This is a genomic window from Streptomyces sp. NPDC004539, assembly GCF_040610055.1.
In the GTDB taxonomy this organism is placed as follows: Bacteria; Actinomycetota; Actinomycetes; order Streptomycetales; family Streptomycetaceae; genus Streptomyces.
Genome location: NZ_JBEXLS010000018.1, coordinates 170,266 through 225,488, shown reverse-complemented (window position 1 = coordinate 225,488; position 55,223 = coordinate 170,266). Strand labels below are relative to the sequence as shown.

At 72.1% G+C, this 55,223-nt stretch carries 54 protein-coding genes and 1 riboswitch (1 of these 55 running past the window's edge); of the genes, 24 read left to right on the top strand and 30 right to left on the bottom strand.

Annotated features, from left to right (window positions below; genetic code table 11):
• Positions 1–90: 90 nt before the first annotated feature.
• Both ABZX85_RS32465 and ABZX85_RS32460 read right to left on the bottom strand, forming a co-directional pair.
• Positions 91–519, bottom strand: a complete 429-nt coding sequence (locus ABZX85_RS32465) for an NfeD family protein (protein ID WP_355876487.1) — start codon at positions 517–519, stop codon at positions 91–93.
• A gap of 49 nt (positions 520–568) precedes the next feature.
• Positions 569–1,366 carry an ABC transporter ATP-binding protein gene (locus tag ABZX85_RS32460; protein ID WP_355876485.1) on the bottom strand — a complete coding sequence of 266 codons (798 nt, stop codon included), beginning with the start codon at positions 1,364–1,366 and terminating at the stop codon, positions 569–571.
• 155 nt (positions 1,367–1,521) lie between these two features.
• Between ABZX85_RS32460 and ABZX85_RS32455 the strand changes: the two genes are divergently transcribed.
• Positions 1,522–2,310: a hypothetical protein gene (locus tag ABZX85_RS32455; protein ID WP_355876482.1), complete on the top strand. Its 789-nt coding sequence runs from the start codon at positions 1,522–1,524 to the stop codon at positions 2,308–2,310.
• Between the two features lie 138 nt (positions 2,311–2,448).
• Here the strand turns inward: ABZX85_RS32455 and ABZX85_RS32450 are convergent, their stop codons facing one another.
• From ABZX85_RS32450 to ABZX85_RS32435, 4 genes are all read right to left on the bottom strand, one after another.
• Positions 2,449–2,688, bottom strand: coding sequence for a chaplin (locus tag ABZX85_RS32450; protein WP_355876479.1), 240 nt, complete (start codon positions 2,686–2,688; stop codon positions 2,449–2,451).
• Positions 2,689–2,868: 180 nt separating this feature from the next.
• Positions 2,869–3,120, bottom strand: coding sequence for a chaplin (locus tag ABZX85_RS32445; RefSeq protein ID WP_355876476.1), 252 nt, complete (start codon positions 3,118–3,120; stop codon positions 2,869–2,871).
• A gap of 183 nt (positions 3,121–3,303) precedes the next feature.
• Entirely contained in the window at positions 3,304–3,945 is a 642-nt protein-coding gene (locus tag ABZX85_RS32440; protein ID WP_355876473.1) for a response regulator transcription factor, read from the bottom strand.
• On the bottom strand, positions 3,938–5,116 hold the full coding sequence (locus ABZX85_RS32435; protein ID WP_355876470.1) for a GAF domain-containing sensor histidine kinase: 1,179 nt from the start codon (positions 5,114–5,116) through the stop codon (positions 3,938–3,940). Before ABZX85_RS32435 ends, ABZX85_RS32440 begins: the two co-directional genes overlap by 8 nt.
• A 391-nt stretch (positions 5,117–5,507) precedes the next feature.
• Here ABZX85_RS32435 and ABZX85_RS32430 point away from each other — a divergent pair, with 391 nt between their 5' ends.
• Positions 5,508–6,203 carry a transglycosylase SLT domain-containing protein gene (locus tag ABZX85_RS32430; protein ID WP_355876467.1) on the top strand — a complete coding sequence of 232 codons (696 nt, stop codon included), beginning with the start codon at positions 5,508–5,510 and terminating at the stop codon, positions 6,201–6,203.
• A 64-nt stretch (positions 6,204–6,267) separates the two neighbouring features.
• Here the strand turns inward: ABZX85_RS32430 and ABZX85_RS32425 are convergent, their stop codons facing one another.
• Complete coding sequence (locus tag ABZX85_RS32425) at positions 6,268–8,754, bottom strand: FHA domain-containing protein (protein WP_355876464.1); 2,487 nt, start codon at positions 8,752–8,754, stop codon at positions 6,268–6,270.
• A gap of 269 nt (positions 8,755–9,023) precedes the next feature.
• On the opposite strand from ABZX85_RS32425, the gene ABZX85_RS32420 reads away from it, so the two are divergent.
• Both ABZX85_RS32420 and serB read left to right on the top strand, forming a co-directional pair.
• Positions 9,024–10,583, top strand: a complete 1,560-nt coding sequence (locus ABZX85_RS32420; protein WP_355876461.1) for a streptophobe family protein — start codon at positions 9,024–9,026, stop codon at positions 10,581–10,583.
• Positions 10,584–10,746: 163 nt separating this feature from the next.
• Positions 10,747–11,967 carry a phosphoserine phosphatase SerB gene (gene serB, locus ABZX85_RS32415; RefSeq protein ID WP_355876458.1) on the top strand — a complete coding sequence of 407 codons (1,221 nt, stop codon included), beginning with the start codon at positions 10,747–10,749 and terminating at the stop codon, positions 11,965–11,967.
• A gap of 61 nt (positions 11,968–12,028) precedes the next feature.
• On the opposite strand, the gene ABZX85_RS32410 is transcribed toward serB, so the two are convergent.
• The 4 genes from ABZX85_RS32410 to ABZX85_RS32395 form a co-directional block, all read right to left on the bottom strand.
• Positions 12,029–12,547, bottom strand: coding sequence for a histidine phosphatase family protein (locus ABZX85_RS32410; RefSeq protein WP_355876455.1), 519 nt, complete (start codon positions 12,545–12,547; stop codon positions 12,029–12,031).
• A 215-nt stretch (positions 12,548–12,762) separates the two neighbouring features.
• Positions 12,763–12,969 (bottom strand): hypothetical protein, encoded by a 207-nt coding sequence (locus tag ABZX85_RS32405; protein ID WP_355876452.1) that lies wholly within the window; start codon positions 12,967–12,969, stop codon positions 12,763–12,765.
• 176 nt (positions 12,970–13,145) lie between these two features.
• Positions 13,146–13,262: an SGM_5486 family transporter-associated protein gene (locus ABZX85_RS32400; protein WP_109362969.1), complete on the bottom strand. Its 117-nt coding sequence runs from the start codon at positions 13,260–13,262 to the stop codon at positions 13,146–13,148.
• Between the two features lie 300 nt (positions 13,263–13,562).
• Positions 13,563–15,011 (bottom strand): MFS transporter, encoded by a 1,449-nt coding sequence (locus ABZX85_RS32395; protein ID WP_355876449.1) that lies wholly within the window; start codon positions 15,009–15,011, stop codon positions 13,563–13,565.
• Between the two features lie 70 nt (positions 15,012–15,081).
• Here ABZX85_RS32395 and ABZX85_RS32390 point away from each other — a divergent pair, with 70 nt between their 5' ends.
• Positions 15,082–15,762 carry a FadR/GntR family transcriptional regulator gene (locus ABZX85_RS32390; RefSeq protein ID WP_355876446.1) on the top strand — a complete coding sequence of 227 codons (681 nt, stop codon included), beginning with the start codon at positions 15,082–15,084 and terminating at the stop codon, positions 15,760–15,762.
• Here the strand turns inward: ABZX85_RS32390 and ABZX85_RS32385 are convergent.
• From ABZX85_RS32385 to fabG, 3 genes are all read right to left on the bottom strand, one after another.
• Positions 15,743–16,096 (bottom strand): hypothetical protein, encoded by a 354-nt coding sequence (locus ABZX85_RS32385; protein ID WP_355876443.1) that lies wholly within the window; start codon positions 16,094–16,096, stop codon positions 15,743–15,745. The two genes, ABZX85_RS32390 and ABZX85_RS32385, sit on opposite strands and share 20 nt — an antisense overlap.
• A gap of 182 nt (positions 16,097–16,278) precedes the next feature.
• Positions 16,279–17,046 (bottom strand): enoyl-ACP reductase FabI, encoded by a 768-nt coding sequence (fabI, locus tag ABZX85_RS32380; RefSeq protein ID WP_355876440.1) that lies wholly within the window; start codon positions 17,044–17,046, stop codon positions 16,279–16,281.
• Positions 17,047–17,051: 5 nt separating this feature from the next.
• The gene (fabG, locus tag ABZX85_RS32375) at positions 17,052–17,756 is read right to left on the bottom strand and encodes a 3-oxoacyl-[acyl-carrier-protein] reductase (protein ID WP_355876437.1); all 705 of its coding nucleotides are present in this window, start codon (positions 17,754–17,756) and stop codon (positions 17,052–17,054) included.
• Between the two features lie 259 nt (positions 17,757–18,015).
• On the opposite strand from fabG, the gene ABZX85_RS32370 reads away from it, so the two are divergent.
• Genes ABZX85_RS32370 through tyrS form a run of 3 tightly spaced genes read left to right on the top strand, consistent with a single transcriptional unit; the run spans position 18,016 to position 22,240 of the window.
• On the top strand, positions 18,016–19,539 hold the full coding sequence (locus ABZX85_RS32370) for a TldD/PmbA family protein (RefSeq protein ID WP_355876435.1): 1,524 nt from the start codon (positions 18,016–18,018) through the stop codon (positions 19,537–19,539).
• Complete coding sequence (locus tag ABZX85_RS32365; protein WP_355876432.1) at positions 19,536–20,930, top strand: metallopeptidase TldD-related protein; 1,395 nt, start codon at positions 19,536–19,538, stop codon at positions 20,928–20,930. Before ABZX85_RS32370 ends, ABZX85_RS32365 begins: the two co-directional genes overlap by 4 nt.
• 44 nt (positions 20,931–20,974) lie before the next feature.
• Positions 20,975–22,240, top strand: coding sequence for a tyrosine--tRNA ligase (gene tyrS, locus ABZX85_RS32360; protein WP_355876429.1), 1,266 nt, complete (start codon positions 20,975–20,977; stop codon positions 22,238–22,240).
• A gap of 54 nt (positions 22,241–22,294) precedes the next feature.
• Here the strand turns inward: tyrS and ABZX85_RS32355 are convergent, their stop codons facing one another.
• Positions 22,295–22,573 (bottom strand): GlsB/YeaQ/YmgE family stress response membrane protein, encoded by a 279-nt coding sequence (locus ABZX85_RS32355; RefSeq protein ID WP_319734007.1) that lies wholly within the window; start codon positions 22,571–22,573, stop codon positions 22,295–22,297.
• A 222-nt stretch (positions 22,574–22,795) separates the two neighbouring features.
• Here ABZX85_RS32355 and ABZX85_RS32350 point away from each other — a divergent pair, with 222 nt between their 5' ends.
• Both ABZX85_RS32350 and ABZX85_RS32345 read left to right on the top strand, forming a co-directional pair.
• Positions 22,796–23,182 carry a DUF3099 domain-containing protein gene (locus ABZX85_RS32350; RefSeq protein ID WP_355876426.1) on the top strand — a complete coding sequence of 129 codons (387 nt, stop codon included), beginning with the start codon at positions 22,796–22,798 and terminating at the stop codon, positions 23,180–23,182.
• A gap of 206 nt (positions 23,183–23,388) precedes the next feature.
• A complete protein-coding gene (locus tag ABZX85_RS32345) occupies positions 23,389–23,607 on the top strand; it encodes a hypothetical protein (RefSeq protein WP_355876423.1) in 219 nt (72 codons plus the stop codon).
• Positions 23,608–23,649: 42 nt separating this feature from the next.
• Here ABZX85_RS32345 and moaA read toward each other — a convergent pair whose 3' ends face one another.
• From moaA to ABZX85_RS32330, 3 genes are all read right to left on the bottom strand, one after another.
• A complete protein-coding gene (gene moaA / locus ABZX85_RS32340; protein WP_355876420.1) occupies positions 23,650–24,639 on the bottom strand; it encodes a GTP 3',8-cyclase MoaA in 990 nt (329 codons plus the stop codon).
• A gap of 172 nt (positions 24,640–24,811) precedes the next feature.
• On the bottom strand, positions 24,812–26,437 hold the full coding sequence (locus ABZX85_RS32335) for a cation acetate symporter (protein WP_355876417.1): 1,626 nt from the start codon (positions 26,435–26,437) through the stop codon (positions 24,812–24,814).
• Positions 26,434–26,790, bottom strand: a complete 357-nt coding sequence (locus ABZX85_RS32330) for a DUF485 domain-containing protein (RefSeq protein ID WP_355876414.1) — start codon at positions 26,788–26,790, stop codon at positions 26,434–26,436. Before ABZX85_RS32330 ends, ABZX85_RS32335 begins: the two co-directional genes overlap by 4 nt.
• A 334-nt stretch (positions 26,791–27,124) precedes the next feature.
• Between ABZX85_RS32330 and ABZX85_RS32325 the strand changes: the two genes are divergently transcribed.
• Positions 27,125–28,654 carry a S8 family serine peptidase gene (locus ABZX85_RS32325; RefSeq protein ID WP_355876412.1) on the top strand — a complete coding sequence of 510 codons (1,530 nt, stop codon included), beginning with the start codon at positions 27,125–27,127 and terminating at the stop codon, positions 28,652–28,654.
• A 79-nt stretch (positions 28,655–28,733) separates the two neighbouring features.
• Here ABZX85_RS32325 and ABZX85_RS32320 read toward each other — a convergent pair whose 3' ends face one another.
• Positions 28,734–29,780 (bottom strand): zinc-dependent alcohol dehydrogenase family protein, encoded by a 1,047-nt coding sequence (locus tag ABZX85_RS32320; RefSeq protein ID WP_355876409.1) that lies wholly within the window; start codon positions 29,778–29,780, stop codon positions 28,734–28,736.
• 214 nt (positions 29,781–29,994) lie between these two features.
• Here ABZX85_RS32320 and ABZX85_RS32315 point away from each other — a divergent pair, with 214 nt between their 5' ends.
• From ABZX85_RS32315 to ABZX85_RS32300, 4 genes are read left to right on the top strand one after another with little or no spacing between them, the layout of a single operon-like run.
• Positions 29,995–31,014 (top strand): DEDDh family exonuclease, encoded by a 1,020-nt coding sequence (locus tag ABZX85_RS32315; protein ID WP_355876406.1) that lies wholly within the window; start codon positions 29,995–29,997, stop codon positions 31,012–31,014.
• Between the two features lie 56 nt (positions 31,015–31,070).
• Positions 31,071–31,868 (top strand): SURF1 family protein, encoded by a 798-nt coding sequence (locus ABZX85_RS32310; protein ID WP_355876405.1) that lies wholly within the window; start codon positions 31,071–31,073, stop codon positions 31,866–31,868.
• A gap of 55 nt (positions 31,869–31,923) precedes the next feature.
• Entirely contained in the window at positions 31,924–33,720 is a 1,797-nt protein-coding gene (locus ABZX85_RS32305; RefSeq protein WP_355876401.1) for a glycoside hydrolase family 15 protein, read from the top strand.
• Between the two features lie 5 nt (positions 33,721–33,725).
• A complete protein-coding gene (locus tag ABZX85_RS32300; RefSeq protein WP_355876398.1) occupies positions 33,726–34,523 on the top strand; it encodes an SDR family oxidoreductase in 798 nt (265 codons plus the stop codon).
• An 18-nt stretch (positions 34,524–34,541) separates the two neighbouring features.
• Here the strand turns inward: ABZX85_RS32300 and amaP are convergent, their stop codons facing one another.
• Genes amaP through ABZX85_RS32275 form a run of 5 tightly spaced genes read right to left on the bottom strand, consistent with a single transcriptional unit; the run spans position 34,542 to position 36,804 of the window.
• Positions 34,542–35,120 (bottom strand): alkaline shock response membrane anchor protein AmaP, encoded by a 579-nt coding sequence (amaP, locus tag ABZX85_RS32295; RefSeq protein ID WP_355876395.1) that lies wholly within the window; start codon positions 35,118–35,120, stop codon positions 34,542–34,544.
• Between the two features lie 5 nt (positions 35,121–35,125).
• Complete coding sequence (locus tag ABZX85_RS32290) at positions 35,126–35,788, bottom strand: DUF6286 domain-containing protein (RefSeq protein ID WP_355876392.1); 663 nt, start codon at positions 35,786–35,788, stop codon at positions 35,126–35,128.
• A complete protein-coding gene (locus ABZX85_RS32285; protein WP_355876390.1) occupies positions 35,785–36,129 on the bottom strand; it encodes a hypothetical protein in 345 nt (114 codons plus the stop codon). Before ABZX85_RS32285 ends, ABZX85_RS32290 begins: the two co-directional genes overlap by 4 nt.
• A complete protein-coding gene (locus tag ABZX85_RS32280) occupies positions 36,126–36,311 on the bottom strand; it encodes a hypothetical protein (protein WP_355876387.1) in 186 nt (61 codons plus the stop codon). Before ABZX85_RS32280 ends, ABZX85_RS32285 begins: the two co-directional genes overlap by 4 nt.
• A gap of 28 nt (positions 36,312–36,339) precedes the next feature.
• The gene (locus tag ABZX85_RS32275; RefSeq protein ID WP_355876384.1) at positions 36,340–36,804 is read right to left on the bottom strand and encodes an Asp23/Gls24 family envelope stress response protein; all 465 of its coding nucleotides are present in this window, start codon (positions 36,802–36,804) and stop codon (positions 36,340–36,342) included.
• 93 nt (positions 36,805–36,897) lie between these two features.
• Between ABZX85_RS32275 and ABZX85_RS32270 the strand changes: the two genes are divergently transcribed.
• On the top strand, positions 36,898–37,566 hold the full coding sequence (locus ABZX85_RS32270) for a nucleopolyhedrovirus P10 family protein (RefSeq protein WP_355876381.1): 669 nt from the start codon (positions 36,898–36,900) through the stop codon (positions 37,564–37,566).
• Between the two features lie 118 nt (positions 37,567–37,684).
• On the opposite strand, the gene ABZX85_RS32265 is transcribed toward ABZX85_RS32270, so the two are convergent.
• The 3 genes from ABZX85_RS32265 to ABZX85_RS32255 form a co-directional block, all read right to left on the bottom strand.
• Positions 37,685–38,476 (bottom strand): enoyl-CoA hydratase/isomerase family protein, encoded by a 792-nt coding sequence (locus ABZX85_RS32265; RefSeq protein WP_355876378.1) that lies wholly within the window; start codon positions 38,474–38,476, stop codon positions 37,685–37,687.
• Between the two features lie 114 nt (positions 38,477–38,590).
• Positions 38,591–38,812 (bottom strand): helix-turn-helix domain-containing protein, encoded by a 222-nt coding sequence (locus tag ABZX85_RS32260; protein WP_004002281.1) that lies wholly within the window; start codon positions 38,810–38,812, stop codon positions 38,591–38,593.
• A 346-nt stretch (positions 38,813–39,158) separates the two neighbouring features.
• On the bottom strand, positions 39,159–40,757 hold the full coding sequence (locus ABZX85_RS32255; RefSeq protein ID WP_355876374.1) for an ABC-F family ATP-binding cassette domain-containing protein: 1,599 nt from the start codon (positions 40,755–40,757) through the stop codon (positions 39,159–39,161).
• Between the two features lie 187 nt (positions 40,758–40,944).
• Between ABZX85_RS32255 and ABZX85_RS32250 the strand changes: the two genes are divergently transcribed.
• Positions 40,945–41,835 (top strand): neutral zinc metallopeptidase, encoded by an 891-nt coding sequence (locus ABZX85_RS32250; RefSeq protein WP_355876371.1) that lies wholly within the window; start codon positions 40,945–40,947, stop codon positions 41,833–41,835.
• A 71-nt stretch (positions 41,836–41,906) separates the two neighbouring features.
• On the top strand, positions 41,907–42,320 hold the full coding sequence (locus tag ABZX85_RS32245; protein ID WP_355876368.1) for a VOC family protein: 414 nt from the start codon (positions 41,907–41,909) through the stop codon (positions 42,318–42,320).
• A 49-nt stretch (positions 42,321–42,369) separates the two neighbouring features.
• Here the strand turns inward: ABZX85_RS32245 and ABZX85_RS32240 are convergent, their stop codons facing one another.
• The 3 genes from ABZX85_RS32240 to ABZX85_RS32230 all read right to left on the bottom strand — a co-directional run bounded on the left by ABZX85_RS32240 (position 42,370) and on the right by ABZX85_RS32230 (position 45,840).
• On the bottom strand, positions 42,370–43,812 hold the full coding sequence (locus tag ABZX85_RS32240; RefSeq protein ID WP_355876365.1) for a hypothetical protein: 1,443 nt from the start codon (positions 43,810–43,812) through the stop codon (positions 42,370–42,372).
• A 179-nt stretch (positions 43,813–43,991) separates the two neighbouring features.
• Positions 43,992–45,113: an alpha/beta fold hydrolase gene (locus tag ABZX85_RS32235; protein ID WP_355876362.1), complete on the bottom strand. Its 1,122-nt coding sequence runs from the start codon at positions 45,111–45,113 to the stop codon at positions 43,992–43,994.
• 52 nt (positions 45,114–45,165) lie between these two features.
• The gene (locus tag ABZX85_RS32230; protein WP_355876359.1) at positions 45,166–45,840 is read right to left on the bottom strand and encodes a class II aldolase/adducin family protein; all 675 of its coding nucleotides are present in this window, start codon (positions 45,838–45,840) and stop codon (positions 45,166–45,168) included.
• Between the two features lie 139 nt (positions 45,841–45,979).
• On the opposite strand from ABZX85_RS32230, the gene ABZX85_RS32225 reads away from it, so the two are divergent.
• The 6 genes from ABZX85_RS32225 to ABZX85_RS32200 all read left to right on the top strand — a co-directional run.
• Positions 45,980–47,200, top strand: a complete 1,221-nt coding sequence (locus ABZX85_RS32225; protein ID WP_355876357.1) for an inorganic phosphate transporter — start codon at positions 45,980–45,982, stop codon at positions 47,198–47,200.
• Positions 47,201–47,220: 20 nt separating this feature from the next.
• Positions 47,221–47,442 (top strand): hypothetical protein, encoded by a 222-nt coding sequence (locus ABZX85_RS32220; protein WP_059044788.1) that lies wholly within the window; start codon positions 47,221–47,223, stop codon positions 47,440–47,442.
• A gap of 136 nt (positions 47,443–47,578) precedes the next feature.
• A riboswitch (cobalamin riboswitch) is annotated at positions 47,579–47,721 on the top strand.
• 102 nt (positions 47,722–47,823) lie between these two features.
• Positions 47,824–48,873 (top strand): cobalamin biosynthesis protein, encoded by a 1,050-nt coding sequence (locus ABZX85_RS32215; protein WP_355876353.1) that lies wholly within the window; start codon positions 47,824–47,826, stop codon positions 48,871–48,873.
• Positions 48,870–50,378, top strand: a complete 1,509-nt coding sequence (locus tag ABZX85_RS32210; protein ID WP_355876352.1) for a cobyric acid synthase — start codon at positions 48,870–48,872, stop codon at positions 50,376–50,378. Before ABZX85_RS32215 ends, ABZX85_RS32210 begins: the two co-directional genes overlap by 4 nt.
• Positions 50,375–54,025, top strand: a complete 3,651-nt coding sequence (gene cobN / locus ABZX85_RS32205; RefSeq protein ID WP_355876349.1) for a cobaltochelatase subunit CobN — start codon at positions 50,375–50,377, stop codon at positions 54,023–54,025. Before ABZX85_RS32210 ends, cobN begins: the two co-directional genes overlap by 4 nt.
• A protein-coding gene (locus tag ABZX85_RS32200; protein ID WP_355876346.1) for a putative cobaltochelatase crosses the window boundary here: on the top strand, positions 54,022–55,223 show its 5' portion. It continues 787 nt past the right edge of the window; 1,202 of the gene's 1,989 nt are visible here — the first part of the coding sequence; its start codon is at positions 54,022–54,024; its stop codon lies off the right edge, out of view. Before cobN ends, ABZX85_RS32200 begins: the two co-directional genes overlap by 4 nt.

The following is a 55,223-nucleotide window of genomic DNA, read 5'->3' as shown; positions in this document are numbered from 1 at the left end:
ATGGGTGCAGAAGATCTTGCTGGTCGAGTCTGGCAGACCTTCACATAACTCGCAGGTCGTTCAGTTCAGTTGGGGCGGCGGCGGCGAGGTTCACAGGACGATCGCCGTAGCGCCCTCGATGTCCACGACGTCCACCTCCTGGCCGGGTTCGTAGGCGCGGTCGGAGTCCAGGGAGCGCGCGGACCAGATCTCGCCGGCCAGCTTGATCCGGCCGCCGGAGCCGTCGACGCGTTCGAGGACGACGGCCTGCCTGCCCTTGAGCGCGTCGATGCCGGTGGTGAGCCCGGGGCGCTGTCTGCTGTGCCGGTTGGCGATGGGCCGTACGACGGCGACGAGCGCCACCGAGACGACGACGAAGACCAGCACCTGGCTCACGGCCCCGAGGCCGAGGCCGGCCACGACGGCGGCGGCGACCGCGCCGACCGCGAACATGCCGAACTCGGGCATGGCCGTGATCACCAGCGGGATTCCGAGCGCCGCCGCGCCTACGAGCCACCACACCCACGCGTCGATGTCCACAAGGTCAATGGTAGGTCCGTGCGGACGGCGCGGACAGGGTGCGTGGGGGTCAGGAGAGCGGGAGGCCCTGGGCGGTCCAGCGGTCACCGACCTGCTCGACGACGAGGGGGAGGCCGAAGCAGAGGGAGAGGTTGCGGGAGGTGAGTTCGAGCTCGACGGGGCCCGCGGCGAGGACCTTGCCCTGACGGATCATCAGGACGTGAGTGAAGCCGGGGGCGATCTCCTCGACGTGGTGCGTGACCATGATCATCGAGGGGGCGATCGGGTCGCGCGCGAGCCGGCCGAGGCGGCGTACGAGGTCCTCGCGGCCACCGAGGTCGAGGCCGGCGGCGGGTTCGTCGAGGAGGAGGAGTTCGGGGTCGGTCATCAGGGCGCGGGCGATGAGGGTGCGCTTGCGCTCGCCCTCGGAGAGGGTGCCGAAGCGGCGGTCCAGGTAGTCCGTCATGCCGAGGCGGTCGAGGAAGGCGCGGGCGCGGATCTCGTCGATGTCCTCGTACTCCTCCTGCCAGCCGGCGGTCATGCCGTAGGCGGCGGTGAGGACGGTCTGGAGGACGGTCTGGCGCTTGGGGAGCTTCTCGGCGAGGGCGATGCCGGCCATGCCGACGCGGGGGCGGAGTTCGAAGACGTCCGTACCGGGCTTGCCGAGGGTCTCGCCGAGGACGGCGACCGTGCCGGCGCTCGGGAAGAGGTAGGTGGAGGCGAGGTTCAGGAGGGTCGTCTTGCCGGCGCCGTTCGGGCCGAGGATGACCCAGCGTTCGCCCTCCTTGACCGACCAGGAGACCTGGTCCACCAGCGACCGGCCCTCGCGGACCACCGATACGTCCTGAAGCTCCAGAACATCGCTCATGAGCGCGTTGTCTCCCCTTGCAGTGTGGCCGGTCTCGGTTGTCGCGTGCGCCAAGTGGTTCGGCAGCCGCGCGCGGGTGGGCGCGGCCCCTTCGGGAAAATCTACGCCACCGGTCGGACGCCCCGTTCCATCGGTCCGCTCCTTAGGGTGGGGGCATGCTTTCGGAACCGCGCGCTGGTCGCCTCGCCGCTTGGGGAAATGCCCTGTTGGCCGGACTTGTCTCTCCGGACGACGCTGTCGTCGCCGTCGTCGGGGACGACGCCGTGCACCGGGTGGAGGGGCTGCCCGGGGAGTCGGGGGCCGTCGGGCTCACGCTCGCGCTCGGGCGGCTGAGGTCGCTCGGGGTGACCGGGCTGCGGGTGGCTCTGCCGGCGCCGGGGCATCCGCTGGGGCTCAGCGGGCCGCCGGAGTTCAACGCGCGGGCGCTGGAGGCCGAGGAGGCGGTGGTCTGTCACGGGGCGGCGCTGGGGCTGGTGCCGGAGGTCTTCGAGGCGGGTCCCGCCGGTGACGTCCATGTCGAGGTCACCTGGCACTGTCTGCCCGTCCGCGAGGCTCCCCCGGCCGATGTGCCGTCCCTCGGCGAGGCGGAGCGTGAACTCGCGGAGGCGCTGCGGGAGGCGACCGCCGTGCTGTCCCGGCTGGACGTCGCCGGGTCCGGGCCGGTCGCGGAGGCGGCCCTCGACGCGTACCGGGCGCGCGCGGAGCGGGGGCGGGAGCTGCTGGCGCCCGGTTATCCGCCGCGTGCGGTGCGGGTGCTCGAACTGGCCCAGCGGGTGGGGCTGTTGGTCTCGCTGGCCACGGAGCACGGGCCCGGGGGCGCGGTGAGCGCGTCCGAGATGGCGGCTCGGGGGGCGGCGCTGCGGCCGGTGGAGCGGACGGCTCGGCGGGCGTTGGTGGCGGCGTACAACGCTTATGTGGAGGAGCGGGAGCGGGGGGTGCGGTGAAGGGGCCGCGGCTCACGGGGACATCGCTCGTGGGAGGGCCGGTCCGCGGCGAGGCGTCTCCGCGGGGCGTGGCTCGCCGGGGCACGGCGAAGGGGCCTCACATCAGATGTGAGGCCCCTTCGCGGTGTGCAAAGGACGTCAGTCGTTGACGCCGGTGTTGCCGAAGGCGGGGTTCAGCAGGCCGATGACGTTGACGGAGTCGCCGACGACGTTGACCGGGACGTGGACGGGGATCTGCGCGGTGTTGCCGGAGCCGACGCCCGGGGACTTCACGGCAGCGCCTTCGGCACCGGCGTCGGCCATGGCCGCACCGGCGGAAGCACCAGCGGCGATACCGGCGACGGTGAGGGCAACAGCGGCCTTCTTGGCGATGTTCATGAGAAGCGTTCCTCCTGCGATTGCGTGACCGACCCGGCCACGGGTCGTGAGCTGTCCAACGCGGGAGCGGTCATGAACGGCACGGCAGACGGTCGCAACTGCGCCCGTTCGGATCATTGAAGCGACCGGACGATCAGCAGACCTGACGCTTGTAGAACTGCCGCACCCGGGGCGCATGCCTCAGCGGTTGACGCCGAGGTTCCCGAACGCCGGGTTGAGCAGGCCGATGACGTTGACGCTGTTGCCGACGACGTTGACCGGGACGTGCACCGGGACCTGGATGACGTTGCCCGAGACGACGCCCGGGGAGTCGTGGGCCTCGCCGAAGGCCGCCGCCCCGGAGCCGTCGGTCGCGGAGGCGAGACCGGCACCGGCGGCCACCAGCCCGCCGGCCGCCATCGTCACTGCCGCGGCCTTCTTCAGGTTCTTCACTTCGCAAGCCCTCCTGGCGATTCGCCACGACGGTCGCCGTGGCACACGAGGAGAACGGCGCGACCCCGGCCGAGGATGCGCCATGTGGGTGACATTCCCACGACAGTATGAATCTCGGACTGGAGGTGATCCCTCCGCTTCACCCCTCCCCCACGCCCCTGGCCAGCCCCTTTCCCGCCTCTCTCAGCCCGCGACGCCGTGCCGTACGGCCCACAGCGCGGCCTGTGTGCGGTCCGCCAGGTCGAGTTTCATCAGGATGTTCGAGACGTGGGTCTTGACCGTCTTCTCGGACAGCACCAGCGCCCGCGCGATCTCCCGGTTGGAGCGCCCGTCCGCGATGAGCCCGAGGACCTCCCGCTCGCGCTCGGTGAGCGAGCCGCCCCGGCCCTGGCCGCCCGGCGACTCGTCCTGGGAGAGGAGCGCGCCGGCGACCTCCGGCTGGAGCAGGACGTGTCCCGCGTGGACGGAGCGGATCGCGCCGGCCAGCGCGTCCGGGTCGATGTCCTTGTAGACGTAGCCGGCGGCGCCCGCGCGCAGGGCCGGGACGACCGTCCGCTGTTCGGTGAAGCTCGTGACGATCAGCACGCGCGCGGGGTTGTCCAGCTCCCGGAGCCTGCGCAGGGCCTCCACGCCGTCCATGCCGGGCATCTTGACGTCCATGAGGACGACGTCCGGGTGCAGCTCCTGGGCGCGGGTGACGCCCTCCTCGCCGTCCCCGGCCTCGCCGACGACCTCTATGTCGTCCTGTACCTCCAGGAACGTACGCAGTCCGCGGCGGACGACCTGGTGGTCGTCGACGAGCAGCACCCTGATCGGCTCAGCCACCGGGGACCTCCATCTCGATGACGGTGCCCTGGCCGGGCTCCGATGTCACTGTCAGGCGACCGCCGACGCCGCCGGCGCGGTCCCGCATGGAGACGAGGCCGAGGTGGCGGCCGGCGCGGCGGACGGTCGCGGGGTCGAAGCCCTTGCCGTCGTCGCCGACGCGCAGGACGGCGCCGGCGGCGAGCTTCTCCAGGGTGACGTCCACGCGGGCCGCCCCGGAGTGGCGCAGGGCGTTGTGGAGGGCTTCCTGGGCGACGCGCAGCAGGGCCTCCTCCTGGGCGGCGGGCAGGGCGCGCACGCCGCGGGCGGTGAAGGTCACGCGCGCGGTGTGGGCGCGGTCGAGGACCTGGATCTGGTTGCGCAGGGTGGCGACGAGGCCGTCCTCGTCGAGGCCGGTGGGGCGGAGCTCGACGACGGCGGCGCGCAGTTCGTCGGCGGCTTCGGCGGCGAGGGCGGCGACCTGGTGGAGCTCGCCCTTGGCGCGGGAGGGGTCGCGGTCGACGAGGGCGGCGGCGGCCTGGGCGGTGAGGCGCAGGGAGAAGAGTTTCTGGCTCACCGCGTCGTGCAGTTCGTGGGCCAGGCGGGAGCGTTCCTCGGCGATGGTCAGTTCGCGGCTGCGTTCGTAGAGGCGGGCGTTGGTGAGGGCGATCGCGGCGTGCTGGGCGAGGATCGCGAGGAGGTCCATGTCCTCCTCGGTGAAGCCGCACTCGCCGGACGGCTTCGGACTCGGGGGGTGTGGGGGGTTTCCCTCCATAGAACGCAGCTTGTTGGCGAGGAAGAGGGCGCCCACGACCTCGTCTCCGTTGTGGATGGGCAGGCCCAGGAAGTCCGACATCTCGGGGTGGGCGTCCGGCCAGCCCTCGAAGCGGGGGTCCTTGCGGACGTCCGCGAGGCGCTCGCGCTCAGCCCCCTTGAGCATGGCCGCGAGGATGCCGTGCTGGCGCGGGAGCGGGCCGATGGCCTTCCACTCCTCGTCGCTCACGCCGTCGACGACGAACTGGGCGAAGCCGCCGTGGTCGTCCGGCACGCCCAGGGCGGCGTACTGGGCGTCGAGCAGCTCGCGGGCGGAGGCGACGATCGTCTTGAGGACGTCGCGGACCTCCAGGTGTCTGCTCATCGCCAGCAGTGCGGCGCTCACCGCCGCCAGCCCTGACCTGGGACCTTGACTCATGACCTCACGGTACCGGCGGGGTGTGACGGCGAGGATCGGGCGGTGGTCCTAGGGCGCGACCTAGGGCAGAGGTCGGGGGCAGCGGGGGAAAGCGTCACCGTTCGCGTTGCTCCAGCAACTCCTGGTGAGACTGTTACGCGCCCGATGTGAGCCCGCGCATAGGACCCATATCACCTACGAGGGTGAATAGGAGATAAACAGGTAGGGCGTGAACGGGCATGACTGGGCGGTATGGGGTGATTTGACCGAGGCGGGTCTACTATCGGGGATCGTACGTCACACCTTTGCCCGGACATTTTGCGGCCGCTAAGAATGGCTCCCGTCGCTCAGCGCCGCGTCCCCCAACGGACATTCCGAGCGACCTCCCCGCTACACGAAGAGGTCACCCGCCATGCCCAAGAACACGCACAAGATCGCGATAGCCGGTGCCGCCACTCTCGGTGCCGCGGCCCTCGCCTTCTCGGTCGTGCCGGCCGACGCGCAGACCACCACGAGCGAGGCCGCCCTCCCCGCGAACGTCGCCTACCGCACGGACGTCAAGACGGGCGTGACCGACAAGTTCTCCACCGCCGGCGCGAAGATCGAGGCCATCGCCGCGCAGAAGAAGGCCCAGGCCGACGCGGTCGCCAAGGCCGCCGCCGTCAAGAAGGCCGCCGAGGCCAAGGCCGCCGCCGCGAAGAAGGCCGCCGCCGACCGCGCCGTCAAGGAGGCCGCGAGCCGCTCCGCGAAGCGCGCCGAGGTCAAGCAAGTAGCCGTCAAGACGTACACGAACAACCTGGACGGCTGGATTCGCAACGCCCTCGACATCATGGAGAACAAGGGCATCCCGGGCTCCTACAACGGGCTGTACCGCAACATCATCCGGGAGTCCTCCGGCAACCCCTGGGCGATCAACAACTGGGACAGCAACGCGGCCATGGGCATCCCCTCCAAGGGCCTGCTCCAGGTGATCCAGCCGACGTTCAACGCCTACCACGTCTCCGGGACCTCGACGAACATCTACGACCCGGTCGCCAACATCACCGCCGCCGCCAACTACGCGGCCCACCGGTACGGCTCGATCGACAACGTGAACAGCGCGTACTGAGCCCCGCACGCACGAAAGGGCGCCCCCTGTCACCAGGGGGCGCCCTCGTCGTCGTACGCGGGAGCTACTTGCGCATGACCTCCGGTTCGTGGCGGCGCAGGAAGCGGGCGACGAAGAAGCCGCACAGGACGCCCAGGGCGAGCAGGGCGGCCATGTCCATGCTCCAGGCGGCGACGGTGTGCTCCCAGAGGGGGTCGTTCGAGGCGCCCTTGTCCGGCGGGCTGATGCGGTTGAAGTCCAGGGTCGCGCCGGCGGCGCCGACGGCCCAGCGGGACGGCATCAGGTACGAGAACTGGTTGACGCCGACCGAGCCGTTCAGCGCGAAGAGGCAGCCGGTGAAGACGACCTGGATGATCGCGAACATCACGAGCAGCGGCATCGTCTTCTCGGCGGTCTTCACCAGCGAGGAGATCACCAGGCCGAACATCATCGAGGTGAACCCGAGCGCCATGATCGGCACGGACAGCTCGACCAGCGTCGCGCTCCCGAGGACCAGGCCCTTGGCGGGGATCTCGCGGCTGGAGAAGCCGATCACGCCGACCAGCAGCCCCTGGAAGACGGTGATCAGGCCGAGCACGAACACCTTCGACATCAGGTACGCCGAGCGGGACAGGCCCGTCGCGCGCTCCCGCTCGTAGATGACCCGTTCCTTGATCAGCTCACGGACCGAGTTCGCCGCGCCCGCGAAGCAGGCGCCGACCGCGAGGATGAGCAGGACGGTGGTGGCGGTGCCGTTGGGAACGATGCGCCCGGTCTGGGCGTTGACCCCATTGGGAAGGAGGCCCCTGTCGGCGTCGATCAGCAGGCTGACCGCGCCGAGCACCGCCGGGAGGATCACCATGAGAGCGAGGAAGCCCTTGTCGGACGCGATGACCGAGGTATAGCGGCGCACCAGCGTCACGAACTGGCTCAGCCACCCCTGTGGCTTCGGCGGTTTCATCGCCTGCATCACCGGGACCTGTACGGCCTGCGGGGCGACGGCGTCGAGGTCCGCGGCGTACATCTGGTAGTGCTGCGAGCCCTTCCAGCGGCCCGCCCAGTCGTAGTCGCGGTAGTTCTCGAAGGCGGAGAAGACGTCGGCCCAGGTGTCGTAGCCGAAGAAGTTCAGCGCTTCCTCGGGCGGCCCGAAGTAGGCCACGGACCCGCCCGGCGCCATCACGAGCAGCTTGTCGCAGATCGCGAGCTCGGCGACGGAGTGGGTGACGACGAGGACGGTACGGCCGTCGTCGGCGAGGCCGCGCAGGAGCTGCATGACATCGCGGTCCATGCCCGGGTCGAGGCCCGAGGTCGGCTCGTCGAGGAAGATCAGCGACGGCTTGGTGAGCAGCTCCAGGGCGACCGAGACACGCTTGCGCTGGCCGCCGGAGAGGGAGGTGACCTTCTTCTCCTTGTGGATGTCCAGCTTCAGCTCGCGCAGCACCTCGTCGATGCGGGACTCGCGCTCGGCGGTCGTGGTGTCGGCCGGGAAGCGCAGCTTGGCCGCGTACTTGAGGGCCTTCTTGACCGTCAGTTCCTTGTGCAGGATGTCGTCCTGCGGGACCAGGCCGATGCGCTGGCGCAGCTCCGCGAACTGCTTGTACAGGTTGCGGTTGTCGTAGAGGACCTCGCCCTCGTTGGCGGGCCGGTAGCCGGTCAGCGCCTTGAGCAGCGTCGACTTCCCAGAGCCGGACGGGCCGATGACCGCGATCAGCGACTTCTCCGGGACGCCGAAGGAGACGTCCTTGAGGATCTGCTTGCCGCCGTCGACCGTGACCGTGAGGTGGCGCGCGGAGAAGGAGATCTCACCGGTGTCGACGAACTCTTCGAGGCGGTCGCCCACGATCCGGAACGTCGAGTGGCCGACGCCGACGACATCGGCGGGGCCGAGCAGCGCCGTACCGCCCTTGGGTATGGGCTGGCCGTTGACGTACGTGCCGTTGTGGGAGCCGAGGTCGCGGATCTCCATGCGGCCGTCGGGCGTCGAGTGGAACTCGGCGTGGTGACGGGAGACCTGGAGGTCGGAGACGACGAGTTCGTTCTCCAGGGCGCGGCCGATGCGCATGACGTGGCCGAGCGCGAGCTGGTGGAACGTGGTCGGGCTGCGGTCGCCGTAGACCGGCGGCGCCCCCGCGCCGGCGCCGGGGCCCTGCTGCGGCGGGATGTGCGCGGCGGGCTGCTGGTTCCAGCCGGCGCCCTGGGCGGCGTACGGCTGCTGCGGGGCGGCGGCCTGCTGGTGAGCGGCCTGCTGCGGGGCCGCCTGCTGTTGGGCCACGGCCACCGGGGCCGCCGTCAGGTTCAGGCGGGGGCCGTCGGTGGCGTTGCCGAGGTTGACGACGCTGCCCGGGGCCAGTTCGACGCGCTGGACGCGCTGGCCCTGCACGTAGCTGCCGTTCGTGCTGCCGTGGTCCTCGATGGCCCAACTACGGCCGTCGAAGCTGACCGTGGCGTGCCGCCAGGAGACCCTGGCGTCGTCGAACACGACGTCCCCCTGAGGGTCGCGTCCGAGTGTGTATGCCCTGGACGGATCGAGCGTCCAGGTACGTCCGTTTGTTTCGAGTACGAGTTCAGGCACTCCGAGCCCCACTGAGTTGTCCCCCGATATGCCCCTCATCCAGAGGGAGTGTAGGGATGTCGAACATCGGGGGGAACTATTTCAGGAGCGGCCCTCTGACCGAAAGTCGGGCCCTGCCGGGGGTGGTCGGAGGTTGTTCGGGAGTTGTTCGGGGGTTGTGAAGACGGCGCCTACGCGCCCTCGTCGACGCCGTTGACGGGGCGGAAACCCGCCCTGAGAGTGGTAAACGCACGCGAGGGGGACAGACGCGGCGGATCGGGGGGTCTGCGATGGCCGGGGGAAGCGTAGGACGAACGGCGTACGGGCGGGGCGCGCTCTGGGGGGACGCGCTGCTGACCGCGATCGCCGCCGTGAGCTGGGCGTTGATCGGGATGGCGGGCGCGGCGGCGCTCGGGCTGCATCTCCTGCGGGCCGATTCCGCCGGGTCGCTCGGGCCGATGACGGCGGCTGTGGTGGCGCTGGGGGCGGGTGGTTCGGTGACGCCTTCCGGTGACATGTCCGCGTTCGGTCTGGCGGGTGCGGAGGCCGGCAGCGCCATCGAAATCGCGCCACTCGGCGTCGGACTGGTCGGTGCGCTCCTCTTGTCCTGGTTTTTCCTGCGGTCCTTGCGTACGGCGGGAGTTGTCGTCCCGCTCGGCGAACTCCTGGTCCGCGCGGGGGCGGTGGCCGCGCTGTTCGTCGGGATGCTGGGCGGGCTCGCCTGGGCCGGGCACGATGTGATCACGATCGACGGGGGCGCGCTCCACAGCCCCGACAAGCTGGACATTCCGGGGATCGGGGACGTCGGCGGGCTGCTGCCGGACCGGATCGGGGACCTGATCGACGCGAAGGCGGCCGTCGGGTTCACCGTCGACACCGGGCCCACGCTGCTCGGCGGGCTGCTCTGGTGTGTGGGCGTCCTGCTGATCGCGCTGCTCGCCTCCCGCCGTACGCCGCTGCCGCTGGGCTGGGGGTTCGTGCACCGCGCGGTGCGGCCCGCCGTGTCCGCCGTGGTGTCGGTGCTGCTCGTCGCCGTCGCGGCGGGGTGGGCGGCGGCCTCGTACGCGGCGATCTCGGACGACCATCCGGCCCGGATCTTCGGCGCGGCGCTCCTCGGGGCGCCGAACGGGGTCTGGGTCGGGGTCGGCGTCGGGCTGTTCGTGCCGTTCGACGGGCGCTCCAGCGGGGTCCTCACGTACGTCCTGCCGGACCCGGTGGACCGGCTGCTCGCCTCCGGGGAGCCGAGGTCCGTGACGCTCGGGCGGCTGGCCGAACTCGACGGGCGGGTGTGGCTGCTGGGGGTGGCGGCGGTGCTGATGACGCTGCTCGCGGGGGTGTTCGCGGCGATCCGGACGCCGGTCGCGGGGGGTGCGGGGCGGTTCGTCGCGGGGTGCGCGGTGCGGCTCGGGGTGGTGACCGGGGTGGCGCTGGCGGTGCTGGCGCGGGTGACGGTGGTGTCGTTGGACGCGGGGCTGTCGGTGCTGGGGGTCGACGCGGTGGGGGCGGGGCTCGAACTGCGGGGGGATGTGCTGGTGGCGGGGTTGCTGGGGGTGGGCTGGGGGGCGGCGGCCGGGGCGTCGGGGGCGGGGCTGGCCTGGGTGAGCGGGGCTGCGGGGAAGGGGGTTGCTCGGATGGCGGAGGGGGGTGGAGGTGCCGGGGGCGGGTCCGGTGGAGGGTTCGGGGGCGGCTCGGGTGGGGGTGCGGGGGACGGCTCTGGGGACGGTTCCGGGAACGGTTCCGGGGGTGGTGCGGGTGACGGCTCCGGGGCGAGTGGGCCGTACGCGCCTCGGCCGTCGTACCGGGCGCCGCATCCGGAGACGAACCCCTATCTGCGGAAGCCGGAGGGGTGAGGGGGGCGCGGTGGGCTTGGTGGGGCGCGGTGGGCTCGGTGGCTGCGGGCTGAAAATATGTGGGGGTCGGACGGTCGTCATCGTCCCGTCGTCCAGTGTTTCCCGTCCGACAGCCGGACCTGGGCGGCGCCTCGCACAAGGTGGCGGTTACGGTGTAGGCACCATGAGCGATACGCAGACGCAGGCTCCGGCCTCTGACGTCCCCACTCTTCTCGTCAAGATCTTCGGCAAGGACAGGCCGGGCATCACGGCCGGGCTGTTCGACACGCTTGCCGCCTACTCGGTCGACGTGGTCGACATCGAGCAGGTGGTGACGCGGGGCCGGATGGTGCTGTGCGCGCTGGTCACCGAGCCGCCGCGCGGCCTTGAGGGCGAGCTGCGGTCGACGGTCCACAGCTGGGCCGAGTCCATGAGGATGCAGGCCGAGATCATCTCCGGCCTCGGCGACAACCGCCCGCGTGGTCTCGGACGCTCGCTCGTGACGGTCCTCGGGCACCCCCTGACGGCGGAGGCCACCGCCGCCGTCGCCGCCCGGATCACGAAGGCCGGCGGCAACATCGACCGTATCTTCCGGCTCGCCAAGTACCCGGTCACCGCCGTGGAGTTCGCGGTCTCCGGCGTCGAGACGGCCCCGCTGCGGACCGCGCTGGTGACGGACGCGGCGGCGCTCGGCGTGGACATCGCGGTCGTCGCGGCCGGGCTGCACCGGCGGGCCCAGCGGCTGATCGTCATGGACGTCGACTCGACCCTCATCCAGGACGAGGTGATCGAGCTCTTCGCGGCGCACGCCGGCTGCGAGGACAAGGTCGCCGAGGTGACGGCCGCCGCGATGCGGGGCGAGCTGGACTTCGAGCAGTCGCTGCACGCGCGGGTGGCGCTGCTCGCCGGGCTCGACGAATCGGTGGTGGAGAAGGTCCGCGAGGAGGTCCGGCTGACGCCGGGCGCCCGGACGCTGATCCGGACACTGAAGCGGCTCGGCTATCAGGTCGGGGTCGTCTCCGGCGGGTTCACGCAGGTCACGGACGATCTGATGGAGCGGCTCGGGCTGGACTTCGCGCAGGCCAACACGCTGGAGATCGTCGACGGGAAGCTCACCGGGCGGGTCACCGGGGAGATCGTCGACCGCGCGGGCAAGGCGCGGCTGCTGCGGCGGTTCGCGGCGGAGGCGGGGGTGCCGCTGGCCCAGACCGTCGCCATCGGGGACGGCGCGAACGACCTGGACATGCTGAACGCGGCGGGGCTCGGTGTCGCCTTCAACGCCAAGCCGGTCGTCCGCGAGGCCGCCCACACCGCGGTGAACGTGCCGTTCCTCGACACCGTGCTGTATCTGCTGGGGGTCACCCGGGAAGAGGTCGAGGCGGCGGACACGCACGACGAGGACTGAGCTTCGTACGGACGAGGGCCCGGCGCCGCGGTGAGCGGCACCGGGCCCTCGGGTACGCCAGTCAGGCGTTCGGGGTCCAGAAGTCGACCAGTCGGCCGACGCCGTGCTCGACGCTCTTCCAGGAGCCCTCGAAGGTGAGGACCGCGAAGGCGGAGGTCGGGAAGCCGGCCCGGTTCATCCGCGGGAGCGTGTCACCGTCGGCCTCTCCCGCGAGGGCGTCGGCCAGGCCGTGGACGCTCGGGTTGTGGCCGATGAGGATCAGGCTGCGGACGTCGTCCGGCGTCTCGTTCAGCAGCGCGATCAGTTCGCCCACGGACGCCTCGTAGATCCGCTCCTCGTAGACCGTCCTCGGGCGCTCGGGGAGTTCGTGGACCGCGAGTTTCCAGGTCTCCCGGGTGCGGGCGGCGGTGGAGCACAGAGCCAGGTCGAAGCTGAATCCCGCGTCCGCCAGTCTGCGGCCCACGACGGGGGCGTCCTTCCGGCCGCGCTCGGCGAGGGGCCTCTCGTGGTCGTCGCCGTCGTTCCAGTCGGCTTTCGCGTGTCGGAGGAGGACGATCTTGCGGGGTTCTTCAACGCTCATGCTTCCCAGCTTCGCATGAAACAGGCCACCGGGCTCGGGTAGTTGACAGGCGGGGCGGAAGGGGCTCGGGGGGTGTGCGACCTGCGAGGAGGGCGGAGCGGGTCGGCCGGGCGGAGGTCGGCCGGGAGCTGGTCAGGGTCTCGGGCGGGGGCTTCGGGGCCGCGGGGCGGTGGAGACCGCGCGCGGGCCGTGGGGGCGGTGCGGCGCGGGGGAAACTAACCGGCCATCAACTGCTGGACGCGCTCGACGAGTTGGGTCAGGGTCGGGTGCGTGGCCGCCGCCTGGGCGTCGGCGGGGTTGAGGACGAGGCTGAGGAGGGTGAAGAAGGCCAGGACCGGGAGGGCGATGGCCCACCAGGGGATGTGGGTGTCCGCGCCGCCCGTGGTCGCCGGGTGGGGGCGGGTGTGGGAACGGGCCGGCATGAGGTCCTCCGCAGCGCTTCGAGTGGTTCCGTGACCGCCTTTCGCGGCCACATCTCGAAGGTACGCAGGACGCAAGCCCTCGCCCATCCGGACTTCCACCCACTTCACCCTGACCCTGACCCCCTAGGGGATGGGGGGTTACCCCCACCCTTCCGGGGTCTCGGGGCGGCCCTCGATCAGGGCGAGGCGATCGTGGCGATGACGGCGATCACGATGAAGATGGCGAGGAACGAACCGAAGACGATGAGCATCTTCCGCTGGCCGTTCTGCGGATTCGGGTCGAGCAGAGGCATGCGGCCAGTTTCGCACCCGAGGGCGGAGGGGCGGCGTCCGGGGGTCGGGGCGGGGCGGTTCGGGGGCCGTGGGCGGGGGTGCGGGGACTCAGGGTCGTCTCAGGGTCGGGGCGGGGTGGCGTCGGGGTTCGCCGGGAGGCGGGGCCGCTGACGGGGTCGGGCTTCGCCGAGGGGTTCAGGGTTCGCCGACAGGGTCGGGGGCGCCGACCAGATGGGGGTTCGCCGGGAGGCGGGGCCGACGACGAGGGCAGCGCCCGCCGTCGGGGCGGGGCCGGTCACGGGGCAGAGGCGTCGGCCTCGTCAGCGCGCCAGTTCGTCCTCGACCGTGCGGTTGCGGCCCGCGAGGATGCCGACCGCCGTCTGGGGGATGAGGAGGAGGGCCATGAGGGCCAGGGGGACGTGCCAGTTCCCGGTGGTCTGGTAGAGGACGCCGATCAGGAGGGGGCCGGGGATGGAGATGAGGTAGCCGGTGCTCTGGGCGAAGGCGGAGAGCTGGGCGACGCCCGCGCCGGTCCTGGCCCGCATGCCGACCATCGTGAGGGCCAGGGGGAAGGCGCAGTTGGCGATGCCGAGGAGGAGGGCCCAGGCCCAGGCACCGTCGGCGGGGGCGACGTACAGGCCCGCGTATCCGGCGAGCCCGCAGACGCCGAGGGCGACCACGATCGGGCCCTGGTGGGGCAGCCGGGTGGCGAGCCGGGGGATGACGAAGGCCAGCGGCACCCCGAGGACCATCGTCACCGCGAGCAGCAGCCCCGCCGTACCCGCCGACACCCCGGCGTCCCGGAAGATCTGCGCCATCCAGCCCATCGTGACGTAGGCGCCGGTCGCCTGGAGGCCGAAGAAGACGGCGAGCGCCCAGGCCGTACGGCTCCGGGTGATCCGCAGGGGGGCCGCTTCGGGCGCGGTACGCGCGCGTGCGCTCTCCGGGGCGGGGCTCTCGTCGCCGCCGCCTCCCCCGACGCCCCTGGACGGCCCCGCACTCCCCACGCCACCGGACCGCTCGTCGGCGGCCTCACGCGCGCGTGCCGCATCGCCCAGCCACTCCCCCGCACGCGCCCCGTCTTCCCCAAGCGTCCCGGCTCCCCCGCGCGTCCCGTCCCTCTCCCCCGCACGCCCCCGCGCGAGCAGCACCCACGGCACCACCGCCACCGCCGCGAGCCCCGCCCACAGCGCGAGGCCGACGCGCCAGCCCTGGCCCAGCGCGGAGGTGAGGGGGACGGTGACCGCCGCCGCGGTGGCCGTGCCGAGGGCGAGGGCCATGGAGTACAGGCCGGTCATGGGGCCGACGCGGTCCGGGAAATGGCGTTTGACGACGACCGGCATCAGGACGTTGCCGACGGCTATGCCCATGAGGGCGAGGGCGCTGGCGGCGAGGAAGCCGGGGACGCCGCCGACGTAGGGGCGCAGGAGGAGGCCGGCGGCGACGGCGGCCAGGCCCGCGCCGACGACCGCCGTCGCGCCGAAGCGGCGGGCGAGCCGGGGGGCCGTCACGCCGAAGACGGCGAAGCAGAGGGGCGGCACGGAGGTGAGGAGCCCCGCGACGCCGCCGCTCATGCCGATGCCGTCGCGGACCTCTTCGAGGAGCGCGCCGAGGCTGGTGATGGCGGGGCGGAGGTTGAGGGCTGTCAGGACGATCGCGGCGACGAGGAGCCGTTTCGTCCACGCGCGCGTGGAGGGCGTTCGCGTCTCGCCGGGTGCCGTCGCCGTCGTCCGGGGGAGGTCCGTCGTCCGTGTCGTCTTGCTCGCCATGCCGCCCATCATAGAATCATAGGATGATTCTGCGCATGCTTCGTGTGCCCCGCTCGTGCGAAGGTGTCCCATGGCCCTGACCCATCCCCGCCGCTCCGCGCTCTCCGAGCAGGTCATCGCCGCCCTGCGGCAGCAGATCACCTCCGGTGAGTGGCCGGTCGGCTCGCGCATCCCGACCGAACCCGAGCTGGTCGATCAGCTGGGCGTGGCCCGCAACACCGTCCGGGAGGCGGTGCGGGCGCTGGCGCACAACGGGCTGCTGGACATCCGGCAGGGCTCCGGGACGTACGTCGTGGCGACGAGCGAGCTGGCCGGGGTGATGCAGCGCCGGTTCGCCGACGCCGACCCCCGGCACATCGCCGAGCTGCGCGCGGCCCTGGAGTCCAGTGCGGCGCGGCTGGCCGCGGAGCGTCGTACCGAGAGGGATCTGCGGCAGCTGGACGGGCTGCTGGCGCGGCGGGAGGAGTCGTGGGCGTCCGGGGACCGGGAGGCGTTCGTGGCGGCGGACGCGACGCTGCATCTCGCGGTGGTGGCGGCGTCCCACAACGACGCGATGACCGCGCTGTACGCGGATCTGGGCGAGGTGCTGCGGGACTTCCTGCGGGACGACGTGGGGCCCGAGCTGTCGCCGGGGTCGTACGTCGAGCACGCGCGGATGATCGAGGCGATCCGCGCGGGCGACGCGCAGGGGGCGGCGGCGGAGGCCGCGGGGCACGCCTTCGGGTGCCGGTTCAGCCGCGCGCGTGGGTGACCCACACCGCGCGGATCTCCTTCCAGCAGCGCCCGGTGAGCCGTACGGTCCTGGCGGGGCCGGTGTCGACGGGGGCCGTGTCCGTGTCGACGTCCCACCAGCGGGCGCACTCGACGTGCAGCCGGACGCGGTCGGTGGCCGGGTAGGGGTTGTGGCACCAGGCGACGGCCTGTGAACCGTCCACCCCGGTACGGCACTCCGCGCCGAACCGCTCCACCACGCGCGCGTGGCCGACCGGTTCGCGCACACGCGCGTGGGGCATCGCTTCGTACGGCAGACCGAGCAGCAGGGCGACGGCGGCTATCGCAGGGGTGACACCGCGGGACATGCGCACAAGGGAACCTCCTCGGCATGGCTCGGGAGGGACGTACTTCGACAGGGCGTACGTCCACCATGGCCCGCCACCGGGGCGCGGCGCCCGGCCTGATACGCCGAACGAGCGAGGGTGCGCCCCGGGAACTCCCAGGAACGCACCCTCACCTCAGAACGAGATCCCCGCTCGGCCCAGCGTCGGCGTCACGCTCCGATCGCGTGCAGCCCGCCGTCCACGTGGATGATCTCGCCCGTGGTCTTCGGGAACCAGTCGCTCAGCAGCGCGACGACGCCCTTGCCGGCCGGCTCGGGGTCCTTGAGGTCCCACTCCAGGGGGGAGCGGTGGTCCCAGACGGCGGCGAGGTCGCTGAAGCCCGGGATGGACTTGGCGGCCATGGAGCCGATCGGTCCCGCCGAGATGAGGTTGCAGCGGATGTTCTGCTTGCCGAGGTCGCGGGCCATGTAACGGCTGGTCGCTTCCAGGGCGGCCTTCGCCGGGCCCATCCAGTCGTACTGCGGCCAGGCGTACTGCGCGTCGAAGGTGAGACCGACGACCGAGCCGCCGTTCTGCATCAGCGGCAGGCAGGCCATGGTGAGCGACTTCAGGGAGTACGCCGAGACGTGCATGGCGGTGGCGACGGACTCGAACGGGGTGTTGAGGAAGTTCCCGCCGAGCGCGTCCTGCGGCGCGAAACCGATGGAGTGGACGACGCCGTCGAGCCCGCCCAGCTCCTCGCCGACGATGTCCGCGAGGCGGCCGAGGTGCTCGTCGTTGGTGACGTCCAGCTCGATGACCTTGGTGGGCTTCGGGAGCTTCTTGGCGATGCGCTCGGTCAGCGTCGGCCGGGGGAACGCCGTCAGGATGATCTCGGCGCCCTGCTCCTGGGCCAGCTTGGCGGTGTGGAAGGCGATGGAGGACTCCATCAGGACACCGGTGATCAGGACGCGCTTGCCGTCGAGGATTCCGCTCATGGTGATCAGTGACCCATTCCCAGTCCGCCGTCAACGGGAATGACGGCTCCAGTGATGTACGAGGCGTCGTCGGAGGCGAGGAACCGCACCGTCGCGGCGATCTCCTCCGGCTGCGCGTACCGGCCGAGCGGCACCTGGGACACGATGCCGGCGCGCTGCTCGTCGGTGAGGACCTTGGTCATGTCGGTGTCGACGAAACCGGGGGCCACGACGTTGAAGGTGATGTTGCGGGAGCCCAGCTCGCGGGCGAGGGAGCGGGCGAAGCCGACGAGGCCGGCCTTGGACGCGGCGTAGTTCGCCTGGCCCGGCGAGCCGTACAGGCCGACGACCGAGGAGATCAGGACGACGCGGCCCTTCTTGGCGCGCAGCATGCCCCGGTTGGCGCGCTTGACGACCCGGAAGGTGCCCGTGAGGTTGGTGTCGATGACCGACGTGAAGTCGTCCTCCGACATACGCATCAGGAGCTGGTCCTTGGTGACGCCGGCGTTGGCGATCAGGACCTCGACGTTGCCGTGCTGCTCCTCGATCTCCTTGTACGCCTGCTCGACCTGCTCGGGGTCGGTGATGTCGCACTTCACCGCAAGGAAGCCCTCCGGAGGCTCACCCGAGCGGTACGTGATCGCGACCTTGTCGCCGGCGTCGGCGAATGCGCGGGCGATGGCGAGGCCGATGCCCCGGTTGCCTCCGGTGACGAGAACCGAGCGGCTCAACGGATCACCCTTTCGATAGGGGTCTGACACATCCGCCCGGACAGTCGGCTGACAGGCGGCTTCCCCGAAAACCTATCCGCCCGGCCCCTTTCACGGACATTCGGGCACCGACAGTGGGTCATGAACCTGTCTGTGGGGTTCCTACAGTCGGCGTCGACGTCCTTGGCGGGGGCGGGATTTCGAGGGAGCGCGGGCTGTGGGACATGATTCACTGCCTGCGACGGTCATCACAGGCGTGCACCCCGAAGGGACCCCACTCGTGCCTCATGAGATCGATCAATCGTTCCTGGCCCTCCCTCTACGGGCCCTCGCGGACGCGGCGCTCGCGCGGGCGCGGGCGCTGGGGGCCGAGCACGCGGACTTCCGGTTCGAGCGGGTGCGGAGTGCGGCGTGGCGGCTCAGGGACGGTCGGCCGGCGGGGTCGTCGGACTCGACGGATCTGGGGTACGCGGTCAGGGTCGTGCACGGCGGGACGTGGGGGTTCGCGTCCGGGGTCGATCTGAGCATGGACGCGGCGGCGAAGGTGGCCTCGCAGGCCGTCGCGATGGCCAAACTGTCCGCGCAGGTCATCAAGGCCGCCGGGTCCGATGAGCGGGTCGAGCTGGCGGCGGAGCCGGTGCACGCCGAGAAGACGTGGGTGTCGGCGTACGACATCGACCCGTTCTCCGTGCCGGACGAGGAGAAGTCGGGGCTGCTCGGGGAGTGGAGCGGGCGGCTGCTCGCGGCGGACGGGGTCGACCATGTGGACGCCTCGCTGCTGACCGTCCACGAGAACAAGTTCTACGCCGACACCGCCGGCACGGTCACCACGCAGCAGCGCGTACGGCTGCACCCGCAGCTCACGGCCGTCTCCGTGGACGGCTCCAGCGGCGAGTTCGACTCGATGCGCACGCTCGCCCCGCCGGCCGGCCGGGGCTGGGAGTACCTGACGGGCACCGGCTGGGACTGGGACACCGAGCTGGACGAGATCCCGGCGCTGCTCGCCGAGAAGATGCGCGCCCCGAGCGTCGAGGCGGGTCTGTACGACCTCGTCGTCGACCCCTCCAACCTGTGGCTGACGATCCACGAGTCCATCGGCCACGCCACGGAGCTGGACCGCGCGCTCGGCTACGAGGCCGCCTACGCCGGCACCTCCTTCGCCACCTTCGACCAGCTCGGCAAGTTGCGGTACGGCTCCGAGCTGATGAACGTCACGGGCGACCGCACCGCCGAGCACGGCCTCGCGACGGTCGGGTACGACGACGAGGGCGTCAAGGGCCAGTCCTGGGACCTCGTGAAGAAGGGCACGCTCGTCGGGTACCAGCTCGACCGGCGCATCGCGAAGCTGACGGGGCTCGGGCGGTCCAACGGGTGCGCGTACGCCGACTCGCCGGGGCACGTGCCGGTGCAGCGCATGGCGAACGTGTCGCTGGCGCCGGACCCGGCGGGCATGTCGACCGAGGACCTCATCGGGGGTGTCGAGCGGGGCATCTACGTCGTCGGCGACCGCTCCTGGTCGATCGACATGCAGCGCTACAACTTCCAGTTCACCGGGCAGCGGTTCTTCCGCATCGAGAACGGCCGCCTCACCGGCCAGCTCCGGGACGTCGCCTACCAGGCCACGACCACCGACTTCTGGGGTTCGATGACGGCCGTCGGCGGCCCCCAGACGTACGTCCTCGGCGGCGCCTTCAACTGCGGCAAGGCCCAGCCGGGCCAGGTGGCTGCGGTGTCCCACGGCTGCCCGTCCGCCCTTTTCAAGGGTGTCAACATTTTGAACACGACGCAGGAGGCCGGGCGATGAGTGCCGCCGTGAAGAAGCCGCACGAGATCGTCGAGCGGGCGCTGGAGCTGTCGCGGGCCGACGGGTGTGTCGTCATCGCGGACGAGCAGTCGTCGGCGAACCTGCGCTGGGCGGGCAACGCGCTGACGACGAACGGGGTCACGCGCGGGCGGACGCTGACGGTGATCGCGACGGTCGACGGCCAGGAGGGCACCGCGTCGGGCGTGGTGACTCGGGCCGCCGTCACCGCCGACGAGCTGGAGTCCCTCGTCCGCGCCGCCGAGGACGCCGCGCGCGCGGCCGGCCCCGCAGAGGACGGGCGCCCGCTGGTGTCCGGCACGCCCGCCTCCCCGGAGTTCACGGAGGCGCCCGCCGAGACGTCCTCGGCCGTGTTCGCGGACTTCGCGCCGGCGCTGGGCGAGGCGTTCGCCCGCGCGCGGGCGGGGAAGCGCGAGCTGTACGGGTTCGCCAACCACGAGCTGGTCTCGACGTACCTGGGCACCTCGACGGGCCTCAGGCTCCGGCACGACCAGCCCAACGGCACGCTGGAGCTGAACGCCAAGTCCCCCGACCGCACCCGCTCGGCGTGGGCCGGGCGCTCCACCCGGGACTTCAAGGACGTCGACCCGGCGGCGATGGACGCCGAGCTGTCCGTACGGCTGGGCTGGGCGCAGCGGCGTATCGAGCTGCCCGCCGGGCGGTACGAGACGCTGCTGCCGCCGACCGCCGTCGCCGACCTGCTGATCTACCAGCTGTGGTCGCAGTCGGGGCGGGACGCGACCGAGGGGCGGACGGTGTTCTCGAAGCCGGGCGGGGGGACGCGGCTCGGCGAGCGGCTCACCGAGCTGCCGCTGACGCTGCGCAGCGACCCGCACGAGCCGGGCCTCGAATCGGCGCCGTTCGTCATCGCGCACTCCTCCGGCGGTGACACGTCCGTCTTCGACAACGGGCTGCCCGTCCGGGCCACGGAGTGGGTCGGGAACGGCGAGCTGAAGAACCTCGTCACGACCCGGCACAGCGCCGCCCTCACGGGCCTGCCGGTCGCGCCCGCCGGGGACAACGTCATCCTGGACGGCGGCGGCTCGCAGTCCCTGGACGAGATGGTCGCGGCGACCGGTCGCGGGCTGCTGCTGACCTGCCTCTGGTACATCCGCGAGGTGGACCCGGCGACCCTGCTGCTGACGGGGCTCACCCGGGACGGCGTGTACCTCGTCGAGAACGGCGAGGTCGTCGGCGAGGTCAACAACTTCCGGTTCAACGAGTCGCCGGTCGACCTGCTCGGGCGGGCGGCGGAGGCGGGGCGGACGGAGAAGACGCTGCCGCGCGAGTGGAGCGACTGGTTCACGCGGGCGGCGATGCCGGCGCTGCGGGTGCCGGATTTCAATATGAGCTCTGTCAGTCAGGGCGTATAACCTCGTACCTGATTACCGGTACACCGCGAGGAGACAAGAGAACCGTGACGGACATCGTCGACGAACTGAAGTGGCGTGGGCTGGTCGCCCTCTCCACTGACGAGGACGCATTGCGCAAGGCGTTCGCGGACGGTCCCGTCACGTTCTATTGCGGCTTCGACCCGACCGCGCCCAGCCTGCACCTCGGCAACCTCGTCCAGATCCTGACGATGCGGCGCATCCAGCGGGCCGGCAACCGTCCGCTCGGCCTGGTCGGCGGGGCGACGGGTCTGATCGGCGACCCGAAGCCGACGGCGGAGCGCACGCTGAACGCGCCCGAGGTGGTGGCCGGCTGGGTGGAGCGGCTGCGCGGGCAGATCGAGCGGTTCCTCGACTTCGAGGGGCCGTACGCCGCGCGGATGGTCAACAACCTGGACTGGACGCAGGGCATGTCGGCGATCGAGTTCCTGCGGGACGTCGGCAAGTACTTCCGGGTCAACAAGATGATCGCGAAGGAGGCCGTCTCCCGGCGGCTCAACTCCGACGCGGGCATCAGCTACACGGAGTTCAGCTACCAGATCCTCCAGGGCATGGACTTCCTGGAGCTGTACCGCCGCTACGGCTGCACGCTCCAGACCGGCGGCAGCGACCAGTGGGGCAACCTCACGTCGGGCACGGACCTGATCCACCGGGTCGAGCCGCAGGCGGAGGTGCACGCGCTGGGCACCCCGCTGATCACGAAGGCGGACGGCACGAAGTTCGGCAAGACCGAGTCGGGGACGATCTGGCTCGACGCGGAGATGACGACGCCGTACGCGTTCTACCAGTTCTGGCTGAACGCGGACGACCGGGACGTCTCCAAGTTCCTGCGCATCTTCAGCTTCCGCTCCCGTGAGGAGATCGAGGAGCTGGAGCGGCAGACCGAGGAGCGTCCGCAGGCGCGGGCGGCTCAGCGGGCGCTGGCGGAGGAGCTGACGACGCTGGTGCACGGTGCGGACCAGATGGAGGCCGTGGTCGCCGCGTCCAAGGCGTTGTTCGGGCAGGGGGAGCTGGCGGAGCTGGACGAGAAGACGCTGGCCTCGTCGCTCTCCGAGCTGCCGCACGTCCAGGTCTCCGAGCTGGGGCTCGCCGTGGATCTGTTCGCGGAGGTGGGGCTGGTGGCGAGTAAGTCGGCGGCGCGGCGGACCGTCAAGGAGGGCGGTGCCTACGTGAACAACGTGAAGGTCGCCTCCGAGGACGCCGTACCGGCGAAGGAGGACCTGCTGCACGGGCGGTGGCTGGTGCTGCGGCGCGGCAAGAAGAACCTCGCGGCGGTGGAGTTCACCGGCTGAGCCCCCGTACGACGGAAAGGCGGCCCCCGGAACCGGGAGCCGCCTTTCCTCCTGTCAGGTTCTCTGCTTGTTCCTGCCCAGCGTCGCCGAGTACGCCATGTCCCCCAGGAAGACGATGACGACGGCCGCGATCAGCTGGAAGGCGTGGCGGCCCCAGTCGATGCCTCGGGTGGCGTCGATGCCGACGGCGCGGGCGAGGGCGTTGCCGACGATCGCGCCGAGGATGCCGAAGATGGTGGTCAGCCAGAGAGGGCTGTGCTGCTTGCCCGGGATGATCGCCTTCGCGAGCAGACCCAGCACGAACCCCACGATGATCGCCCACAACCAGCCCATGGCTGCCTCCTTGTACGGATCGACGTGAGCATTGCCCCCAGTGTCGGTCCGGTCGCGGTACGCCGCATGTCGAGATCCGGGTACCCGGTCCGGCGCAGCGGGATCGCCCGGCCGGGAGGTGCCCCGGGCTCGAAGGCGGCGGAGGTGCGGCGTAACGTGGAAGACGCCCGGGGGCCGGTTCCGCGCCCGGGGGGAGTCGTAGCGGGCGGACGGTGGAATGTGATGCGGAAGCAGGGTGCCGAGGGGAACGGCCAGGTGTTCCGGATCACCGGGGCACGGCAGGGTCTCCAGGACGACGTGCGGGGCCGGCAGCGGCGGTACATCATCTCGATGTCCGTGCGGACGGTGTCGGTGGTGCTCGCGGCGTCCTTGTGGAACGTGGAGCGGCATGTCGCGATGGTCGCGCTGGCGCTCGGCATCCTCCTGCCGTACATCGCGGTGGTCGTCGCCAACGCGGGGCGGGAGAACGCGCCGGGGCTTCCGTCCACGTTCGTCCCGTCGCCGGGCCGGCCGCAGCTCGCGGCGCCGGAATCCGCTCCGGAACGTACTCCGGAACCCACTCCGGAATCCTCGACGGAGGACGCGGGATCGGGTGCTACCGGGCGGTAACAGTGAACGCACTTTGCGTTGGCTGTGGACAAGGCTCAGGAAAAGCTCAGATCAATCATGTTGTTCCGGTGCCATACGGGCGCTGTGCCGTGACATACTTCCTACGCGCTCCGCATCCCCCGTCGGAGCGACGGACCGACGCCGGGCAGCTCCCCCCGTGGCTGCTCGGCGTCGCCTTTTTGTGTACGGGTCTGTGAGACGGCGCTGTGATCGACGAAACCCCCATCTGCTCGGCCAAGGGCTGCCGCACGGCCGCCGTGTGGGTGCTGGCCTGGAACAACCCGAAGCTCCACACGCCGGAGCGGCGCAAGACGTGGCTGGCGTGCGAGGAGCACCGGGAGCATCTCTCGCAGTTCCTCGGGGTACGGGGTTTCCTCAAGGACGTCGTCGCGTTCGAGGAGTGGGAAGCCCCCGAGGGGGCCTGACCAGCCTGCCTGACCGACCTGCCTGACCGGCCCGCCTCCCCGCTAGCCGCCGATCGCCGACATCGGCCGGTCCGGCTGCACGAACGTCGGGTCGTCCAGCCCCGCGCCCGCCTTCTTGCCCCACATCGCCACGCGCCACATCTCGGCGAGTTCCTCGTCCGTCGCGTCGCCGCGCAGGGCCGCGCGCAGGTCCGTCTCCTCGCGGGCGAACAGGCAGGTGCGGATCTGGCCGTCGGCGGTGAGGCGGGTGCGGTCGCAGGCGCCGCAGAAGGGGCGGGTGACGGAGGCGATGACGCCGACCTTGTGGGGGCCGCCGTCGACCAGCCAGCGTTCCGCGGGGGCCGAGCCGCGGTCGTCCGGCGTCTGCGGGGTGAGGTCGAAGCGGGTGCGCAGGGAGGCGAGGATGTCGCCGGCGGTGACCATGCCGTCGCGGGTCCAGCCGTGCTGGGCGTCCAGCGGCATCTGCTCGATGAAGCGGAGTTCGTAGGCGTGCTCGACGGCCCAGGCGAGGAGGTCGGGGGCCTCGTCGGCGTTGAGGCCGGGCATGAGGACGGTGTTGACCTTGACGGGGGTGAGGCCCGCGTCGCTCGCCGCGGCCAGGCCGGCCAGGACGTCCTGGTGGCGGTCTCGGCGGGTGAGGGTCTTGAAGACGTCGGGGCGCAGCGTGTCCAGCGAGACGTTGACCCGGTCGAGGCCGGCGGCCTTGAGGGCGGCGGCGGTGCGCCGTAGACCTATGCCGTTGGTCGTGAGGGACATGCGGGGGCGGGGGCGCAGGGCGGCGACGCGCTCGACGATGCCGACGAGGCCGGGGCGCAGGAGGGGTTCGCCGCCGGTGAAGCGGACCTCCTCGATGCCCAGGAGGCGGGCGGCGACGTCGATCAGGCGGACGATCTCGTCGTCCGTGAGGAGGTCGGGTTTGGCGAGCCATTGCAGGCCCTCTTCGGGCATGCAGTACGTGCACCGCAGGTTGCAGCGGTCCGTCAGGGAGACCCTGAGGTCGGTGGCCGTCCGGCCGTAGGTGTCGATGAGCATCTGGGCCCCCTCCCTCTCGTCATGGACCCGCCTTCGCGGAATTGCCTTTCCGTTACCCGCGAGCCTACGTGACGCCACTGACAACGATCGAATGCCGCCGGCCCCGGACGTGCGAAGGGCCGCGCCGCCGGAGGGGGTGCGGCACGGCCCTTCGTGGGGACGGGCGTCGGCGTCAGTGCGCGCCGGTGCCCGTGAGGGAGCGGACCTCCAGCTCGGCGTACTTCTTCGCGTCGGGCTCCTCCTTCGAGAGGTAGGTGCCGACGATGCCGAGGAGGAAGCCGACCGGGATCGAGATGATGCCGGGGTTCTCCAGCGGGAACCAGTGGAAGTCGACGTCCGGGAACATCGACGTGGCCTTGCCGGAGACGACCGGCGAGAACAGCACCAGGCCGACGGCGCTGACGAGGCCGCCGTAGATCGACCAGAGGGCGCCGGTGGTGGTGAACCGCTTCCAGAAGAGGCTGTAGAGGATGGTCGGCAGGTTCGCGGAGGCGGCGACCGCGAAGGCGAGGGCGACGAGGCCCGCGACGTTCAGGTCCCGGGCGAGGGCGCCCAGCAGGATCGATACCGCGCCGATGCCGACCGTGGCCCAGCGGGCGGCGCGGATCTCGTCCTTCTCGCTGGCCTTCCCCTTCTTGATGACGTTGGCGTAGATGTCGTGCGCGAAGGACGACGAGGAGGCCAGCGTGAGCCCCGCGACCACCGCGAGGATCGTCGCGAAGGCGACGGCGGAGATCGTGGCGAGCAGGATCGCGCCCCAGTTGGAGTCGACGCCGCCCAGATGGAGGGCGAGGAGTGGCGCGGCCGTGTTGCCCGCCTTGTTGGAGGCGGTGATCTCGTCGGGCTTGATGAGGGCCGCCGCGCCGAAGCCGAGGGCGAGGGTCATCAGGTAGAAGGCGCCGATGAGGCCGATGGCCCACAGGACGGACTTCCGGGCGGCCTGCGCGGTCGGCACGGTGTAGAAGCGGATCAGGATGTGCGGGAGACCGGCGGTGCCGAGGACGAGGGCGATGCCGAGGGAGATGAAGTCGAGCTTGGTGGTGCCGGTGAGGCCGTACTTGAGGCCCGGCTCCAGGAACGGCGCGCCCTTGCCGCTGTTGTCGGCGGCGGTGCCGAGCAGGTCGGAGATGTTGAAGTTGAACTTGAGGAGCACCAGGAAGGTCAGCAGCAGGGCGCCCGCCATGAGGAGGACGGCCTTGACCATCTGGACCCAGGTGGTGCCCTTCATGCCGCCGATGGTGACGTAGAAGATCATCAGGACGCCGACCAGGGCGACGATGGCGATCTTGCCGCCGTCGGTGGTGATGCCGAGCAGCAGCGAGACGAGGACGCCGGCGCCGGCCATCTGCGCGAGCAGGTAGAAGATCGAGACGACGATGGTGGAGGTGCCGGCCGCGGTGCGGACGGGGCGCTGGCGCATCCGGTAGGCGAGGACGTCGCCCATCGTGTAGCGGCCGGAGTTGCGCAGGGGTTCGGCGACCAGGAGGAGGGCGACGAGCCAGGCGACCAGGAACCCGATGGAGTAGAGGAAGCCGTCGTATCCGAAGAGGGCGATCGCGCCGGCGATGCCGAGGAAGGAGGCGGCGGACATGTAGTCGCCGGCGACGGCGAGGCCGTTCTGGAAACCGGTGAACTGGCGTCCGCCCGCGTAGAAGTCGGCCGCGTCCTTGGTCTGGCGGCCCGCCCAGACGGTGATGACGAGGGTGGCGACGACGAACGCCGAGAACAGGCAGATGATCAGGGTGCGGTGTTCGCTCGCCGCGCCACCGGCCGCGAGCGTGCTCATCATGGGGCTCATTCGACGCCCTCCATCCGGGTCTTGATCGCCTCGGCCTTGGGGTCGAACTTGGCGGCGGCGGTGCGCGCGTACCACCAGGCGATGAGGAACGTGGTCAGGAACTGGGCGAGACCGAGGACGAGGGCGACGTTGATGTTGCCCACGACGCTGGTGCCCATGAAATCGCCCGCGTAGTTGGAGAGCAGGACGTACAGCAGGTACCAGGCGATGAAGCCGACGGTCAGCGGGAAGGCGAAGGAGCGGTAGGAGCGGCGCAGTTCACCGAATTCCGCGCTCTCCTGCACCGCTTCGAACTCCTCGGCCGAGGGGCGCTGCGCTGGGATCTTCGAAGGGGGCGGTGTCTCGGTGGCCACGGAGTCTCCTCGCGTTGCGAAGGTCGGATCTAACGGACGTACAGGCATATATGTACAGGCATACGACGGAAGCTCGATCGGCCCCGGGCTTCCTGCCCAAGGTCACGGCGCCGCGTTGAGGCCGGTTCAACTCGTTCGGGTTGTTTCGAAAGTTGACGTCCGGGGGATTCGACGGCCCCGCGAGGTGCCCGGATTCCGGAACGCGGTCTCCGGAAGTCATTGCTGTGAGGCGAGTTGGGCGGATAGCTTCGGGACCGCACCACTAGTCATGTACCTGCCCGGACGCGGACCTCGCGCCCGGTGTCTCGCCATACCCGGATGATGTGGAGATCCCATGGCTCATCTGCCTTCCAGACGACGCCTCGCGCTCGCCGTGCCGCTCGTGCTGACGCTCACCGCCTCCCTCGGCTTCCTGCCGACGGCGGCCACCGCGGCACCGGCCCCGGTCTCCGCCGGTGCGACGGCCGCTGAGGCCGGGACGCTGACGTACGTCGTCAACACGAAGGTGGACCGCCGCACGATCGCGTCGGTGAAGAAGGCGGTCACGGCGGCGGGAGGGACCGTCGTGATCACCTACGACCGGATCGGCGTCATCGTCGCCCACTCCGCGAACCCCGCGTTCGCGGCCCAGATACGCACGGCGCGCGGCGTGCAGTCGGCGGGCGCGACCCGTACGGCCCCGCTGACGGCGGCCGGGACGACCGACGAGGGCGCGGTCCAGAAGCTGACGCAGGCACAGGCCGCGCAGCTCGCCGCGGACGCGACCGCCGGCCAGGAGCCGATGGAGGCGGACCAGTGGGACCTGCGCGCCATCGGCGCGGACAAGGCCGCCGCGATCAACCCGGGCAGCAAGAAGGTCACGGTCGCCGTCATCGACACGGGCGTCGACGACACCCACCCCGACCTCGCGCCCAACTTCTCGGCCTCGCAGTCCGCGAGCTGCGTCGGCGGGGTCGCCGACACCACGCCGGGCGCCTGGCGGCCCGCCGACCCGAGCCACTACCACGGCACGCACGTCGCCGGTGAGATAGCCGCCGCGCGCAACGGCATCGGCGTCGCCGGGGTCGCGCCGGGCGTCAAGGTCTCCGGTATCCGGGTCTCGCAGGGCGACGGCCAGTTCTTCTACCCCGAGGCCGTCGTCTGCGCGTTCGTCTTCGCCGCCGACCACGGCGTCGAGATCACGAACAACAGCTACTACGTCGACCCGTACCTCTACAACTGCCTCGACGACCCCGACCAGAAGGCCGTCGTCGACGCGGTGAACCGCGCGCAGCGCTACGCCATGCGCAAGGGCACCCTGAGCATCGCCTCGGCCGGGAACTCCAACCACGACCTGGACTCCGACGCGATCGAGGACGCCACCAGCCCGAACGACACCACGCCGGTGACGCGGACGATCGACCCGCACAAGTGCCTCGACGTCCCGGCCCAGCTGCCGGGCCTGGTCACGGTCAGCGCGACCGGCGTCAAGGGCACCAAGTCGTACTACTCGACGTACGGCTACGGCCAGGTCGACGTCGCGGCCCCCGGCGGCGACCGGTACCAGATCCCGGACACCCCGTCCAAGAACGGCCGCATCCTCTCGACGCTGCCGGGCAACACCTACGGCTACCTCCAGGGCACCTCGATGGCCGCCCCGCACGCCGCCGGTGTCGCCGCGCTCCTGAAGTCCACGCACCCGTGGGCGAACCCCGCGCAGCTCACCGCCCTCCTCAAGGCCCAGGCCGACAAGCAGGCGTGCCCGACCGAGCCGTACGACGGCAACGGCGACGGCATCGTCGACGCGACCTGCGTCGGCGGTAAGTACTACAACGGCTTCTACGGCGCCGGCGTCGTCAGCGCCCTGAAGGCCGTCAAGAAGTAGCCCCGCTCACGCCGCCGTCGCCCCGGAACCCGACCGGGCCGACGGCGGCGTCGGTGTCGGCGTGACGGCCCTCCCGGGCTCACGCGTTGGTGATCAGCACCTTGAGGGCCGTCCGCTCGTCCATCGCCTTGTAGCCCGCCGGGACGTCCTCGACGCCGACGGTGAGGTCGAAGACCGGGGAGGGGTCGATCGTGCCGTCCAGGATGTCCGGAAGCAGTTCCGGGATGTACGCGCGCACGGGCGCCACACCGCCGCGCAGGGCGACGTTGCGGTTGAACATCGTGGTGAGGTCGACGCCGGTGCCGCTGCCGTGCGGGACGCCGACGAAGCCGACGGCGCCGCCGTCCCGCGCGATGTCCAGGGCCGTACGCATCGACTGCTCGGTGCCGACGGCCTCGACGACCGCGTGCGCGCCCTGCCCGCGCGTGAGGGCGCGGACGGCCTCCACGGCGGCCTCTCCGCGCTCGGCGACGACGTCCGTGGCGCCGAAGCGCCGGGCGATGTCCGTGCGGGCCTCGTGCCGCCCGAGGGCGATGACCCGGTCGGCGCCGAGCCGCTTGGCCGCGAGGACGGCGCACAGGCCGACCGCGCCGTCCCCGACGACGGCGACCGTCGCCCCCGCGCGCACGCCCGCGCCGAGCGCCGCGTGGTGGCCGGTGCCCAGCACGTCCGACAGCGTCAGCAGCGCGGCGAGCAGCCGGTCGTCCGAGACGGCCTCCTTCGGCAGCCGGACGAGCGTCCCGTCGGCGTAGGGCACGCGCGCGGCCTCGCCCTGGCCGCCGTCGGACCCGGCGGAGCCCCAGAAGCCGCCGTGCTCGCAGGACGTCGTCAGCCCCTCCCGGCAGTGGTCGCACACCCCGTCGGACCACACGAACGGCACGACGACGAGGTCGCCCACGCGCACGGTGCGCACGTCCGCGCCGACCGCCTCGACGGTCCCGAGGAACTCGTGCCCGATCCTCTGGCCGGCCTTGCGCCCGGTCTCCCCCCGGTACGACCACAGGTCGCTGCCGCAGACGCACGCGCGCAGGACCCGCACCACCGCGTCCGTCGGGAGCTGCACGACGGGGTCGGGGACGTCCTCCACACGCAGGTCGAACGGGCCGTGGAAGATGGTTGCGCGCATGGGGAGGGTCTTTCTCTGTTCCGGTGGATCTCGGCGCACCCGACGGGCGCTTTTTCACGGTACGCCGGAATGAGGCGGAAGCGCGCACCGGTGGTGGCTGACGGTGCGGCACGGCCGGTGTACCGACGAGAAGTTGGCCGTGGAAATCCGTCGGGCACCGGCGTTCCGGGGTGCGGGACCGGGCTGTCGGTCCGGGCCCGTATCCTCAGGGACCATGCTCGAAGACCGTACGATCACCGCCTCGTCGCCCACCGATTGGCCCGACGCGTACCCGCAGGGGTATGCGGTGGTCGACGTGGAGACCACCGGCCTCGCCCGGGACGACCGGATAGTGTCGGCGGCGGTCTACCGGCTGGACGCGCGCGGGGAGGTCGAGGACCACTGGTACACGCTGGTCAACCCGGAACGCGATCCGGGCCCGGTGTGGATTCACGGTCTGACGAGCGACGTGCTCGAAGGGGCACCGCTCTTCCCGGAGGTCGCGGAGGAGTTCTCGCGGCGGCTGGACGGACGGGTGCTGGTCGCGCACAACGCGGTGTTCGACTGGCAGATGATCGCCCGGGAGTACGCGCGCGCGGAGCGCCAGGCACCGGTGAAGCAGCGGTTGTGCACGATCGTGCTGAGCAAAGAGCTGGGGCTGCCGCTGCCCAACCACAAGCTGGAGACGCTGGCCGCGCACTTCGGTGTCGTGCAGCAGCGCGCGCACCACGCGCTGGACGACGCGCGGGTGCTCGCGGAGGCGTTCCGGCCGAGTCTGCGGGCCGCCGCCGCGCGGGGCGTGCGGCTGCCGCTGCACGAGTGCCGTCCGCTGACGGAGTGGCAGGACCGGCCCGCGCCCGGCGCCGCCGGGTCGTCCGGTTCGGCGCCGTGGATCGGGCGGCAGGGCGGCGGCTACCGGCAGCCGTCGAACTGGCGGCCGGCCCGCAAGCGGCCCGCGTGCCCGTACCCGAACCCCGGGCGGTTCGAGGACGGCAAGCCGCTGAAGCAGGGGATGCGGATCGCGTTCTCCGGGGACACCTCGACCGAGCGGGACCTGCTGGAGGACCGGGCGGTGGAGGCCGGTCTGCACGTCTCCACGAGCATCTCCCGGCTCACCAGCCTCCTCGTGACCAACGACCCCGACTCGGGGACGTCGAAGGTCGTCAAGGCCCGCCAGTTCGGCACGCCCGTGGTCGACGAGGCGGCGTTCGGACAGCTCCTGCGGGACGTCGCGGCGGCCGACGCCGACGGCTAGCGGCGGGGGGCGGACCCGCCGGGCGGGCGCCGGGGACCGGGTTGTACGGTCGTGGGGTGTACCGCTTCCTGTTGTCCCGGCAGTGGGTGATCCTCACGCTGGTCGCCCTCGTCCTCATCCCTACGATGATCCGCCTGGGCATCTGGCAGATGCACCGGTACGAGATGCGACACGCCCGCAACGAGCTGGTGGCGAGCGCGCTGCACGCGGACCCGGTGCCGGTCGAGAAGCTGACGTCCCCGGGGCACACGGTCACCCGGGACGAGCGCTACCACTCGGTGACCGCCGTCGGCCGGTTCGACACCGCGCGCGAGGTCGTCGTACGCCGCCGGGTGAACGCGGACGACGAGGTCGGGTTCCACGTCCTGACGCCGTTCGTGCTGACGGACGGCAAGGTCGTCCTCGTCAACCGGGGCTGGATTCCCGCCGACGGCCCCAGCCAGACGGCGTTCCCGAAGATCCCCGCGCCCCCCGCCGGGCAGGTCACCGTCACCGGCCGCCTGATGCCCGACGAGACGACCGAGGCCAGCGGCATCAAGAACCTCAAGGGCCTGCCCGACCGGCAGATCATGCTGATCAGCAGCGCGGAGGAGGCCGGCCGCCTCGACGCTCAGGTCCTCGGCGGCTACCTGGTCCTCACCGACCCCGAGCCCCGGGGCGACACCCCGGAACTCATCGGCAAGCCCGGCGACGAGAACGCCGCCCTCAACTACGCCTACGCCATCCAGTGGTGGCTCTTCGCCGCCGCCGTCCCCTTCGGCTGGGTCGTCCTCGTCCGCCGCGAACTGCGCGACCGCGCGGAGGACACCGACCGGGTCGACGAACCGGAGAAGGCGGAACCGGCGACGGTGTGACCCGCCCGGCCCCACCCCTGATTGCCGGGGCGCTCCCCCGGGAAGCCGGTTCTCCATGCACCCGCGTATCGAGGACTACGCCGTCGTCGGCGACGAACAGACCGCCGCCCTGGTCGGCCGGGACGGCTCGGTGGACTGGCTCTGTCTCCCCCGTTTCGACTCCGGGGCCTGTTTCGCCAGGCTGCTGGGGGACGAGGAGAACGGGCACTGGAGGATCGCCCCGAAGGGGGCCGACGGCGTCTGCACGCGGCGGTCCTACCGGGGGGAGACCCTCGTCCTGGACACCGAGTGGGAGACCGGGGACGGCGCCGTACGGGTGACCGATCTGATGCCGCAGCGGGACCGGGCGCCGGATCTGGTGCGGATCGTGGAGGGCGTGCGGGGGCGGGTGACCGTGCGGAGCACGCTGCGGCTGCGGTTCGACTACGGGTCGGTCGTGCCGTGGGTGCGCAGGTCCGACGGACACCGGGTCGCCGTCGCGGGGCCCGACTCCGCGTGGCTGCGCAGCGAACCCCCGGTCCGCACCTGGGGCGAGGACTTCGGCACGCACTCGGAGTTCGAGGTCGCCGAGGGCGAGCGGGTGGCGTTCGTGCTGACCTGGCATCCGTCGCACGAACCGCAGCCGCCCCGGGTGGACCCGTACGAGGCGTTGGAGGCGTCGCTGGCGGACTGGGGCGCCTGGTCGGCCCGTTGCCGCTACGAGGGGCCGTACAGGGCCGTGGTGACCCGTTCCCTGATCACGCTGAAGGCGCTGACGTACGCGCCGACCGGCGGCATCGTCGCCGCGGCCACCACCTCGCTGCCGGAGGAGCCGGGCGGCGTACGGAACTGGGACTACCGGCACTGCTGGCTGCGCGACTCGACGCTCACCCTGGGCGCCCTGCTGTCCGCCGGCTACCACGAGGAGGCCGAGGCGTGGCACCGCTGGCTCCTGCGCGCGGTCGCCGGCGACCCGGCGGACCTCCAGATCATGTACGGCGTGGCGGGCGAACGCCGGCTCCCGGAGCTGGAGCTGCCGTGGCTGTCCGGCTACGCGGACTCGCGCCCCGTCCGCGTCGGCAACGGCGCCGTCGACCAGCTCCAGCTGGACGTGTACGGCGAGGTCATGGACTCCCTGGCGCTGGCCCGCGACTCCGGCCTCCCGGCGCGCCCGCACGTGTGGGCGTTGCAGCGGGCGCTGATGGAGTGGCTGCGCGAGAACTGGCGGCAGCCCGACGAGGGGCTGTGGGAGGTCCGGGGCGGGCGGCGCCACTTCACGCACTCGAAGGTGATGGTGTGGGTCGCCGCCGACCGCGCCGTACGCGCGCTGGAGACGCACCCGGAGCTGCGCGGCGATCTCGACGGCTGGCGTGAACTGCGCGACGCCGTGCACCGGGAGGTGTGCGAACGCGCCTACGACGCCTCCCGGAACACCTTCACGCAGTCCTACGGCTCCCCCGAACTCGACGCCGCGCTCCTGCTGATCCCCCGCGTCGGCTTCCTCCCCGGCGACGATCCGCGGGTGATCGGCACGGTCGACGCGGTCCGCGCGGAGCTGGGCCACGACGGTCTGCTGCGCCGCTACAGCACGGACGGCACCGGCAGCACGGCCGTGGACGGCCTCCCCGGCGCCGAAGGGGCGTTCCTGGTCTGCTCGTTCTGGCTCGTCGACGCCCTGCGTCTGACGGGCCGCCGCGAGGAGGCGCTCGCCCTCTTCGACCGGCTCGCGGGCCTCGTCAACGACGTCGGCCTGCTCGCCGAGGAGTACGACCCCGTCGGCGGCCGTCAGCTCGGCAACTTCCCGCAGGCGTTCAGCCACATCGGGCTGGTCACCTCGGCCCTCGCCCTGTTCGGCGGCGAGCAGGCAGGATAGGGGCCATGGATCTTGGACTGAAGGACCGGGTGTACGTCGTCACCGGGGCCACCCGCGGCCTCGGCAACGCGGTCGCGCGCGAGCTGCTGGCGGACGGCGCGAAGGTGGTCGTCTCCGGGCGGGACGCGGGGCGGGTCGAGGAGGCGGCGCGGGAGCTCGGGGGCGACACCGGGAGTGACGCGGCCGGGAGTGACGCTGTCGGGAGTGGCGTCGTCGGGGTCGCCGTCGACAACGCCGATCCGGAGGCGCCGGGGCGGCTCATCGGTGCCGCGCGGGAGGCGTTCGGCGGGTTCGACGGGATTCTCGTCAGCGTGGGCGGTCCGCCGCCGGGGTTCGTCGCGGACAACACGGACGCGCAGTGGGAGGCCGCGTTCGAGTCGGTGTTCCTCGGCGCGGTACGGCTCGCGCGGGCCGCCGCCGCGGAGCTGGAGGAGGGGGGTGTCATCGGGTTCGTGCTGTCCGGGTCGGTCCACGAGCCGATCCCGGGGCTGACGATCTCCAACGGGCTGCGCCCGGGGCTCGCCGGTTTCGCGAAGTCCCTCTCGGACGAACTGGGCCCCCGGGGCATCCGGGTCGTCGGCCTGCTGCCGGCCCGCATCGACACCGACCGGGTGCGCGAGCTGGACGGCATGTCCGCCGACCCGGAGGCCACGCGCGTCGCGAACGAGGCGCGCATCCCGCTGCGGCGCTACGGACGCCCGGAGGAGTTCGGCCGCACCGGCGCGTTCCTCCTGTCACCGGCCGCCTCGTACCTGACGGGGATCATGGTCCCGGTGGACGGCGGGATGCGGCACGGGTTCTGAGCCCGGTGCTTCTCGCCCTCAGCTGACGCGTTCCGCCTTGTGTTTCCTCGCCCGCATCCGCACCTCCGCCGGAAGCGCCTCCAGGGCGGCCGAGTCCCGCGCGTGGGTGAGCGGTTCGGTGACGAAGCGCCGCAGGGCCTCCCCGGGGCACGCGTGGGGTTCCACCCTGAGGTGGACCTGCGTCTCGGGGGCGTCCCTGCGGCCGGTGAGGTGCACGCGCGCGTGGGCGACGCCTTCGAGGCGGGCCGACTCGGTGGCGAGGACGTTCTCCAGGGCGCTGCCCCGCAGGAGCGCCGACCCGCCGTCGCCGGTGTCGACGAGGACCTCGCCCAGGCGCCGGCGCCGCAGGTTCGCCGTCAGCCACCACAGGGCGAGCAGCACCAGTACGGCGAGCGCCCCGATGACGGTCGGCCACCACCAGCCCTCGCCGCGCCACCGGGTGCGCCGGACGGCCGTCAGGAGGACGTCGTGGCGGCCGTCGTAGAGCCACCAGGAGGGCGGGCCGGCGCCGAGCCCGACCGCGAGGACCGAGCCGCCGAGGACGAGCAGGGCGAGACCCGTGAGGCCGAGCAGGACGCGGTTGACGGTGCGGAGCATCGGGGTCAGCCCTTCTTCTGCGCGGGTCGCCTGACATGCACCGACAGCGCCGGAGGGCGGGCCAGTCCGAGGCCGTCCAGGGCTGTCGCGAGGGTGCTCTCCAGGTCCGCGTGGACCTCGTCCAGCTCCCGGAAGTGGGACACCACGCGGACGTCGATACGCCGGCGTCCCATCCGTACGTGCGCGGACCGGACCCCGGACACCTCCATCGCCCGGTCGCGCAGGACGAGCGCGGCGGCGTCGCGGTGCAGCCCCGCGCGGACGTCCGGGTGGGCAGCGCGCATCGGGAGGACGTCCCGGTGCCCCGGGGTCGCGGCCAGCACCAGGAGCAGCGCTCCGAGGGCGACGGCGACGCCCGCGCCGGTGAGCACCCAGGCGTCGTCCAGGGGCCGCTGGGCGAGCTGGTGGGCCAGTTCGCGGCGCCAGCGCATCGCGGGCCGGTCGGCGCGGACGGCGGAGACGTCGTACAGCAGCACACCGGACGCCGCGAGGACGAGGACGGCCGTGAGGGCGGCCGGGGCCCGGCGGGCGGACCAGAAGCGGTGCGCGCCCGTCTCCGGGGCGGACGCATCCGCTTCCTGAGCGGGCGTCACCTCCGGTGGGCGTTCCTTGTCCAGGACCACCGGCAGCCGTCGGGTCGTCGCCTCGCCGTCCCGGGGTTCGCTCATCGCGTCCTCCCCTGTGCCTCGCCGGTGGCCGCCGCCGGGTGGAGCCGTTCGACGGTGACGGCGACGTCCGGCACCTGCATTCCCACCAACGCGCCTACCCGCTCGACCACCTGTCGACGCACCTCCCGGCAGCGCGCCCCGATGTCGGTCGGGTAGCCGAGTTCGAGGAAGACCCGCACGCGCGCGTGGTCGTGCGCGACGACCACCATGGCGTGCGGGGGCGCCGCGTCGGGCGGGAGCGGGCCGAGGGCCTCACGGGCCGCCTGGGAGGCGATCTTCGCGACCACCCGGTCGGCGATCCGGGTCGCCCCGCGCTCCCCCGGCGCGACGGCGGACGTCATCGGCGCCGGTCGTCACGCGAGCGCAGGAAGTCGCCGAGCTCCAGGTCCCCTTCCAGGAACCGGCCGACGACGAACCCGATGGCGCCGAGGGCGGCCACCAGGAGAAACGCGCCGAACCCGCCGAAGTACCCGGCGAAGCCCAGCGCCATGCCGGCGATCATGCCGATCACGGCCCTGCTCATCGGTCATCCCTCCGCGTCTCTGAAGTCGTCACTGGATTCGGGGCTCCGGCTCGTCGTCCTCCTCGTCGGGCAGCTTCACGTCGCTGACCGCGATGTTGACCTCGACGACCTCCAGGCCGGTCATCCGCTCGACGGCCGCGATCACGTTCTCGCGCACAGCGCGGGCGACGTCCGCGATGGAGACGCCGTAGTCGACGACGATCTCCAGGTCCAGCGCCGTCTGCACCTCGCCGACCTCCGCCTTCACGCCGCGCGAGACCGACTTGGAGCTGCCGGGTACCCGGTCGCGGACGGCGCCGAAGGTGCGGCTGAGGCCGCTGCCCATGGCGTGCACGCCGACGACGTCCCGCGCGGCGAGCCCCGCGATCTTCTCGACGACGCCGTCCGCGATCGTCGTCCGCCCCCTGGTCGCGGGGTCGCCGCCGCCCCGCTTGACGGTCTTGCGCGCCGCCTGGTCACTCTCGCCGACGGGGTGCTGTGTCGTGTCCGTCATGGTCCGTACGTCCCTTCCGGTCGGCCTCCTCGACGAGACCCACCGTAAGCGCGGATTCCCCGTGGCGCCCCGGGGATGCGGCAGGCTGGAGGAATGACTGCGGAGCAGCACTGGCGGCGGACGGTCCGACAGCACCTCGGACTCGGCAGGTACGTCCCTCTCGGCGGCCCCCGTGACGGCTGCTGGATCGCGGAGAGCGTGGCGGGGACGGTCCTGGGGCGGGCCCTCTCCGGCCGGGTGGAGGGCGTGCGGCTGGGCCCGCTGCGGCTGGCGCTCGCCGATCCCGGGAACGCGCGGGAGCCCGTCGTACCGCCGCCCCCGTCGGCCCTCGCGCCGGGCCCGCTGAGGATGTCGGCCGAGTTCTCCGCCCGCCCCACGGAGCCGTTGCCGGACTCGGCCGCCCGGCTGCGCGCGGCCCTCGCGGCGGCGTCGGCGGGGCGGCTCGGGCTCGTCGTGACGGAGATCGACCTGCGGGTGACCGGGCTGGTCCTGGCGGACGACCCGCCGGACGAGGCGCCGCCGCTTCCACCGTGGACGGGGCCGGCGGCCGAGGAGCTGGCCGGGGTGGCGGGGGTGCTCGGCGGGACCGTCCACCTTGAGGAGCGGACCGCGACGGACGCCCTGCCGCGCCTCCACGCGCGCGTGGAGATCGCCGTGGAGGCGGATCTGCGGGCGCTGGACGTGGCGAGGGAGGTCCGTGCGGTGGTGGGACGGCTGCCGGGAGGGCCGAGTGTGGCGGTGCTGGTGACGGGGGTGGGGTGAGGGGCGCGGGGCTGGGCGCCTCAAGAACCCGGCGGGCGCATCGGTGAGCCGGCCGGTGCCCCGGCGGGCTGCTGAGCCCCCGCCCCGCTCGCTCCCCGCCTCGCCGCTCCCCTCCCCGCTACTCCCCCAGCCCCGCCAGGTCCTTGAGGCGGCGGGCCTGGGCCGCGCGTTCGGCGGCGCGCTGGTCGTCGTAGGAGCGGGTCGCCGCGCCCTGGAGGAGGGCCTTCGTCTCCACGACGGCGTCGCGGGGGGCCGACAGGAGGGCGGTGGTGAGGGTGGCGACGGCGGTGTCGAGGTCCGCGGCCGGGACGACCGTGTTGGCCAGGCCGATGCGGAGGGCCTCCTCGGCGTGGACGTAGCGACCCGTGAGGCAGATCTCGGCGGCGCGGCCGTAGCCCACCAGGGAGACCAGGGGGTGCGTACCGGTGAGGTCGGGGACGAGGCCGAGACTGGTCTCGCGCATGGCGAACTGCACGTCGTCGGCGACGACGCGCAGGTCACAGGCGAGGGCGAGCTGGAAGCCCGCGCCGATGGCATGGCCCTGGACGGCGGCGACGGACACGACGTCACTGCGCCGCCACCAGGTGAAGCCCTCCTGGAACCCGGCGATGGCGTCGTCGAGTTCGGCGTCACCACTGCGCGCGAGGTCGATGAAGGACGGTTCGCCCTCGATGCCCTCGGGCGTGAACATCTGCCGGTCGAGCCCGGCGGAGAAGGACTTGCCCTCGCCCCGCAGCACGACGACACGGACGGAGCCCGGCAGCGACCGCCCGGCCTCGGCGAGCGCCCGCCACATCGCGGGGCTCTGCGCATTGCGCTTGGCCGGGTTGGTCAGCGTCACCGTCGCGAGCGCGTCCTCGACGGTGAGCCGTACGCCGTCCTTGTCCAGTGCCGGTGCGAGCGAAGCCATGGGGCGCCTCCGATGAGTGCGGTCACCTCAGTTGAACCTAAGTGACTGCACAGTAACCACCCGGTCGATCGCTGTGCCGACCGGGTGGCCACCAAAGACGATGGCCGCCCGGCCTCAGGACGAGGCGGCCTTCTTGCCCCGGGTCGCGCCACCACGCCCACGGAGCGTGACGCCCGACTCGCTGAGCATCCGGTGGACGAAGCCATACGAGCGGCCGGTCTCTTCGGCCAGCGCCCGGATGCTCGCACCGGAGTCGTACTTTTTCTTCAGGTCTGCCGCGAGCTTGTCGCGCGCGGCGCCGGTCACCCGGCTGCCCTTCTTCAGAGTCTCGGCCACCCGTGCCTCCTCATGGGAAGTGCGCTCTTGGTCCCCTCATGATCACCCCTCTTGGTCGTCCTGGCCACCCATTCGGCAAGGTCCGTGGGTGAGGGTTTTGACGACAGGAGCACGTCTCCACAACCGGAAGATGACATTCCGAACGACGGCGTCCGCTCCGTCGAACGCCACTTTGCGTGAACACGCAGGTCAGAGAGACAGAACGGCCGACCCCTCGTCGACGGTTGTCGACAAAGGGGCCGGCCGTGAAATCCGGAACGGACACACCTCGATACGAGGAGATCTCACACAGATGATGGATCACCGGTAGGCCGAATGATCCATACTCAGTGGATCATCCATTCGATCAAGCCAGGGCGACGAGATCCTGGTAGTCCGCGCCCCACAGGTCCTCCACGCCGTCCGGCAGCAGGATGATCCGCTCGGGCTGGAGCGCCTCCACCGCGCCCTCGTCGTGCGTGACGAGGACGACGGCGCCCTTGTAGGTGCGCAGCGCGCCGAGGATCTCCTCGCGGGAGGCCGGGTCGAGGTTGTTGGTGGGCTCGTCGAGCAGCAGGACGTTCGCCGAGGAGACGACGAGGGTCGCGAGCGCGAGGCGGGTCTTCTCACCGCCGGAGAGGACCCCGGCCGGCTTGTCGACGTCGTCCCCGGAGAACAGGAACGAGCCGAGCGTCTTGCGGACCTCGACGAGGTCCAGGTCGGGCGCGGAGGAGCGCATGTTCTCCAGGACCGTGCGCTCCGGGTCCAGCGTCTCGTGTTCCTGGGCGTAGTAGCCGAGTTTGAGGCCGTGCCCGGGGCGCACCTCGCCGGTGTCCGGCTTCTCGACGCCGCCGAGGAGGCGCAGCAGGGTCGTCTTGCCCGCACCGTTGAGGCCGAGGATGACGACGCGGGAGCCCTTGTCGATGGCGAGGTCGACGTCCGTGAAGATCTCCAGGGAGCCGTACGACTTCGACAGGCCCTCCGCCATCAGCGGGGTCTTGCCGCAGGGCGCGGGCTCCGGGAAGCGGAGCTTGGCGACCTTGTCGGAGGCGCGGACCGCCTCCAGGCCGGCGAGGAGCCGGTCGGCGCGCTTGGCCATGTTCTGCGCGGCGACCGTCTTGGTGGCCTTGGCGCGCATCTTGTCGGCCTGCGAGTGCAGGGCGGCGGCCTTCTTCTCGGCGTTCTGCCGCTCGCGCTTGCGGCGCTTCTCGTCGGCCTCGCGCTGCTGCTGGTAGAGCTTCCAGCCCATGTTGTAGACGTCGATCTGGGCGCGGTTGGCGTCCAGGTAGAACACCTTGTTGACGACCGTCTCGACGAGGTCCACGTCGTGGGAGATGACGATGAAGCCGCCCCGGTACGTCTTCAGGTAGTCCCGCAGCCAGATGATGGAGTCCGCGTCGAGGTGGTTCGTGGGCTCGTCGAGCAGGAGGGTGTCCGCGTCGGAGAACAGGATGCGGGCCAGCTCCACGCGGCGGCGCTGGCCGCCGGAGAGCGTGTGCAGGGGCTGGCCGAGGACGCGGTCCGGGAGGTTCAGGGCGGCGGCGATCGTCGCGGCCTCGGCCTCGGCGGCGTATCCGCCCTTGGTGAGGAACTCGGTCTCCTGGCGCTCGTACTGCCTGAGGGCCTTCTCGCGGGTGGCGCCGCTGCCGCTCGCGATGCGCTGTTCGTTGTCGCGCATCTTGCGGATCAGGACGTCGAGGCCGCGGGCGGAGAGGATGCGGTCGCGGGCGAGGACGTCGAGGTCGCCGGTGCGGGGGTCCTGGGGGAGGTAGCCGACCTCGCCGGAGCGGGCGACCTGGCCCGCGGCGGGCTGGCCCTCGCCGGCCAGGACCTTCGTCAGGGTCGTCTTCCCGGCGCCGTTGCGGCCGACCAGGCCGATGCGGTCGCCCTTGGCGACGCGGAAGGTGGCGCTCTCGATGAGGATGCGGGCGCCGGCGCGCAGTTCGATACCGGAGGCGGAGATCACGGACAGACTCCAGGGCGTGATGGGGGCTGGACGAGGGTGTGCGGACGATCCCGTCGTCTAATGCGCGAGGAGAATGGCCATGGGATCAGTCTAACGGGGGCGTGCAAGCGCTTTTGCGGCCTCGGGCCCTGCGCCGTCCGGGTGAACTCCCCGGGCGGGACCGCCGCGCGCACGGCACGCTGGGCGCATGCAGTTCGACGACGACGCCCCGCTGGACACCTCCGAGGTACAGGACGTGCGCGGGAGCCGTATCCCGGGCGGGAAGGCCACCGTGGGCGGCGGGATCGCCGGGGTGATCGCCCTCCTGCTGGCGCTCTTCCTCGGGGTCGGCCCCGATCAGCTCGGGCTCTCCTCGGGGGGCGACGAGCCGGCCGCGACCGCCTCCTCGCTGGCGCAGGTGCAGCAGACCTGCCGGACCGGGCGGGACGCGAACACGAAGGACGACTGCCGGATCGTGGCCGTCGTCAACAGCGTCCAGGACTACTGGAGCGCCGAGTTCCGCGAGCGCGGCGGGACGTACACGGCGTCGCCGACCGTCCTGTTCAGCGGGCGGGTCGGCACCGCGTGCGGGGCGGCGACCTCGGCCGTCGGGCCGTTCTACTGCCCCGGTGACCGCAAGGTCTACCTCGACCTCGGGTTCTTCGACGAGCTGCGGACGAAGTTCGGGGCGAGCGGCGGCGCCTTCGCGCAGGCGTACGTCGTCGCGCACGAGTACGGCCACCACGTCCAGGACCTCCTCGGCACCCTGAAGCGCTCGCAGGACGGGCGGACCGGCGCGAACAGCAACGCCGTGCGGGTCGAGCTCCAGGCGGACTGCTACGCCGGGGTCTGGGCGCGGCACGCGACGACGACGAAGGACTCCGCGACCGGGCGGCCCCTGCTGACGAACCTGACGGACGCCGACATCCAGGACGGGCTGGACGCGGCTGCCGCTGTCGGTGACGACCGTATCCAGGAGAAGTTCCAGGGGCGGGTGACGCCGGAGTCCTGGACGCACGGGTCGGCGCAGCAGCGGCAGCAGTGGTTCTACACCGGGTACCGCGGCGGTGACATGGGGCGCTGCGACACGTTCCGCTGACGTTGTCGGTGGGGGGTGCCAGACTGGTCCACAGGTGACATTCCGGCAGGAATCCCCGAGGAGTGGTCGGCATGGCGGGAGCGGTCAGCGGGCGTCCGAGCATCTGTCCGTCGGTGCTGTACGCCGACGCGAAGGCGGCGATCCGGCAGCTCACGGAAGCCTTCGGCTTCACGGAACTGACGGTGTACGAGGCGGCGGGCGGCGTCGTCCTGCACGCCGAGCTGGCGTACGGCAACGGCGTGGTGATGCTCGGCTCGAAGGGGCGCGGCGGCCCGTTCGACACGGCGATGAAGGGCGCGGGCCCGACCGGCACGTACGTCGTGGTGGACGACGTGGACGCGCATCACCGCCGGGCGGCCGAGCGGGGCGTGGAGATCCTGATGCCGCCGACGGACCAGGACTACGGCGCGCGGGACTACATGGCGCGGGACCTGGAGGGGAACGTCTGGTCGTTCGGGACGTACGCGCCGGAGGTCAGGGGGTGACGGCGCGGGGGCGGTGGGGGACGCCCCCGGTGGACCGGCTTCCTCCGGTTCAGCTTCCTCCGGTGTGCACCTGGAACGCCGCCCGGCGGACGGCCTTGGCGAGTGCCGGGTCGGGATGGGCGGCGGCGAGGGCGACGAGGACCTGGACGGTGCGGGGGTGGCCGACCGCGCGGACCTCGTTGAGCAGGGCGGGGACGGTCGGCTGGAGGGCCGACTCCAGGTGGCGGACCAGCATGGGCGCCTCCCCGTGGTCGGCGACCGCGGCGGCCGTGTCGACCCACAGCCAGGTGGCCTCCTCCCGGGTGAGGACCTCGTGCGCGTCCTCCGGGTCGACGCCGTCGTGCTCCGCGAGCCACAGCAGGGCGTACGGCCGCAGCGCCGGTTCGTCGACGACGGCCCGGACGTCCGGCTCGGCGGGGGCGCCGACGACGCGCAGCGCCTCGAAGGCCAGCCCCCGCAGCAGGGCGTCCTCGCCGCGCGCGGCGACCAGGAGTTCCGTGACCGCGCTGCCGACGGTCCGGGCCGCGAGCCAGGCGCGGTACTCGGAGCGGGCCGCGTTCGGCCGCAGCTGGGCGCAGCCGCGCAGCATGTCCTCGGCGGCCTGCTCGATGTTCCCGGCGGGGCTCTGCGCGGCGACGCAGATCTGCTCCAGCTTCACCCAGGTCGCCCAGCTCCCCAGCGGGGTCAGGGTCGCCTGCCCGTCGCCGCAGGTGAGCGCGCCGACGGAGGCGAGGGCGCGCAGGGCCCAGTCGAGGAGGGGGGCGAGGTCGGCGGGCTCGGCGGGTTCGGCCGGCGCCGTGAGGTCGGCGGGCTCGGCGAGCGCCGCCGTGCCGCTGACCCCGTCCGCCCCCGCGGCGTACGGGATCTCGCAGCGCTCGGTGCGCAGTTCGGTGACGCGCTGGGCGAGCAGGTCGAGGAGCTGCTCGACGGGGACGGGTCCGGCGGAGAGCTGGAGGAAGGAGAGGACCTGCGGCATGGCCGAGACGACCTCGGCGACCGTCGCGGGTTCCTCGTCGGCCGGTTCGGTGATCGCGAGGGACCAGGCGTCGAAGAGGGCCACCCAGCCGCGCAGGACCGCGCTGTCGTCGCGGTCCCAGGCGCGCAGCCGCCAGCCGGGGCGGGCGCTCGCGCCGTGCACCTCGATGAGGCCGGCCAGCCGGGCGGTGTCCCAGTCGGCGCGGACCCGTTCGGCGCTCAGGCCGAGGTCGCTCGCGGCGCGGTCGGCGGTCGCGTCGGAGAGGGTCGCCTTGCCGTCTATGGTCGCGGCGTCCTTGCCGGGACCGAGGGCGTTGTCCGCCCAGCGGGCGACGCGGGCGGCGGCGGCCAGGCCCGAGCGAGCCATTCTGGCCAGTTCCGCCGGGGCCGGGGTGCCTTCCGGGGGGCGGGGCGCGGCGCGGCGCGGGCGCCGCTGGTTCACAGCTGAGGGGGCGGCGGCCAGGGGTCGCGGGCGGACGAGTCGAAGCCTGGAGTCGCGCGGGATACGGGACGTCACGGGTGCAGTCTTCCGGTTGACGGTCCGAAAACCCAAACGGAATGTCACGGGCGGCTACGGGACTGGCCAACGCACGGGCTGTGGGGAGGGGGTGGAGGGGGTGTTCGGGACCGGGACGAAGGCAAGCGGAATCCTCGCTACCGGGCGGGCGGATGTGCCGGGACTCACACCCCCGCGGCTCACATCAACGGCGTCAGGAACCGTCGCAGCGCCTCCTCGTAGGCCGCCGGATCGGCGTTCCACATCGCGCCGTGCGGGGCGCCGCGGACCTCGTGGAGGGTGGCGAGCGCGGGGGCGGTAGCGACGAGGCGGCGGGAGAGGTCCCAGGGGGCGACGGTGTCGTCGGGGCCGTGGAACACCAGCGTGGGGACGGCGGGCAGGGCGAGGGCGTCGTCCGGGTCCCGGCCGTCCGCGCCGAGGCGGCCGAGGGCCGCGCGGACCGCGAGCGGGAGGAGGGCGCCGGGGGTGTGGCGGGCGGTGGCGAGGGAGCGGACCGTCGTGCGCCAGTCGAGGGCCGGGGAGTCCAGGACCAGGCCGCTGACGCGGTCGGCGAGGCCGGAGTGCGTGGCCGCGCGCAGGGCCATCGCGGCGCCGGTCGACCAGCCGAGCAGGATCACGCGGTCGGCGCCGTGCCCGAGGGCGTACCGGATCGCCGCGTCGACGTCCCGCCACTCCGTCGTGCCGAGGTGGTTGAGGCCGTCCGGGGAGCGCGGGGCGTCCTCGTCGCCCCGGTGGGCCGGGACCAGGACGGGGAAGCGGCGGCGGTGCAGGAAGCCGAGGACGTTCAGGGCGTGGGTGCGGCCCGCGCCGAGGCCGTGCACCGCGATCACCCAGGTGCGGCGCGCGCCGGGCACGAACCAGGCGGGCAGCGCGCCGAGTTCGCCGGGGATCTCGACGCCCGTGTGCGCGAGGCCGAGCGCCGTCGTCGGGTCCCCGACATGCAGGTCGGGCGTGAGACGGACGGCCGTCCCGGGGTCCAGCGAGCCGTAGGAGACGCGCTCCAAGCGGCGTACGACGGTGTCGGCGCTGTGCGGGACGTTCGGCAGGACCGGGCCGCACACCGCGTGGACCCCGGCGCCGGTGAGGCCGTACGTGCCGGGTCTGAGGGCGGCGAGGCCGCGCGTGAGCGTGACCTCGCCCGCCGCCGCGCGGTGGACCGTGAGCTTCGGTTCCGTCGGCAGGGGACGGTCCGGCGGTGCCTTCAACGCCGGGTCGCTCGCCATCCGGCCCGCGGCGACACTCGCCGCTCCGGCGGCCACTACTGCGGAGACGGCGACGGCCGTCGCTTTGACTGGGCGCACTCGTCCAGTGTCCGGGTGGCGGGCGGGGGTGGCCAGTGGACGCCCCGGCCGCTCAGTCCGTCGCGCCCTGCCCGTACCGGCTCAGCTTCTCCCCCGCCTCCCGTACCTGCGCCGGGGTGAGGAGGTGCGGGGGGTGGCCGGGGACCGAGGCCGCGGTGAGCCAGAGGTGGGACATCCATTCGAGTTGCGCGGAGTCGGTGAAGGCCCGCTCCAGGGTGGGGGCGTGGGCGAGGGTGCCGTGGTTCTGGATCAGGCAGGCGGTACGGCCCTGGAGAGCCGTACGGATGTTGTCCGCGAGTTCTTCCGTGCCGTAGGTCGCGTAGGGAGCGACGCGGACCGGGCCGCCGAGGGCGCCGGTCATGTAGTGGATCGGGGGGAGTTCGGGGACGAGGGTGGAGACGGCGGTGGCGTGGACGGAGTGGGTGTGGACGACGGCGCCGGCGGCGGGGAAGGCGCGGTAGACCGTGAGGTGCATGGGGAGTTCGCTGGTCGGCCGCAGGGTGCCCAGCACCTGGTGGCCGTCGAGGTCGACGCCCGTGATGTCGTCCGGCCCGAGACGGTCGTACGGGACGCCTGTCGGTGTGACGAGGACCACCTCGGCGACGCGGACCGACACGTTTCCGGATGTGCCCACCACGAGTCCGTCGGTGACGGTGCGGCGGGCGGTCGTCACCAGGGAGCCCCATGCCGCGGCCTCTTCGGGACGCGGGCGCCTCTGCTCAGCCATACGGCGATCCTGCCAGGGGGCGGGGAAGAGGGGGAGTCATGCCCGGAGCGACACCACGATGCCCTGTCCAGTTCACCTTCCGTTCATCCAGGTTACCTACCTTCAACCAGCCGATTACTTCGAACGATTGCCTGGGTAAATGGAAAACTTCTCGCTGATCCTCGCGATAGTGGTGATCACCGCTCTCGCGTTCGATTTCACGAACGGTTTCCACGACACCGCCAACGCGATGGCCACGACCATCTCGACCGGCGCACTGAGGCCCAAGGTGGCGGTGGCCATGTCCGCCGCGCTCAACCTTGTGGGGGCGTTTCTCTCCGTGGAGGTCGCGAACACGATCTCCAAGGGACTCGTCGACGAAAGCGGTATACGACCGGAGGTCATCTTCGCCGCCCTGGTGGGCGCGATCCTCTGGAACCTGCTGACCTGGCTGGTGGGCCTGCCCTCCAGTTCCTCGCACGCCCTGATGGGCGGCCTGATCGGCGCCACGCTGGCCTCGGCCGGCTCCGGCGCGGTGCACGGCGACGTGCTGGTGACGAAGGTGCTGATCCCGGCGGTCGCCGCCCCGATCGTCGCCGGGCTCGCCGCGATGCTGGCGACGAGGCTGTCGTACACCCTCGGCAAGAAGGCCGAAGGAAAGGCCGCGGAGAAGAGCTACCGGTTCGGGCAGATCGCCTCGGCCGGCCTCGTCTCCCTCGCGCACGGCACGAACGACGCGCAGAAGACGATGGGCATCATCACCCTCGCGCTGGTCGCGGGCGGCTCCCTGGCGCCCGACTCCGACCCGCCCACCTGGGTCATCCTCTCCGCGGGCGTCGCGATCGCGCTCGGCACCTACCTGGGCGGCTGGCGCATCATCCGCACGATGGGCAAGGGCCTCACCGACCTCCGGCCGCAGCAGGGCTTCGCCGCCCAGACGTCCGCCGCGACAGTCATCCTGGCCTCCTCCCACCTCGGCTTCTCCCTCTCCACCACGCACGCCGTATCCGGCTCCGTGATGGGCGCGGGGCTCGGCCGCAAGGGCGGGGTGGTGCGCTGGTCCACGGCGACCCGGATGTTCGTCGCCTGGGGGCTGACGCTGCCGGCCGCCGGGCTCGTCGGCGCGCTCGCCGAGTCGGTCACCGACCTCGGTGACTGGGGCACGGCAGCCGTCGCCGTCTTCCTCGTCGGCTCCAGCGCGGCGATCTGGAAGATCTCGCGGCGCGAGGTCGTCGACCACAACAACGTGAACGACACGGACGACACCGCTGATGTCGTCTCCGACTCCGACTCCGACGCCGGTGACATCAAGGTCGTCATCCCCGCGCCGGCGACCGTCGCCACCACCGACCCGGCCGCTCCCCCGGCCGCGACCGTCTGACCCCGAAGGACACCGCAACCATGAAGATCGACTGGTCCGCTCTCGGCTCCGTCTTCGGTGTCAGCCTCGTGGTCACCGTGGGCATCGTGACCCTCTTCACCCTCGGCGTCATGGGCCTCTCCCGGCACGAGCGCGCCCAGGCCGACGGCGGCTCCGCCGCCCTCGCGGTCACCGGCGCGTACGCGTGCTTCGCGGCGTGCCTGGGGGCCGTGGCGTACGGCATCAGCCTCATCGTCGCCTGAGCCTCCGGAAGACCGGCAGCAACCGTTTCCACAACCCCGTACGGCACCCGCCGTACGGGGTTTCGTGTGCGGTCGGCCCGACGGGTCGTGTGGGGTTCTGCACAGTCCGCTCTCGCAGGTCAACAGCGAGTTGACGGCTCTTCGAGGCCCGTGGTGGACTGCCAGGGCCATGTACGGCGGCTCAGGAGGAAGTCGGTGCGAATCCGGCGCGGTCCCGCCACTGTGACCGGGGTAGTCATCCCCGGGAGCCAGGAACTCCCACCGCCGGTCTCGTCGAACCAGGGCGTGGACACCCTGAGTGAGGACATATCGCTATGCTCGGCCGCCGCCGTCTGAGGTACCGACCCCGACCGCTGCCCGCTCCCACGGCCGGCTGAGCCGATGGGTGCCGATCGCCTCCACGCGTACGGCGCCGCCGCCGGCCTCCTCGGTGACCTGCTCCTCGGCGACCCCCGCCGGGGGCATCCGGTCGCCGCGTTCGGCCGTGCCGCGATGTCCGTGGAACGCGTGCTGTGGCACGACCACCGCGGCTGGGGAGCCCTGCACACGGCCGTCTGCGCGGGCGGCGCGATCGCCCTGGGCGCGGTGGCCGCCTCGTCCGTACGCCGCTCCCCCGGCGCCTCCCTCGCCCTGACCTCCGCCGCGACCTGGGCGGTCGTCGGCGGCACCTCCCTCGCGCGCGAGGCGCGGCACATCGGACGGGCGCTGGAGGCCGGGGACGTCGAGGCGGCGCGGGCGCGGCTGCCGCATCTGTGCGGGCGGGACCCGCAGGCGCTGGACGCCTACGGGATCGCGCGGGCCGTTGTGGAATCGGTTGCCGAGAACACGTCCGACGCGGTCGTGGGCGCGCTGGTGTGGGGGGCCGTCGGCGGGGTGCCGGGGCTGCTGGGGTTCCGGGCCGTCAACACGCTCGACGCGATGGTGGGGCACCGGTCGCCGCGTCACCTGCGGTACGGGTGGGCCTCCGCCCGGCTCGACGACGTCGCCGGCTGGCCGGGGGCCCGGCTGACCGCCGTCCTCGCGTGTGCCGCCGGGGACGATCCCCGGGGGGCCGTGCGGGCCTGGCGGGCGGACGCGGTGAAGCATCCGAGCCCCAACGCCGGGCCGGTGGAGGCGTCGTTCGCGGGGGCGCTCGGGGTGCGGATGGGCGGGACCCTGTCGTACGCGGGGCGGGTGGAGCATCGGCCGGTGCTCAACGCCGGTGGGCGCGGGGTCGTCGTCGGTGATGTCGAGCGGGCTGTGCGGCTGTCCCGGCGGGTGAGTTGGCTGGCGCTGGGGGTGACGGTCGCCGGGCGGGTGGTGGTCGGGCGGGCGTTGGCGGGGCGGGGGGCCGCTAGGCGTGTCGGGGCTGCCGGGGTCGGGGCCACGGGGCTCGGGGCTGCCGGGCGGAGTTTGTGTAAACGGTTGCTGAAAAGGGGGGCGGGTTCATGAGTGGCGGGCTGTTGGTCGCCGGGACCACCTCGGACGCCGGGAAGAGTGTCGTCACCGCCGGGATCTGCCGGTGGCTCGTCCGGCAGGGGGTGAAGGTCGCGCCGTTCAAGGCGCAGAACATGTCCCTGAACTCGTTCGTGACCCGGGAGGGCGCCGAGATCGGGCGGGCGCAGGCCATGCAGGCGCAGGCGTGCCGGATCGAGCCGACGGCGCTGATGAACCCCGTGCTGCTGAAGCCGGGCGGGGAGCGCAGCAGCCAGGTCGTGCTGATGGGCAAGCCGGTCGGCGAGATGGACGCCCGCCGGTACCACGGGGGCCGGCAGGAGCAGCTCCTCGGAACCGTCCTCGACTGTCTCGCCGAACTCCGCGCCACGCACGACGCGGTGATCTGCGAGGGCGCCGGATCGCCCGCCGAGATCAATCTGCGGCGCACCGACATCGTCAACATGGGCATCGCGCGGAACGCGGGGCTGCCGGTGCTGGTGGTCGGGGACATCGACCGGGGCGGCGTCTTCGCGTCGTTCTTCGGCACGGTCGCGCTGCTCTCCCCCGAGGACCAGGCGCTGGTCGCCGGGTTCCTGGTGAACAAGTTCCGGGGCGATGTGTCGCTGCTGGAACCGGGGTTGGAGATGCTGCGCGGCCTGACCGGGCGTCCGTCGTACGGGGTGCTGCCGTTCCGCGCGGGGCTCGGGATCGACGAGGAGGACGGCATGGCGGTGTCCCTGCGGGGGGCCGTACGGGAGTCCTCGCTCACGGCGCCGGTCGGGGACGAGGTGCTCCGGGTCGCCGTCTGCGCGGTGCCGTTGATGTCGAACTTCACGGACGTCGACGCGCTGGCCGCCGAACCCGGTGTGGTGGTGCGGTTCGTGGACCGGCCCGAGGAACTCGCGGACGCGGATCTGGTCGTCGTCCCCGGAACTCGGGGGACGGTGAAGGCACTTGAGTGGCTTCGGGAGCGGGGGCTGGCGGCCGAGTTGGGGCGCCGGGCCGCTGCCGGGCGGCCGGTGCTCGGGATCTGCGGCGGCTTCCAGCTGCTCGGCGAGCGGATCGAGGACGACGTCGAGTCGCGCGCCGGGATCGTCGACGGGCTCGGGCTGCTGCCCGTGCGGGTGCGGTTCGCCCGCGAGAAGACCTTGACCCGGCCGGTGGGCGAGGCCCTCGGCGAGCGGGTCGAGGGATACGAGATCCACCATGGGGTCGCCTCTGTCGATGGAGGAGAACCCTTCCTGGACGGCTGCCGAGTCGGGGCCGTCTGGGGTACGCACTGGCACGGTTCGCTGGAGTCGGACGGATTCCGGCGGGCCTTTCTTCGCGAGGTGGCCGCCGCCGCGGGCCGCCGCTTCGTGCCCGCCACCGACACCTCGTTCGCCGAACTGCGCGAGCGACAGCTCGATCTGCTCGGCGACCTGATCGAACAGCACGCGAACACCGACGCGCTTCTTGGGCTCATCGAGTCGGGAGCGCCGCAAGGACTGCCCTTCATCCCCCCGGGAGCGCCCGCATGAGTACGGTTTTGCTGTTGTCGACCGCCGACACGGATCTGCTGGCGGCCCGCGCCTCCGGCGCCCCGTACCGGATCGGGAACCCGACACGGGTGGACGTCGCCGGGGAGCTGCCGGCGCTGATCGAGGGCGCGGACATCGCTGTCGTCCGGCTCCTCGGCGGGAAGCGGGCCTGGGAGGACGGACTCGCGGCGCTCAAGTCGGCGGGGATTCCCACCGTGTTGCTGGGCGGGGAGACCGTGCCGGACGCGGAGCTGATGGCCGAGTCGTCGGTGCCGGCCGGGGTCGTCGCGGAGGCGCTGCGCTATCTCGTCGAGGGCGGGCCCGCGAACCTGGTGGAGCTGGCCCGATTCCTGTCCGACACCGTGCTGTTGACCGGTGAGGGCTTCGACGAGCCGCAGAAGATGCCGGAGTTCGGCGTCAGCGGAGAGCGCGCCTTCGTCGAGGGCCGTCCCACCGTCGGCGTGCTCTTCTACCGGGCCCACGAGCTGAGCGGCAACACCTCCTTCGTCGACACGCTGTGCGACGCGATCGAGGCGCGGGGCGCCAACGCCCTTGCCGTGTACTGCGGTTCGCTGCGCGGCGCGGACGCCGGGCTGTACGAACTGCTGAGCGGGGCCGACGCGTTGGTGGCGACGGTCCTCGCGGCCGGCGGCGCGCACGCGTCCGAGGCGTCGGCGGGCGGTGACGAGGAGGCGTGGGACATCGGGGCGCTCGCGGATCTCAACATCCCTGTGCTGCAAGGGCTTTGCCTCACGTCGTCGCGGGCGGCGTGGGACGAGTCGGATGCCGCGCTCTCCCCGATGGACGCGGCGATGCAGGTCGCGATCCCCGAGTTCGACGGGCGGATCATCACCGTCCCGTTCTCCTTCAAGGAGCAGGGCCCGGACGACGTTCCCGTGTACGTCGCCGACCCCGAGCGGGCCGGGCGGGTGGCCGGGATCGCCGTGCGGCACGCGCAGTTGAGGCACAAGCCGAACGCGGAGAAGCGCGTCGCGCTGGTCTTCACGGCGTACCCGACGAAGCACTCCCGGGTCGGCAACGCGGTCGGTCTGGACACGCCAGCGTCGGCGGTGCGGGTGCTGGACGCGCTGCGGGACGCCGGGTACGGGGTGTCCGGATATCCCTCCGAGGGCGACGAGTTGATCCACCGGCTCATCGAAGCCGGCGGGCACGACGTGGAGTGGCTGACCGAGGAGCAGTTGGCGTCGGCGCCCGCGCGGGTGCCGCTGGCCGACTACCAGGCGTGGTTCGACAAGCTGGACCCGGAGTTGCGGGACGCGATGACCGAGGCGTGGGGCGAGCCGCCGGGGTCGCTGTACGTCGACGGGGACGACATCGTTCTCGCCTCCCTCCAGTTCGGGAACGTCGTCGTGATGATCCAGCCGCCGCGCGGCTTCGGGGAGAACCCGATCGCGATCTACCACGACCCGGACATGCCGCCGTCGCACCACTACATGGCCGCCTACCGCTGGCTCGACAACTCCTTCGGCGCGGACGCGGTCGTCCACATGGGCAAGCACGGCACGATGGAGTGGCTGCCGGGCAAGGGCCTCGGTCTCAGCGGCGGTTGTGCGCCGGACGCCGTGCTCGGTGAACTCCCGCTGATCTACCCGTTCATCGTGAACGACCCGGGCGAGGGCACGCAGGCGAAGCGGCGCGGGCACGCGACCGTCGTCGACCACCTGGTGCCGCCGATGGCGCGCGCGGACACGTACGGGGACCTCGCGAAGCTGGAGCAACTCCTCGACGAGTACGCGCTCGTGAGCGATCTGGACCCGGTGAAGGCGCCTGCCGTGCGGGCGCAGATCTGGACGCTGGTGAAGGCCGCCGAGCTCCACAACGACCTGCATGTCGACGAGCAGCCGGGTGACGACGACTTCGACGAGTTCGTCATGCACATCGACGGCTACCTCTGCGAGATCAAGGACGTGCAGATCCGGGACGGGCTGCACATCCTCGGTGGCGGGCCGGTCGACGAGGCCCGGGTGAACCTGGTCCTCGCGGTGCTGCGGGCCTCGCAGGTGTGGGGCGGCAAGGCGAACGCGCTGCCGGGTCTGCGGTCCGCCTTCGCGGCTCATTTCGGGCTGGTGGAGAAGGAGTTGCTGGCCGAGCCGGGGGCCGCGGTGAAGGTGCCGGTGGAGTTGAGTGAACTGGTGGAGGGGCCCGCGCGGTCGGCCGCCGACGCGATCGATCTGTTGGAGCAGCTGTGCCGGCGGGTGGCGCTCGGGATGGAGGAGCGGGGCTGGTCCTCGGCCGCCGTTCCGGCTCTGGTGCGTGACGTGCTCGGGGTCGAACTCGCGGACGCCGTGGCCGTGTTGGAGTTCGCGTGCGACGAGGTCGTACCTCGGCTGGCGCGGACGACGGACGAGATCGATCACATCCTGCGCGCGCTGGACGGGGGTTACGTCCCCGCCGGGCCCTCGGGGTCTCCGACGCGTGGTCTCGTCAACGTCCTGCCGACCGGCCGGAACTTCTACTCGGTCGACCCCAAGGCCATTCCCTCGCGGCTGAGTTGGGAGGTCGGGCAGGCGCTCGCGGACTCGCTCGTGCAGCGGTATCTCGCGGACAACGGGGAGTACCCGAAGTCCGTGGGGCTCACTGTCTGGGGCACCTCCGCGATGCGGACCCAGGGTGACGACATCGCCGAGATCCTCGCGCTGCTGGGGTGCCGTCCGGTGTGGGACGACGCGTCGCGCCGGGTCACCGGGTTCGAGGTGGTCCCCCTGGACGAACTCGGCCGCCCCCGCATCGACGTCACCGTCCGTATCTCCGGCTTCTTCCGGGACGCGTTCCCGCACGTCGTCGGGCTCCTCGACGACGCCGTCCGCGCGGTCGCGGAGCTGGACGAGCCCGCCTCGGGGAACTTCGTGCGCGCGCACGCCGACGAGGACACGGCCGCTCATGGCGACCGACGCCGGGCCACCGCCCGCATCTTCGGCTCCAAGCCGGGCGCGTACGGGGCCGGGTTGCTGCCGCTGATCGACGCCCGCAACTGGCGCTCGGACGCGGATCTCGCCGAGGTGTACGCCGTGTGGGGTGGTTACGCCTACGGGCGTGGACTCGACGGGCGGGCGGCTCGGGGGGACATGGAGACGGCGTTCAAGCGGATCGCGGTCGCCGCGAAGAACGTGGATACACGCGAGCACGACTTGGTCGACGCGGACGACTACTTCCAGTACCACGGCGGCATGGTCGCGATGGTCCGGCACCTGACCGGCGCCAACCCCGAGGCGTACGTGGGTGATTCGGCCACGCCGGACCAGGTGAAGACCCGCACGCTCGGCGAGGAGACGCACCGCGTGTTCCGCGCGCGTGTGGTCAACCCCCGCTGGATGGCGGCGATGCGCCGCCACGGCTACAAGGGCGCGTTCGAGATGGCCGCGACCGTGGACTACCTGTTCGGGTACGACGCGACGGCGGGCGTGGTCGACGACTGGATGTACGAGAAGCTCAGCGCCGAGTACGTCTTCGACCCGGAGAACAGGGACTTCATGAAGAAGTCCAACCCGTGGGCGCTGCGCGGGATCACCGAGCGGCTCCTTGAGGCCGCCGACCGCGGGCTGTGGGCGGAGCCCGACGCGGACACGCTGGAGCGGCTGCGTGCCACGTATCTGGAGCTGGAAGGCGACTTGGAGGGCGACCAGTGAGTACTCCGTTTCCGTTCACGGCCGTTGTCGGGCAGGACGATCTGCGGCTCGCGTTGCTGCTGAACGCCGTGTCCCCGGCGGTCGGTGGTGTGCTCGTGCGCGGGGAGAAGGGGACGGCCAAGTCGACGGCTGTGCGGGCGCTTTCGGCGTTGCTGCCCGCTGTGGACGTGGTCGCCGGGTGCCGGTTCTCGTGTGATCCGGCGGCGCCCGATCCGGCCTGTCCGGATGGGCCGCACGAAACCGGTGGCGAAGCTCAACGGGCCGCCCGGATGGTCGAGTTGCCCGTCGGGGCGTCCGAGGACCGGCTCGTGGGGGCGCTCGACATCGAGCGGGCGCTCGCCGAGGGTGTGAAGGCGTTCGAACCGGGGCTGCTCGCCGACGCGCATCGCGGGATTCTGTACGTCGACGAGGTCAACCTGCTGCACGACCACCTCGTCGACCTGCTGCTCGACGCCGCTGCCATGGGTGCCTCTTATGTCGAGCGCGAGGGCGTGTCCGTGCGGCATGCCGCTCGGTTCCTGCTCGTCGGGACCATGAACCCCGAAGAAGGCGAACTCAGGCCACAGTTGCTCGACCGGTTCGGGCTCACCGTCGAGGTCGCCGCCTCGCGGGAGCCTGATCAGCGCGTCGAGGTCGTACGGCGGCGGCTCGCCTATGACGACAACCCGGCCGAGTTCTCGGCGCGTTGGGCCGACGAGGAGCGGGCCGTCCGGCAACGGATCGTCGCCGCGCGGGAGTTGTTGTCGTCGGTGCGGCTCGGGGACGGGGCGTTGCGGCAGATCGCGGCGACCTGTGCGGCGTTCGAGGTCGACGGGATGCGGGCCGACATCGTGATGGCGCGGACGGCCACCGCGTTGGCCGCGTGGGCGGGGCGGACCGAGGTGCTGGCGGAGGACGTGCGGCAGGCGGCGCTGCTGGCGTTGCCTCATCGTCGTCGGCGTAATCCCTTCGACGCGCCGGGACTTGACGAGGACAAGCTGGACGAGACGTTGGAGGAGTTCTCGGGTGAGTCGCCCGAGGACGATCCTGATCCGGACGGGCCCGGTGGGGGTGGCGGGCAGCCGGCGCCGGACGGTGGAGGGTCTCAGGGTGATGGCGGGGGTGCTCAGCCCGAGGCCGGTGAAGGGGGAGAACCGCAGGCTTCCGGTGGGGGCGAGCAGTCCCCCGTGCGGGCTTCCGAGCCGTTTCGGGCCAAGGT

Coding starts and splice junctions, on each gene's coding strand:
- ABZX85_RS32460 (WP_355876485.1), bottom strand. CDS start 1,366: ATGAGCGATGTTCTGGAGCTTCAGGACGTATCGGTGGTCCGCGAGGGC.
- ABZX85_RS32455 (WP_355876482.1), top strand. CDS start 1,522: ATGCTTTCGGAACCGCGCGCTGGTCGCCTCGCCGCTTGGGGAAATGCC.
- ABZX85_RS32450 (WP_355876479.1), bottom strand. CDS start 2,688: ATGAACATCGCCAAGAAGGCCGCTGTTGCCCTCACCGTCGCCGGTATC.
- ABZX85_RS32435 (WP_355876470.1), bottom strand. CDS start 5,116: ATGAGTCAAGGTCCCAGGTCAGGGCTGGCGGCGGTGAGCGCCGCACTG.
- ABZX85_RS32430 (WP_355876467.1), top strand. CDS start 5,508: ATGCCCAAGAACACGCACAAGATCGCGATAGCCGGTGCCGCCACTCTC.
- ABZX85_RS32420 (WP_355876461.1), top strand. CDS start 9,024: ATGGCCGGGGGAAGCGTAGGACGAACGGCGTACGGGCGGGGCGCGCTC.
- serB (WP_355876458.1), top strand. CDS start 10,747: ATGAGCGATACGCAGACGCAGGCTCCGGCCTCTGACGTCCCCACTCTT.
- ABZX85_RS32410 (WP_355876455.1), bottom strand. CDS start 12,547: ATGAGCGTTGAAGAACCCCGCAAGATCGTCCTCCTCCGACACGCGAAA.
- ABZX85_RS32405 (WP_355876452.1), bottom strand. CDS start 12,969: ATGCCGGCCCGTTCCCACACCCGCCCCCACCCGGCGACCACGGGCGGC.
- ABZX85_RS32400 (WP_109362969.1), bottom strand. CDS start 13,262: ATGCCTCTGCTCGACCCGAATCCGCAGAACGGCCAGCGGAAGATGCTC.
- ABZX85_RS32395 (WP_355876449.1), bottom strand. CDS start 15,011: ATGGCGAGCAAGACGACACGGACGACGGACCTCCCCCGGACGACGGCG.
- ABZX85_RS32390 (WP_355876446.1), top strand. CDS start 15,082: ATGGCCCTGACCCATCCCCGCCGCTCCGCGCTCTCCGAGCAGGTCATC.
- fabI (WP_355876440.1), bottom strand. CDS start 17,046: ATGAGCGGAATCCTCGACGGCAAGCGCGTCCTGATCACCGGTGTCCTG.
- ABZX85_RS32365 (WP_355876432.1), top strand. CDS start 19,536: ATGAGTGCCGCCGTGAAGAAGCCGCACGAGATCGTCGAGCGGGCGCTG.
- ABZX85_RS32355 (WP_319734007.1), bottom strand. CDS start 22,573: ATGGGCTGGTTGTGGGCGATCATCGTGGGGTTCGTGCTGGGTCTGCTC.
- ABZX85_RS32350 (WP_355876426.1), top strand. CDS start 22,796: ATGCGGAAGCAGGGTGCCGAGGGGAACGGCCAGGTGTTCCGGATCACC.
- moaA (WP_355876420.1), bottom strand. CDS start 24,639: ATGCTCATCGACACCTACGGCCGGACGGCCACCGACCTCAGGGTCTCC.
- ABZX85_RS32335 (WP_355876417.1), bottom strand. CDS start 26,437: ATGAGCCCCATGATGAGCACGCTCGCGGCCGGTGGCGCGGCGAGCGAA.
- ABZX85_RS32325 (WP_355876412.1), top strand. CDS start 27,125: ATGGCTCATCTGCCTTCCAGACGACGCCTCGCGCTCGCCGTGCCGCTC.
- ABZX85_RS32320 (WP_355876409.1), bottom strand. CDS start 29,780: ATGCGCGCAACCATCTTCCACGGCCCGTTCGACCTGCGTGTGGAGGAC.
- ABZX85_RS32315 (WP_355876406.1), top strand. CDS start 29,995: ATGCTCGAAGACCGTACGATCACCGCCTCGTCGCCCACCGATTGGCCC.
- ABZX85_RS32305 (WP_355876401.1), top strand. CDS start 31,924: ATGCACCCGCGTATCGAGGACTACGCCGTCGTCGGCGACGAACAGACC.
- ABZX85_RS32300 (WP_355876398.1), top strand. CDS start 33,726: ATGGATCTTGGACTGAAGGACCGGGTGTACGTCGTCACCGGGGCCACC.
- amaP (WP_355876395.1), bottom strand. CDS start 35,120: ATGCTCCGCACCGTCAACCGCGTCCTGCTCGGCCTCACGGGTCTCGCC.
- ABZX85_RS32290 (WP_355876392.1), bottom strand. CDS start 35,788: ATGAGCGAACCCCGGGACGGCGAGGCGACGACCCGACGGCTGCCGGTG.
- ABZX85_RS32285 (WP_355876390.1), bottom strand. CDS start 36,129: ATGACGTCCGCCGTCGCGCCGGGGGAGCGCGGGGCGACCCGGATCGCC.
- ABZX85_RS32280 (WP_355876387.1), bottom strand. CDS start 36,311: ATGAGCAGGGCCGTGATCGGCATGATCGCCGGCATGGCGCTGGGCTTC.
- ABZX85_RS32275 (WP_355876384.1), bottom strand. CDS start 36,804: ATGACGGACACGACACAGCACCCCGTCGGCGAGAGTGACCAGGCGGCG.
- ABZX85_RS32270 (WP_355876381.1), top strand. CDS start 36,898: ATGACTGCGGAGCAGCACTGGCGGCGGACGGTCCGACAGCACCTCGGA.
- ABZX85_RS32265 (WP_355876378.1), bottom strand. CDS start 38,476: ATGGCTTCGCTCGCACCGGCACTGGACAAGGACGGCGTACGGCTCACC.
- ABZX85_RS32250 (WP_355876371.1), top strand. CDS start 40,945: ATGCAGTTCGACGACGACGCCCCGCTGGACACCTCCGAGGTACAGGAC.
- ABZX85_RS32245 (WP_355876368.1), top strand. CDS start 41,907: ATGGCGGGAGCGGTCAGCGGGCGTCCGAGCATCTGTCCGTCGGTGCTG.
- ABZX85_RS32230 (WP_355876359.1), bottom strand. CDS start 45,840: ATGGCTGAGCAGAGGCGCCCGCGTCCCGAAGAGGCCGCGGCATGGGGC.
- ABZX85_RS32225 (WP_355876357.1), top strand. CDS start 45,980: ATGGAAAACTTCTCGCTGATCCTCGCGATAGTGGTGATCACCGCTCTC.
- ABZX85_RS32220 (WP_059044788.1), top strand. CDS start 47,221: ATGAAGATCGACTGGTCCGCTCTCGGCTCCGTCTTCGGTGTCAGCCTC.
- ABZX85_RS32215 (WP_355876353.1), top strand. CDS start 47,824: ATGGGTGCCGATCGCCTCCACGCGTACGGCGCCGCCGCCGGCCTCCTC.
- ABZX85_RS32210 (WP_355876352.1), top strand. CDS start 48,870: ATGAGTGGCGGGCTGTTGGTCGCCGGGACCACCTCGGACGCCGGGAAG.
- cobN (WP_355876349.1), top strand. CDS start 50,375: ATGAGTACGGTTTTGCTGTTGTCGACCGCCGACACGGATCTGCTGGCG.